Source organism: Neobacillus sp. BF23-41 (assembly GCF_041106275.1).
In genome coordinates this window covers 57,672-115,342 of sequence record NZ_JBGBPR010000010.1, presented here as the reverse complement: position 1 = coordinate 115,342, position 57,671 = coordinate 57,672, and the positions used below count along the sequence as shown (strand labels likewise).

Annotated in this window: 51 protein-coding genes and 2 pseudogenes (2 of these 53 cut by a window edge); 34 read left to right on the top strand and 19 right to left on the bottom strand. The window is 37.6% G+C overall.

All coding sequences use genetic code 11. From position 1 onward, the window contains the following. Positions 1-665, top strand: the 3' portion of a protein-coding gene (gene galE, locus AB7942_RS16470) for a UDP-glucose 4-epimerase GalE (RefSeq protein ID WP_369447696.1). Its footprint begins 325 nt before the window's first position; only the last 665 of its 990 coding nucleotides appear in the window; its start codon lies beyond the left edge, outside the window; its stop codon occupies positions 663-665. A gap of 31 nt (positions 666-696) precedes the next feature. On the opposite strand, the gene AB7942_RS16465 is transcribed toward galE, so the two are convergent. Beyond that, the gene (locus AB7942_RS16465) at positions 697-1,773 is read right to left on the bottom strand and encodes a glycosyltransferase family 61 protein (RefSeq protein ID WP_369447694.1); all 1,077 of its coding nucleotides are present in this window, start codon (positions 1,771-1,773) and stop codon (positions 697-699) included. 308 nt (positions 1,774-2,081) lie between these two features. Here AB7942_RS16465 and AB7942_RS16460 point away from each other — a divergent pair, with 308 nt between their 5' ends. Next, positions 2,082-3,074, top strand: coding sequence for a glycosyltransferase family 61 protein (locus tag AB7942_RS16460; RefSeq protein ID WP_369447692.1), 993 nt, complete (start codon positions 2,082-2,084; stop codon positions 3,072-3,074). 72 nt (positions 3,075-3,146) lie between these two features. Here the strand turns inward: AB7942_RS16460 and AB7942_RS16455 are convergent, their stop codons facing one another. Together AB7942_RS16455 and AB7942_RS16450 are read right to left on the bottom strand one after the other, a co-directional pair. Then, entirely contained in the window at positions 3,147-3,902 is a 756-nt protein-coding gene (locus AB7942_RS16455; RefSeq protein WP_369447691.1) for a glycosyltransferase family 8 protein, read from the bottom strand. Between the two features lie 3 nt (positions 3,903-3,905). Then, on the bottom strand, positions 3,906-4,820 hold the full coding sequence (locus AB7942_RS16450; protein WP_369447690.1) for a glycosyltransferase family 2 protein: 915 nt from the start codon (positions 4,818-4,820) through the stop codon (positions 3,906-3,908). A gap of 139 nt (positions 4,821-4,959) precedes the next feature. Between AB7942_RS16450 and AB7942_RS16445 the strand changes: the two genes are divergently transcribed. Further along, positions 4,960-5,943 carry a glycosyltransferase family 2 protein gene (locus AB7942_RS16445; protein WP_098933488.1) on the top strand — a complete coding sequence of 328 codons (984 nt, stop codon included), beginning with the start codon at positions 4,960-4,962 and terminating at the stop codon, positions 5,941-5,943. 89 nt (positions 5,944-6,032) lie between these two features. Here the strand turns inward: AB7942_RS16445 and AB7942_RS16440 are convergent, their stop codons facing one another. Continuing rightward, complete coding sequence (locus tag AB7942_RS16440; RefSeq protein ID WP_369447689.1) at positions 6,033-6,986, bottom strand: NAD-dependent epimerase/dehydratase family protein; 954 nt, start codon at positions 6,984-6,986, stop codon at positions 6,033-6,035. Positions 6,987-7,061: 75 nt separating this feature from the next. Between AB7942_RS16440 and AB7942_RS16435 the strand changes: the two genes are divergently transcribed. Continuing rightward, the gene (locus tag AB7942_RS16435; protein WP_098933490.1) at positions 7,062-7,754 is read left to right on the top strand and encodes a glycosyltransferase family 2 protein; all 693 of its coding nucleotides are present in this window, start codon (positions 7,062-7,064) and stop codon (positions 7,752-7,754) included. Next, positions 7,754-8,446 carry a glycosyltransferase family 2 protein gene (locus AB7942_RS16430; protein WP_369447688.1) on the top strand — a complete coding sequence of 231 codons (693 nt, stop codon included), beginning with the start codon at positions 7,754-7,756 and terminating at the stop codon, positions 8,444-8,446. The genes AB7942_RS16435 and AB7942_RS16430 overlap by 1 nt, the downstream gene beginning before the upstream one ends. A gap of 334 nt (positions 8,447-8,780) precedes the next feature. Here the strand turns inward: AB7942_RS16430 and AB7942_RS16425 are convergent, their stop codons facing one another. Further along, entirely contained in the window at positions 8,781-8,924 is a 144-nt protein-coding gene (locus AB7942_RS16425; protein WP_369447687.1) for a hypothetical protein, read from the bottom strand. A gap of 644 nt (positions 8,925-9,568) precedes the next feature. Between AB7942_RS16425 and AB7942_RS16420 the strand changes: the two genes are divergently transcribed. Both AB7942_RS16420 and fabF read left to right on the top strand, forming a co-directional pair. After that, a complete protein-coding gene (locus AB7942_RS16420; RefSeq protein WP_369447686.1) occupies positions 9,569-9,850 on the top strand; it encodes a phospholipase in 282 nt (93 codons plus the stop codon). A gap of 177 nt (positions 9,851-10,027) precedes the next feature. Beyond that, positions 10,028-11,269: a beta-ketoacyl-ACP synthase II gene (fabF, locus tag AB7942_RS16415; RefSeq protein ID WP_369447685.1), complete on the top strand. Its 1,242-nt coding sequence runs from the start codon at positions 10,028-10,030 to the stop codon at positions 11,267-11,269. A gap of 365 nt (positions 11,270-11,634) precedes the next feature. Here the strand turns inward: fabF and rlmN are convergent, their stop codons facing one another. Both rlmN and AB7942_RS16405 read right to left on the bottom strand, forming a co-directional pair. Continuing rightward, complete coding sequence (gene rlmN, locus AB7942_RS16410) at positions 11,635-12,702, bottom strand: dual-specificity RNA methyltransferase RlmN (RefSeq protein ID WP_369447684.1); 1,068 nt, start codon at positions 12,700-12,702, stop codon at positions 11,635-11,637. An 80-nt stretch (positions 12,703-12,782) separates the two neighbouring features. Continuing rightward, on the bottom strand, positions 12,783-13,733 hold the full coding sequence (locus AB7942_RS16405) for a TRM11 family SAM-dependent methyltransferase (protein WP_369447683.1): 951 nt from the start codon (positions 13,731-13,733) through the stop codon (positions 12,783-12,785). 187 nt (positions 13,734-13,920) lie between these two features. On the opposite strand from AB7942_RS16405, the gene AB7942_RS16400 reads away from it, so the two are divergent. The 3 genes from AB7942_RS16400 (at position 13,921) to bioB (ending at position 17,404) form a co-directional block, all read left to right on the top strand. Continuing rightward, positions 13,921-14,373, top strand: a complete 453-nt coding sequence (locus AB7942_RS16400) for an NUDIX hydrolase (RefSeq protein WP_369447765.1) — start codon at positions 13,921-13,923, stop codon at positions 14,371-14,373. An 814-nt stretch (positions 14,374-15,187) separates the two neighbouring features. Next, entirely contained in the window at positions 15,188-16,048 is an 861-nt protein-coding gene (locus AB7942_RS16395) for an alpha/beta hydrolase (protein WP_369447682.1), read from the top strand. 357 nt (positions 16,049-16,405) lie between these two features. Beyond that, on the top strand, positions 16,406-17,404 hold the full coding sequence (gene bioB, locus AB7942_RS16390) for a biotin synthase BioB (RefSeq protein WP_369447681.1): 999 nt from the start codon (positions 16,406-16,408) through the stop codon (positions 17,402-17,404). A gap of 79 nt (positions 17,405-17,483) precedes the next feature. Here the strand turns inward: bioB and AB7942_RS16385 are convergent, their stop codons facing one another. Then, the gene (locus AB7942_RS16385) at positions 17,484-18,317 is read right to left on the bottom strand and encodes an RMD1 family protein (protein WP_369447680.1); all 834 of its coding nucleotides are present in this window, start codon (positions 18,315-18,317) and stop codon (positions 17,484-17,486) included. Between the two features lie 250 nt (positions 18,318-18,567). On the opposite strand from AB7942_RS16385, the gene AB7942_RS16380 reads away from it, so the two are divergent. The 4 genes from AB7942_RS16380 (at position 18,568) to AB7942_RS16365 (ending at position 23,263) form a co-directional block, all read left to right on the top strand. Next, complete coding sequence (locus tag AB7942_RS16380; RefSeq protein ID WP_483310880.1) at positions 18,568-20,154, top strand: spore germination protein; 1,587 nt, start codon at positions 18,568-18,570, stop codon at positions 20,152-20,154. Then, positions 20,151-21,350: a Ger(x)C family spore germination protein gene (locus AB7942_RS16375; protein WP_369447679.1), complete on the top strand. Its 1,200-nt coding sequence runs from the start codon at positions 20,151-20,153 to the stop codon at positions 21,348-21,350. Before AB7942_RS16380 ends, AB7942_RS16375 begins: the two co-directional genes overlap by 4 nt. After that, entirely contained in the window at positions 21,347-22,438 is a 1,092-nt protein-coding gene (locus AB7942_RS16370; protein ID WP_369447678.1) for a GerAB/ArcD/ProY family transporter, read from the top strand. Before AB7942_RS16375 ends, AB7942_RS16370 begins: the two co-directional genes overlap by 4 nt. A gap of 258 nt (positions 22,439-22,696) precedes the next feature. Then, on the top strand, positions 22,697-23,263 hold the full coding sequence (locus tag AB7942_RS16365) for an LOG family protein (protein WP_369447677.1): 567 nt from the start codon (positions 22,697-22,699) through the stop codon (positions 23,261-23,263). A 302-nt stretch (positions 23,264-23,565) separates the two neighbouring features. Here the strand turns inward: AB7942_RS16365 and AB7942_RS16360 are convergent, their stop codons facing one another. Further along, positions 23,566-27,468 carry an endo-beta-N-acetylglucosaminidase gene (locus AB7942_RS16360; protein ID WP_369447676.1) on the bottom strand — a complete coding sequence of 1,301 codons (3,903 nt, stop codon included), beginning with the start codon at positions 27,466-27,468 and terminating at the stop codon, positions 23,566-23,568. A gap of 578 nt (positions 27,469-28,046) precedes the next feature. On the opposite strand from AB7942_RS16360, the gene AB7942_RS16355 reads away from it, so the two are divergent. Further along, positions 28,047-28,274: an exonuclease/endonuclease/phosphatase family protein gene (locus tag AB7942_RS16355; protein WP_369447675.1), complete on the top strand. Its 228-nt coding sequence runs from the start codon at positions 28,047-28,049 to the stop codon at positions 28,272-28,274. Positions 28,275-28,468: 194 nt separating this feature from the next. On the opposite strand, the gene AB7942_RS16350 is transcribed toward AB7942_RS16355, so the two are convergent. Together AB7942_RS16350 and AB7942_RS16345 are read right to left on the bottom strand one after the other, a co-directional pair. Beyond that, positions 28,469-29,632 (bottom strand): Gfo/Idh/MocA family protein, encoded by a 1,164-nt coding sequence (locus AB7942_RS16350; protein WP_369447674.1) that lies wholly within the window; start codon positions 29,630-29,632, stop codon positions 28,469-28,471. Between the two features lie 282 nt (positions 29,633-29,914). Then, positions 29,915-30,337: a hypothetical protein gene (locus tag AB7942_RS16345; RefSeq protein WP_369447673.1), complete on the bottom strand. Its 423-nt coding sequence runs from the start codon at positions 30,335-30,337 to the stop codon at positions 29,915-29,917. A gap of 269 nt (positions 30,338-30,606) precedes the next feature. On the opposite strand from AB7942_RS16345, the gene AB7942_RS16340 reads away from it, so the two are divergent. Next, positions 30,607-31,251, top strand: coding sequence for a LytTR family DNA-binding domain-containing protein (locus AB7942_RS16340; RefSeq protein WP_088085383.1), 645 nt, complete (start codon positions 30,607-30,609; stop codon positions 31,249-31,251). A gap of 131 nt (positions 31,252-31,382) precedes the next feature. Then, positions 31,383-32,897, top strand: coding sequence for a succinyl-CoA:acetate CoA-transferase ScpC (locus AB7942_RS16335; RefSeq protein ID WP_369447672.1), 1,515 nt, complete (start codon positions 31,383-31,385; stop codon positions 32,895-32,897). 175 nt (positions 32,898-33,072) lie between these two features. On the opposite strand, the gene AB7942_RS16330 is transcribed toward AB7942_RS16335, so the two are convergent. The 3 genes from AB7942_RS16330 to AB7942_RS16320 form a co-directional block, all read right to left on the bottom strand. Beyond that, the gene (locus AB7942_RS16330; RefSeq protein WP_369447671.1) at positions 33,073-33,324 is read right to left on the bottom strand and encodes a DUF2535 family protein; all 252 of its coding nucleotides are present in this window, start codon (positions 33,322-33,324) and stop codon (positions 33,073-33,075) included. Between the two features lie 201 nt (positions 33,325-33,525). Further along, complete coding sequence (gene nspC, locus AB7942_RS16325) at positions 33,526-34,653, bottom strand: carboxynorspermidine decarboxylase (RefSeq protein ID WP_369447670.1); 1,128 nt, start codon at positions 34,651-34,653, stop codon at positions 33,526-33,528. Position 34,654: 1 nt separating this feature from the next. After that, entirely contained in the window at positions 34,655-35,893 is a 1,239-nt protein-coding gene (locus AB7942_RS16320) for a saccharopine dehydrogenase family protein (RefSeq protein ID WP_168241849.1), read from the bottom strand. Between the two features lie 663 nt (positions 35,894-36,556). Here AB7942_RS16320 and AB7942_RS16315 point away from each other — a divergent pair. The 7 genes and pseudogenes from AB7942_RS16315 to AB7942_RS16285 all read left to right on the top strand — a co-directional run bounded on the left by AB7942_RS16315 (position 36,557) and on the right by AB7942_RS16285 (position 42,346). Beyond that, positions 36,557-37,021: a carbohydrate kinase family protein gene (locus tag AB7942_RS16315; RefSeq protein ID WP_369447763.1), complete on the top strand. Its 465-nt coding sequence runs from the start codon at positions 36,557-36,559 to the stop codon at positions 37,019-37,021. A 1-nt stretch (position 37,022) separates the two neighbouring features. Then, on the top strand, positions 37,023-37,970 hold the full coding sequence (locus AB7942_RS16310) for a nucleoside hydrolase (protein ID WP_369447669.1): 948 nt from the start codon (positions 37,023-37,025) through the stop codon (positions 37,968-37,970). Between the two features lie 19 nt (positions 37,971-37,989). Further along, complete coding sequence (gene rbsK / locus AB7942_RS16305) at positions 37,990-38,865, top strand: ribokinase (protein WP_098933509.1); 876 nt, start codon at positions 37,990-37,992, stop codon at positions 38,863-38,865. A 186-nt stretch (positions 38,866-39,051) separates the two neighbouring features. Continuing rightward, positions 39,052-39,216: a hypothetical protein gene (locus AB7942_RS16300; protein ID WP_369447668.1), complete on the top strand. Its 165-nt coding sequence runs from the start codon at positions 39,052-39,054 to the stop codon at positions 39,214-39,216. A gap of 587 nt (positions 39,217-39,803) precedes the next feature. Next, a pseudogene (locus AB7942_RS16295) lies at positions 39,804-39,939 on the top strand (2-oxo acid dehydrogenase subunit E2); the annotation flags it as partial. Between the two features lie 153 nt (positions 39,940-40,092). Next, positions 40,093-40,599 carry an acyl-CoA thioesterase gene (locus AB7942_RS16290; protein WP_369447667.1) on the top strand — a complete coding sequence of 169 codons (507 nt, stop codon included), beginning with the start codon at positions 40,093-40,095 and terminating at the stop codon, positions 40,597-40,599. A 562-nt stretch (positions 40,600-41,161) separates the two neighbouring features. Continuing rightward, positions 41,162-42,346, top strand: coding sequence for a sulfite reductase subunit alpha (locus AB7942_RS16285; protein WP_369447666.1), 1,185 nt, complete (start codon positions 41,162-41,164; stop codon positions 42,344-42,346). Positions 42,347-42,492: 146 nt separating this feature from the next. Here AB7942_RS16285 and AB7942_RS16280 read toward each other — a convergent pair whose 3' ends face one another. Then, entirely contained in the window at positions 42,493-44,496 is a 2,004-nt protein-coding gene (locus tag AB7942_RS16280; protein WP_369447665.1) for a catalase, read from the bottom strand. Between the two features lie 422 nt (positions 44,497-44,918). On the opposite strand from AB7942_RS16280, the gene AB7942_RS16275 reads away from it, so the two are divergent. The 3 genes from AB7942_RS16275 to AB7942_RS16265 all read left to right on the top strand — a co-directional run bounded on the left by AB7942_RS16275 (position 44,919) and on the right by AB7942_RS16265 (position 46,892). Further along, positions 44,919-45,359, top strand: a complete 441-nt coding sequence (locus AB7942_RS16275; RefSeq protein ID WP_335712067.1) for a YaiI/YqxD family protein — start codon at positions 44,919-44,921, stop codon at positions 45,357-45,359. Between the two features lie 139 nt (positions 45,360-45,498). Beyond that, positions 45,499-46,410 carry an AEC family transporter gene (locus AB7942_RS16270; RefSeq protein ID WP_369447664.1) on the top strand — a complete coding sequence of 304 codons (912 nt, stop codon included), beginning with the start codon at positions 45,499-45,501 and terminating at the stop codon, positions 46,408-46,410. Positions 46,411-46,613: 203 nt separating this feature from the next. Beyond that, entirely contained in the window at positions 46,614-46,892 is a 279-nt protein-coding gene (locus AB7942_RS16265) for a hypothetical protein (protein ID WP_369447663.1), read from the top strand. A gap of 130 nt (positions 46,893-47,022) precedes the next feature. On the opposite strand, the gene AB7942_RS16260 is transcribed toward AB7942_RS16265, so the two are convergent. Then, positions 47,023-47,727, bottom strand: coding sequence for an ABC transporter permease (locus tag AB7942_RS16260; RefSeq protein WP_369447662.1), 705 nt, complete (start codon positions 47,725-47,727; stop codon positions 47,023-47,025). A 331-nt stretch (positions 47,728-48,058) separates the two neighbouring features. Between AB7942_RS16260 and AB7942_RS16255 the strand changes: the two genes are divergently transcribed. Both AB7942_RS16255 and AB7942_RS16250 read left to right on the top strand, forming a co-directional pair. Beyond that, positions 48,059-48,589, top strand: coding sequence for an RNA polymerase sigma factor (locus AB7942_RS16255; protein WP_369447661.1), 531 nt, complete (start codon positions 48,059-48,061; stop codon positions 48,587-48,589). Further along, on the top strand, positions 48,576-50,165 hold the full coding sequence (locus AB7942_RS16250; protein WP_369447660.1) for a DUF4179 domain-containing protein: 1,590 nt from the start codon (positions 48,576-48,578) through the stop codon (positions 50,163-50,165). Before AB7942_RS16255 ends, AB7942_RS16250 begins: the two co-directional genes overlap by 14 nt. A gap of 171 nt (positions 50,166-50,336) precedes the next feature. Here the strand turns inward: AB7942_RS16250 and AB7942_RS16245 are convergent, their stop codons facing one another. Further along, positions 50,337-50,804 carry a phage tail protein gene (locus tag AB7942_RS16245; protein ID WP_088085415.1) on the bottom strand — a complete coding sequence of 156 codons (468 nt, stop codon included), beginning with the start codon at positions 50,802-50,804 and terminating at the stop codon, positions 50,337-50,339. Positions 50,805-50,876: 72 nt separating this feature from the next. Continuing rightward, a pseudogene (locus AB7942_RS16240) lies at positions 50,877-51,074 on the bottom strand (IS1595 family transposase); the annotation flags it as partial. A 198-nt stretch (positions 51,075-51,272) separates the two neighbouring features. Between AB7942_RS16240 and hprK the strand changes: the two are divergent. From hprK to AB7942_RS16225, 3 genes are all read left to right on the top strand, one after another. Then, positions 51,273-52,208: an HPr(Ser) kinase/phosphatase gene (gene hprK, locus AB7942_RS16235; protein ID WP_335719578.1), complete on the top strand. Its 936-nt coding sequence runs from the start codon at positions 51,273-51,275 to the stop codon at positions 52,206-52,208. A 203-nt stretch (positions 52,209-52,411) separates the two neighbouring features. Then, complete coding sequence (locus AB7942_RS16230) at positions 52,412-53,620, top strand: ATP-binding protein (RefSeq protein WP_369447659.1); 1,209 nt, start codon at positions 52,412-52,414, stop codon at positions 53,618-53,620. Positions 53,621-54,050: 430 nt separating this feature from the next. Then, entirely contained in the window at positions 54,051-55,049 is a 999-nt protein-coding gene (locus tag AB7942_RS16225; RefSeq protein ID WP_369447658.1) for a DnaD domain protein, read from the top strand. An 87-nt stretch (positions 55,050-55,136) separates the two neighbouring features. On the opposite strand, the gene psiE is transcribed toward AB7942_RS16225, so the two are convergent. Beyond that, complete coding sequence (psiE, locus tag AB7942_RS16220; RefSeq protein WP_369447657.1) at positions 55,137-55,589, bottom strand: phosphate-starvation-inducible protein PsiE; 453 nt, start codon at positions 55,587-55,589, stop codon at positions 55,137-55,139. Positions 55,590-55,799: 210 nt separating this feature from the next. Between psiE and AB7942_RS16215 the strand changes: the two genes are divergently transcribed. Next, the gene (locus tag AB7942_RS16215; protein ID WP_369447656.1) at positions 55,800-55,970 is read left to right on the top strand and encodes a hypothetical protein; all 171 of its coding nucleotides are present in this window, start codon (positions 55,800-55,802) and stop codon (positions 55,968-55,970) included. A gap of 661 nt (positions 55,971-56,631) precedes the next feature. Beyond that, positions 56,632-57,671 carry the 5' portion of a pyrimidine-nucleoside phosphorylase gene (locus AB7942_RS16210; protein ID WP_369447655.1) on the top strand. Its footprint extends 262 nt past the window's final position, so 1,040 of the gene's 1,302 nt are visible here — the first part of the coding sequence; it begins with the start codon at positions 56,632-56,634; the stop codon falls past the right edge of the window.

Below are 57,671 nucleotides of genomic sequence, written 5' to 3'. Positions count from 1 at the left end.
AGCATTTTATCTTTTCCTCGACATGTGCAACATATGGGATACCGAATCAATCCACCATCCATGAAAAGCTGCCAACTAACCCGATTAACCCCTATGGAAAGTCTAAACTAATGGTTGAAACCATGTTAAATAGTAATTCAGATAGCGATGACCTCAATTATATCGCCCTCCGTTATTTTAATGTGGCCGGAGCATATCATTCTGGTGAAATAGGAGAAGATCATGATCCAGAAACACATTTAATTCCCAATATTTTAAGACATTTACAGGGGAAGTCACCCTATATAGAAATTTTTGGGGATGATTACGCGACTCCAGATGGCACGTGCATTCGCGATTATATTCACGTAACCGATTTGTCCGCGGGTCATATTCTAGCATTGGAATATTTATTGAAAAATCAGGGGCAAAAAACGGCGGAAATCTTCAATTTGGGGAATGAACGAGGCGTATCTGTTTTAGAAATGATTAACCTCTGTGAGCAGGTTGCCGGCGCCAAGGCCAATGTAAAAATTCAGCCGCGGCGAAAAGGAGATCCGCCACAGTTAGTGGCATCATCTCAAAAAATACGCGGTGTACTAGGCTGGGCACCAAGATACGATATCAAATCGACCATTGAAACTGCATGGAACTGGCACCAGAAGCATCCTAACGGGTATAACTAAAAAACTATCCACTGTGAAAAGTGGATAGTTTTTAAAGTTTCATACTTCTTATGAAAGCGGCAAACCTGTGGGGGTTAATGGTTATGTTATCTAATCCAGACCATCCTCGATTTTCCTGAATACGATTGAGTCCTCCGTAATGACCAATAAAATAATTATGATTCAATTTTCCAAATGAACTGATTACCCAATAAAGGGGAGTTATATAGGTAGGAGTGAAAATTTCAATCACTTTTGTATCTGGCCTGCAAAAGGTCAAATTTGCAAATCCTGCTCCATGTGCGCCAACAATGACTTCGGCAGTTGAAAAAAGCTGGGCTTGTTCAACGACTGAAAGGGTTTCAAGCTCAACTTTGATAAAGCCATATTGCTTTAATAGATCCCATAAGTCAGACTCATTCGTGATGATTCGAGACCATTTTCTACTAACGTAGATTCGCTTTTTTTCAGTGGAGTTCATGTTATCTTCTTTTAAAAAAGTTTTTCTTAAGAAATCATAGCCCCACTTTGTTGCAAAGGAGGGCTGGGATGGAACAACTAAATGATCAGCTTGAATATGGAATCCATCGTATGTCTTTATTAATTGATCATCCGTTATTCCAAGTTGGTGTAAGGCTTCAGATTGAAAAGGTAAATGGTCAGGTTCTGATTTTATAATAAAACGCTCAACATTTATGCCACTTTGCTGCAGCAAATGAATACGGGGAATCACTTCATACATCCAATGATAATAGTTTCTGCCCACTACATGTGTGAGGTCTGCTATTTGTCCGTAGTGATGTGAAATAGGGGGTAAGGTTTCCTCTTTAAAAATGGAATGATTGGAGCGTGGATGGACAAATTCTAAAGATGCATCCCAGATTAGATGATTATCTGAGGTTACAATCGCTCCATTTAGTCCCCATACGCGTCCATTCGGAATCACTCCGACAGATCCACCTTCTAATTTAGTTGGATAGCGAGTTGGAGGACGTTTCATACGTCTTGAAAAAGAAGTTTCAGGGTAAATTTCTTTAAAAACTGCTCCCTGAGAAACTGATTCGACGTTCGCTTCAATCCAATCCTTTACGAAATTATGGATACCAATAGGCGGCAGTATGTGAGCCAAAAAAATCGCCTCCAATTTTTTAAGAAAATGTTACCTTTATTGGATCATGAAAGAAGAATACATTCTATATTACTATTCCTGTTTAAAGGTTTATGTTACTTAAATTTTTTAAACCTTTATACACCTTAAATAACAATAAAGAATAAATAATATTAAGGAGTAGTCCTACGTTATTGCCAAGACAGAAGAAAAACAAATAAGAATAGGAGTGTTTTTTTTGAATCATATACTGCCGCCGATTGGAATCTTTCATTCTATAAAAGATTGGATTGCTGCAAAGGATGGATCCTTTTTCAAACGGAGTTGATATGAAGAAAATTTACCCTGAAACTCCTGTTTCAAGTAGTATTGACCGTCGTCCTCCTTGTCCTCCTTCATGGTATCCTGGTGAATTTGCGGGTGGTGATGTCGCAGTTATTCCGAATGCGGGTGTATGGGGTGCGAATGGAGCAATCATTACTCCTGATAATCATCTAATTTGGGATGTATCTGTTGAGCGTGTGCATATTATTCCCGAGAATCATTCCATTTTTCAAGAGAAAGCATTGCCAGAGGCTGCTTACATTAAAAAAGCCGCAGACCTAACACATGTTTACAGCGGGAATTATTATCATTGGATGTATGAGGTAATTCCCCGGATTGATTTGCTTCAGCAGAGTGGTCTAACAGTCGATCGGTTTATCGTGAATACTGAATCTGAACAACCTTACCAACCTGAAACCTTACATCAACTTGGAATAGCGGATGATCAATTAATAAAGACACACAGTGGTTTTCATGGTCAAGCTGAAAATTTAATTATTCCTTCTCAACCAGCTTTCCCGACAAAATGGGGATATGATTTTTTACGAAAAGCATTTTTAAGAGACACTATGTTAACATCCTCTGATAGAAAAAGAATCTTCATCAGCAGAAAATGGTCGCGAAAAATCACGAATGAAGAACAAGTAATGAAGGTACTAACCAAATATGGTTTTGTTAAAGTTGATTTGGAATCTCTCTCAGTGGCTGATCAGGTTCAGCTTTTTTCTTCCGCTGAAGTCATCATTGCTGCACACGGAGCAGCCTTAACAAATTTAACCTTCTGTCAGCCTGGGACTAAGGTCCTTGAAATTTTTACTCCAACCTATATTATCCCCCATTATTGGGCGATAAGTTCATTGGGCAATTTGAAGTATGACTACTTTATTGGTCAATTAGGCAGGCATGTTTCTCAGAGTGAAAATAGGTGGACAGGAGGAGATGACATCATCATAAATCTTCCAAAATTTAAAACCCACTTAAAAAGAATGCGCCTATAAATATTCAGGTGAAAAAAGGAAAATCCCGTACACTTGTAAATGACGGGATTTTCTTTGTTTAGTACTATTTATCTACCAGTCTAGTCGATCCCTGTAATAATAATATTCTTCTTTAAGATAGGTCTCACCATTCCAAGGTTTTACATCTGTATTGAAATGAATAATTATTGGGCTAATGTTCAAATGCCCCATCCTAAAGACTTGATAATTCCACTTGTAATCGAGTGGAAACCATTTATTGTATAATATCGCATTGAGGGCATCCTGATCCCACCAAATGATTTTTTTAGGATTTTTATTAATAAAATTAAGGACCTTGTTTGAAATTTTATATTTTCTCCACTTTTTAAGATTCATTAACAGGACACCCGAATTAAAATATTTATAGCCATTCGGCAGTCTTATTCCAGAAAAATCAACAGGGTCCTCTACAGCCCCTAAGAAATGATTCTCCAAATGCTCATTCTCCCATAATTCTCGGAGGTCCCCTTTGATAATCAAATCACTATCTAGATAGATTGCCTTTTTTATTCTCTTATCTAAAAGATCAGGTATAGATATCCGATAAAATGCTTCTCGACTTACATGGCCCCATCCCTTGAAATGTTTATAAATACTCGGGTCCACATTTAAATAGATAGGGGAGGTGTTATAATTTTGGAGGAGGCTATTAATTTTCGATTTATTATCGATGGATAAATTTCCATCGATAATATAGATTTGATAATTGGTTTCAGTCAATTTATTTTCAAATAAGGATAATAGCATGGTTGCTAAATGAACTGCGTAATTATCGTTACTAAGTGCAACTATCGAAATCGGTTTCATTGATCAACCTCCACGTCGTAGTTTATCCATTTCTCTATAGTGAATTGCTAAGGACTCACAATAATTTAATAGGTTGCTTATTGCACTTACTTCATTGTGATATGTGTATTTTAAATCCAATGAATGGCAAAAGGAAAAGTCCATTGGAACATATGTTTCGTTATGCTCTAGAATGGCATCTACACTTAGATTAAAGTTATTCTTTTTAAGTTCCTCAAAGAGCGTATGCCAGTGATAATTATGGCCTTCACTATAGTTATAAGAAGCAAGCGTGTTAATCCACCCCACAGTTATTTTTGATTTTAGATGTTCCAAAGATCGATATGGGAAATGCCCTAATTTTAGGTTTTGTGAAATCTCAACTTTGACATTTCTTTTATCAAATAGTAAATCATGGTTTCCACCTGAAATAGAAGGGGAGAAGGTTTTCCAAATTTTTTTTGAAACGACTACTTTGGGCCAATAATCTTTGATAGGACTTGCATACGTAATTCTTTTCGGTATAAACAACTCGTTTTCATTGAGGTGGATAGGGAAATAAGTATATTCTCTTTCAAGGTAATAAACTTTACTAGTTGATAATTTGTTCACCAATTTTCGCGGGTTTCCAGAATAGTTTGGAGCCGTTAAAAACTCATCCACGTCTAATGGGAAAATAAAATCAGGATCAAATTGGTCGAAAGTATAGTTGATTAACTCCGTAGTTTTTTCTCCCTGAACATACTCCAGTGTATCGTCATGTCGCAAATAAATTGGGAGACCTTCTGATTGTAATTGCTGGATAATATCTAGAGTACGATCCGTACTCCCATTATCTAAGAGGACAATACCATCGAAAATATTAAGATGGTATCGAATATATGATTCAATAATATCTGCCTCATTTTTTATCATGCCTACACAATATACCTTTCTCATATCAATCTCCTTCACCTTCATTCATTCAATGGTCCTTTTAGTTTATTCACTCGATTTCTTTTCGTGTAGACGGATTCCAGATTTTTTTATCATGCATATGATAAATCAAATTGTTTATCGGGGGTGTCGTGTAGTAACTATGGAAATATCAGTGGTAACAGCAGTGTATAATGGTGAAGAGTACCTTGAGGAATCGATTGAAAGTATTCTTAAACAAACATTTCCACATTTTGAATATATTATTGTGAATGATGGCTCCAATGATAAAACAAAAGAGATTTTAGATAATATAACAGATCCAAGAGTGAAGGTAATTCATCTAGTGAAGAATGGCGGGGCAGCCAATGCCTTAAATATTGGAATTAATGAAGCAAAAGGTCAATGGATTGCCCTTCAAGATGCAGATGATGTTAGCAGTGAGCATCGATTGCAAAGGCAGTTAGAATATATAAAGTCTGACTCTAGGCTTGTAGCTGTTGGTTCATTCATTAAATGTATCCCTGGAAATGATCGGGTTGAGCAAAGTGCTCTTGAATGGGAAGAGGTTTTTTTTAACAGCAAAGAACATTTCAGAAATGAACAATTCTACAGTACACCCATGTGCCATGGCACTGGCTTTTTCTCTAAGAAAGCCTATGAAAATATTGGAGGATATGATCCAACATTTAAAATTGCTTATGATTATGATCTTTGGACGAGAATGTTTGAAGAAGGTGAAATTTCCAGGGTGCCGGAAGTACTATATAAATATAGAATTCATGGGAATTCTCTTGCACATAGTAATAAAATTGATACAATGAACGAGATTTTACTCAGCACCTTTAAAAGTATTTCGGAGCTTCGGTTTCAACATTTAAAGAGGAAACCAAAACTGTTATTACTAGGTACAAAAAACAATATTGAATTCTATAAGGATAATCTGGAACATAAAAATCATTATTTAATGATGAGTTTTCTTGAACAAGACCTTAAAAATATTAAAAAAGCCTATTCTTTATACCAATCAAATGAAATTGATGGAATTATTCTTGTTGCAAATCAACAAATTGCTGAGATTTTACGTTTTTATAGAAGAAAAGGTTTGTCATACAGAAAAAACTTTTTTATGATTTGGATACCTTGAGGCCTTAAGTAAGTCAACTGACAATTTCAACAGTGATAACTAAATGCAATAAAAGACCTATTCATAATTGAATGGGTCTTTTATTTGATTTACAATATCTTTCTTCTATACTCTTTAATCGTTTCTTCAAGTCCCGAATTCAATGTTATTAAAGGTTCCCATCCTAGTAATTCCTTTGCTTTTTCTATGACAGGCCGCCTGACTTTCGGGTCGTCTTCCGGCAGTGGGTGAAAAGTGATGTTACTTTCTGAGTTTGCCAATGCTTTTACCAAATGTGCTAAATCAATTATCGGATATTCGATTGGATTACCAATATTGATGATTTCGCCATTTGCCTCGTCTTTTTCCATTAAAAGCTTTAGTCCGTTAAGCGTATCGGTGACATAGCAAAACGACCGTGTTTGTGTTCCATCACCATAAACGGTAATATCTTCGCCTTTTAGTGCTTGCGTGACAAAGTTAGAGATCACCCGGCCATCATCGTTTGCCAATCCAGCCGAATACGTATTAAAAATCCGTGCAACCTTTACCTTTGTTTGATATTCCGTAAAGTACAAATAGCAAAGGACTTCACCTAATCGCTTCGCTTCATCATAACAGGCACGGGGGCCCCATGTATTGACATTGCCTCTATAGGTTTCTGGCTGCGGATGAACTTCCGGGTCGCCATAGGCCTCACTTGTACTGGTATAAACAATTTTCGCTTGATTCCTCTTAGCCAGTTCGAGCATATTTTTCGTTCCTATCGTATTAACATTAATCGTTTCAAAAGGGCTTGCTTGATAATATTTTGGAGAGGCAGCGGAGGCAAGATGGTAAATTTCCTTGACGTTTTTAAAGTCAGAGCCAGTAAGTAATTTCCGTGAACAGGCGTCCATCTCCTTAAAAATAAACCGGTCTTCTGGGAGGCCCTTTATGTTGGTTATTTTTCCTGATGATAAATTATCTACTCCAACGACAACGCATCCGGCTGCAAGTAAATCCTTTGCAAGCTGCGACCCCAGGAATCCCGCCACTCCCGTTATCAACACTTTCTTTTCCATGTTTCACCTCTAATTTTCAAGTCTCTTACATACTATGAAATAAATATGAATTGGTATGGGTAGGAGGTGGACATCGTGGTAACAGTTGTAACTAGTACGATAAGAGAAAACATGCTTGAGCGAGTTATCGAGAATTTCTTGAGGCAAAACCTACAGGAAAAAGAACTAATTATTATCTTGAACAAGAATGATATGAAACTAGAAAATTTAACGGCGCCTAATATAAGAATATTTCAAATGGATGAAGAGAAAACATTGGGGGAGTGCCTGAATTTTGGTGCCATGCAGGCCCGCTATGGGCTAATTGCTAAATTTGACGACGACGATTATTATTCACCTGCCTATTTGGACAACGCTCTTTGTTTGTTGAAGGAAACGGGTGCAGATGTCGTCGGGAAGGCAGGGATCTTTGTTTATTTTAACAAAGATATGCTGTTAACAGTATTTCGTCCTAGAATGAGTAATTTCTTTTTGAAAAATAAGAGGATATTTCTGGCCGGAGGGACGTTAGTTTTTAAAAAGGATGTGCTCGTCAAGGTTCAGTTTCAGGCGTTAAATAGCGGCGAGGATGTGCAATTTCAAAAGGATTGCCTAAATCAGAAGTTAACATTATATTCAGGGAGCCTAGATGATTATGTACTGATCCGCTATCAAGAGAATCATCAGCATTCCTGGCTGGTTCTTGATGAGACCTTCCAAAAACATTGCAAACGGATTGTGGTGACGGACTCGTTTGAGGAGTATGTGTGGGAAGGGGGCAGGTGCTAATGATTTCCGTCGTTGCCTGCACGAATCGCCAAGCCTATCTACCGAAGATTTTAGAGAATTTTCACAGACAAACTTTAGTGAAAAAAGAGCTTATTATCATTGTTAATTCTACGGTAATGGAAGTGGATAGCGTTGGATATCAAATTCTCAAAATTCCAGAGGAAGTCAGTTTGGGAGCGTGCTTAAATAAAGGGGTTCGTATAGCGAAATATGATTTTGTGACAAAAATGGATGATGATGACTATTACGGTCCCGAATATTTAAAGGAAGTGTATGAGGCCCTTGTTCAAACAGACGCAGACGTGGTGGGTAAGAGCAGCTTTTATATTTACTTCAAAAAAAATAATGAATTACGCTTGTATAATCCTAATCGTGAAAATCGGTGGGTTGTGAACAATGGTCCTTATAAAAGCGCGTATTTTCTAAGCGGGGCCACGCTCGCCTTCAAGAAAAAAATCCTCGATAAAGTTAGCTTTCCCAATGTGGATGTTGGCGAGGATAGTGGTTTTCAGCGACTTTGCTTTGAAAGTGGGTTGAAAATGTATTCGTTATCGAAGGAACACTATACGTATTTGCGCTATACTGACCCTCTGCACCATCATTCAGATGCAAGGGAATCGCTTTTAAGAAGGGAAAGTCGTTTCATCGTCCACACCGCTTCGATTGAAAAATACGTCAATACAAAAAAGTAAGGCAGTAGTGTCGTACTACTGCCTTGATTTGGTTAGCTTCCTGAGCTACCGTGACTTCCTGAGCTACCGTGACTTCCTGAGCTGCCTGAGCTGCATGAGCTACCGTGACTTCCTGAGCTGCATGAGCTGCCTGAGCTGCCTGAGCTGAGTAAATCGACGGAAAAGCTTTCGATGTCCTTACAACGGATAACTGTCAACCGCTCAGTAACAAAAGGTGACACCATACCTGGCTCAATGATTTTGACGCAGCAGTCGTTTGTTACACATTTTAATTCCCCGGTAAAGAAATCGCCAGACTTAGTTCTAATAGTCACTTCGCTATGCTGAAACTTCTTTAGAATGCGACATAAACAATCTTTCTTACAGCTGCAATTTTTCTTGCATTTACAATTGCTTTTGTTTTTACTGCTTTTGTTTTTACTGCTTTTGTTTTTACTGCTTTTGTTTTTACTACTTCCCATTTTGCTTCCTCCTTCAAAAAGGATTTTCAATTTAATATATTCATTAGAAAGATGAAGGTGTGTTAATCTTGTAGTTTTTCTGCCCATTTATGGGAATGGGATTAGCATGTTTAATGAAGGAATAAGAAATGGTGTCAGGCACCGCAGATGGACAAATCATCAGTTTGTCCATCTGTGGTGGACTTTAAGGACTGGAAAATACTTAAGTACATAAAAATAAGCGATACATGGGTCGTATCGCTTTTCTTGTATTTTAAAAATAAAGTGGTTATAGTCAGTATTTAAAATAAATTATTCCTCTTCTCCATAGGACTCAGTGGTTGTATCCATACACTCCCAACATTCACTTCTATTCCGTTCGAATCTGGACAATTCCTCCCCACAAGAAATGCAAACATCCATAGGTATAGATTCCCCCTTCAAGTAAAAATTTTTGATTAAACCTATAAGCCGTAAAAACCTATTATGTTTAATGTATTCCACGATAGCTTGTTAGAGAACCTTGAAACTTCATAGCGAAAACAAAATCAATCGTGAGTTCCACTTTTAAAATCAGATAGGTAGGTACTGGGGTCAGGTAATCTTTTTAGAAAACATGTCTAATCAGGTTTTATATTTTTCCATATTAATATAGTAATAAACTTCTAGGAGGTGTAAATGATTGAAACGTAGTAAAAAGAGCCTGCTGCCTCTTTGTATTTTTCCAGGTTATCGATGGTGTGGGCCAGGATGCAGCGGGCCGGGTAGTCCAATTAATGATGTAGATGGCTGCTGCTACCAGCATGATCGTTGTCTGAGCCGAGGGAATTCCCCGTGTTACTGTGATAAGCAATTTATGAAATGCCTTGAATCAAAAATAAATCCTCATACGCAAAAAGGTAGAAATGCCCGCCTAATGTACGGATTTATGAAACTGAAAACAACATTCACCTGTTCCAAATAGGTGATGTGTAGTTAAACTTTGATTTGCTTAAGCGACATCCATTTGCTTACAGAAAATAAACTTATATCTAAAGATAGTTCGATATCAATTTGTCCAACCACTCTAAATTAGTTAAACTATAAAGGATGATAATTCGTCGGTAAATTACTTTGAATAATGAGTGGGAGAGAGCATTATATGAATAAAAGAGTAGTGATTACAGGTATTGGAGCAGTCACTCCTTTGGGGAATGATGCTCATTCAACATGGGAACAGATTAAAAGGGGTATATCAGGTGTTGGTCCAGCCACCATATTTGATGTGGAAAAAGTGGATATCAAAATCGCAGCAGAAGTAAAAGGCTTTGCACCAGAAGAATTTATGGATAAAAAAGAAGCGAGAAGAATGGGGCGTTATAGCCAGTTCGCAGTTGCTGCAAGTCAAATGGCTGTCAATGATGCAGGAATCCAAATCGGTGAGAATGTTCAACCTGAGCGAGTGGGCGTTTGGATTGGATCAGGAATCGGTGGTTTAGCGGAATTCGAGGAACAGCATCGGAAATTTATTGAAAAAGGTCAAAGAAGAGTCAACCCGTTTATTATTCCCATGTTTATACCGGACATGGCGGCTGGACAAGTTTCGATTGCACTTGGAGCAAAAGGAATCAACAATTGTTCGGTTACAGCATGTGCGTCAGGCGCCAATTCAATCGGTGATGCATTCCGCGTTATTCAAAAGGGGAATGTGGATATGATAATTGCTGGCGGAACAGAAGCAACGATTACAGAGATGACCGTTGCGGGATTTTCTAATATGACAGCCCTTTCAAAAAATCCAGATCAGAACACAGCAAGCCGGCCTTTTGATAAGAATCGTGATGGATTTGTCATCGGGGAAGGCGCAGGAATTGTGGTCCTAGAAGAATTAGAGCATGCTTTAGCGCGTGGTGCGAATATATATGGGGAATTGATAGGATATGGAGCTACGGGTGATGCCCATCATATTACTACACCTGCACCAGACGGAGATGGACCAGGGAGAGCAATGAAATTAGCATTAGATGATGCTGGGATTTCCCCTGAACAAGTCGACTATATCAATGCACATGGGACGTCGACTTATTATAATGATTTGTATGAAACATTAGCCATTAAAGAGGTTTTCAAGGAACATGCCTATACTTTATCTGTCAGTTCCACGAAATCGATGACGGGGCACTTGTTGGGAGCAACAGGGGCTATTGAGGCCATTTTTTCTATATTAGCCATCAAGGAAGGTATCATTCCTCCAACCATTAACTATGAAACACCTGATGAACAACTTGATTTAGATTATGTCCCCAACGTAGCAAGGGTGAAGGATGTTCAAGTGGTTTTATCAAACTCATTAGGATTTGGCGGGCATAATGCCACATTGATTTTTAAAAAATTTACCGAATAACGATAGCAAGTAACAAAAGCGAAGGTGTCTAAATATCATTTAGATACCTTTTTTTATGTTTTTTAAAATTTTATCAGCGTATTTAAAAATAAGCAGACCCAGTTATATTTTTCCGCTATTAAAATAAAAAACAAGTCGATAATAGGACTTTCATCGGTAATAAATCATCCATCGACAGGTTTCCTGATAATTCCTTACTAACCAAACGTTTGATTAGATTCTATATAAACCCTTTTATCAACAGGATTTTTTCCCGGGAAATGGAGAAAACAATGTCGAAATCCGCACCGACATAAAAAACGGATAAAACAAAAAAGGTCATATTAAACAAATACTTTGTTTAACATAACCTTTTTGGACTGAAATTACTGTACTTCAGCTTTTTTGATTTGTTTGCTTCGTAACTGTCCGCACGCAGCATCAATATCTGTTCCATGTTCTTGGCGGATTTTACAATTAATCCCGCCCTTTTTCAACGTATCATAAAACGCTAGGACTGATTCTTGTTCACTTCTTTGATATTGACTATGTTCATCGACCGGATTATATGGAATTAAGTTTACATAGACTTGCTGTCCGAGAGGGCGAAGAAGTTCGGCCAGCTGCTCGGCTTCTTGCTTATGATCATTTACATCTCGCAGCAAAATATATTCAATCGTAATCCGACGGTTAGTCTTTTCTACGTAATACTCCATCGCCTGCATTAATCTTTCAATCGGAATCGCACGGTTTATTTTCATAATACGCGTACGAAGCTCATTATTTGGCGCATGCAAGGAAACAGCAAGATTTACCTGCAGCCCCATATCCGTGAACTCAATAAGCTTGTCCGCGAGACCGCTGGTTGACACGGTGATCCGTCTAGCCGCAATCGCAAGCCCTTTATCATCTTTAATCACCCTGATAAAGTCTATTAGGTTTTTAAAATTATCAAATGGTTCACCAATCCCCATCACGACTACGTGACTGACCGTTTCGCCTTGCCCTTTTTTGTCTAGGTGCAGTTGAACGTTCATAATCTGCTCGACAATTTCCCCGCTCGATAAATCTCGGCTTTTTGCTAATAAACCACTCGCACAAAAACTGCAGCCAATGTTACAGCCTACTTGCGTTGTCACACAAACAGAAAGGCCATATTTCTGACGCATTAAAACCGTTTCAATCAAATTGCCATCCTGAAGTTTAAACAAGAATTTAATCGTTCCATCAGCAGATTCTTGTTTAATATGCTCCTGTAAGGTTTGGATTTCGAAGTTGTCTGACAGTAATTGAAGACACGCTTGATTTACTTCAGTCATTTCCGAGAAAGCTGTTACACGCTTTCGATAAAGATATTCCCATACTTTTTGTGCTCTCGACTTCTTCTCACCGTGCTCGGTAAGCCAAGTAGCCAATTGATCTATAGTTAATCCGTATATGGACTGTTTTTTCATACATTCCCCTCTTTTCGTTACGATAAAACTTAATAAAGATTACGTTATATTATTAATGAATAGGCAAAGATGGAGCCTTATCAATTACATACTATCACTTCTCGTATAAATAACCCTTTTTTAGCAACAGCACGATCAATAATCGAAAAACCAGCTTTTAATAGAATTTCATCGATCGGTTCAACGGTAACGACGACCACTTTGTCAGCAAGCCTACGTGCACTTTGGAGCATTTCCAGCTGCTCATCAGGGGTTATCACCGAACACAAATTATAAGGCAAATCAATGATGGCTACATCATAATGATTGGTGATATCGCGAATATCAGCTAAGTTTATTTCTCCGCTAAGACCAAAGTGTATCATATTTTCTCGTGCTCCAGGAAGAATCAGCTGATTACGGTCACTTCCGACAATATCAATTCCCATCGACCTAGCTTCAACTAGGACGGTTCCAATTCCACAGCAAGGATCGATGGCCTTAATTCCGTTTGGATTGGGGATGGCGATATTTACCACTGCTCTAGCCACACGTGTGTTGAGCGCTGTGGAATAATCGTTTGGCTTCTTTTGATGCCGGAACCAAACTGATTCACTTTTTACATACTCACCGAAGACCCAACTTCCCTCTATATTCATGACGCCAAACAATCGATCAGGATGACGAAGATCTGCTTGACCATTGATGTGTAAGCCAAGCTCTCGTTCAATGGCACGTCGGTTTTCGAATCCTTCTTGTTCACTTTTTGCCTGACCACTATTTTTTACATAGGTGACTTTAAACGTTGCTCCGCTTAGTTGTAAAGTTTCTACCTGTAAAAAAAGATTCTCAAGGCTTTCCACCTCATATAACACCGTGATTCTTTCTTTAATAAACGGGCTTCGACTTGGATCGATTTTTACGAAACTTTCCAAGACATTAGATTGAGACACCTCACCGAATAATGAGCGCATTTCCAAAGCACACAAAGAGCGTTCATCCTCAGCATAGGCGTAAGTATATATATAGGTCGTACCTTTTTGGAGAGTCATATCCAAATCGTTGTCATACTTTAATTTATTTATTTCAACTTCACCTCAAGTTTATCTGAAAAACATAATCTATTATACCAAGAAAAGACGCATTTTTAAAAATTTCCTTTAATTGGGTGTCGAAATGAGTGTCAGGCACCAATCCGCTAGATTATAATTATAATGAGGCAATTTTTGGAGGTTAATGATGGGCTATATTGAAGATTTACGAGGAATAGTCGGGAACCGGCCACTTATTTTAGTAGGTGCTATGGTGTGCGTAATTGATAATCAGGGAAAAATTCTTTTACAAAAAAGACCTGAAGGCATTTGGGGACTTCCAGGCGGGCTATTAGAATTAGGGGAGTCTGTTGAGGAGGCCGGAAGAAGAGAAGTGTTTGAAGAAACAGGTGTTGAAATTGGCCAACTTCAATTAGTAGAGATATTTTCAGGTAAGCAGTATTTTCGAAAGCTGCCAAATGGCGATGAATTCTATCCAGTCACGATTGCCTATCTATCAAAAGATATTAAAAATCATACGATCAAAATTGATGGGAAAGAATCGATTGATGCTGGATTTTTCCCGTTACACGAGTTACCGGAACAAACCAGTTCGTTAGTCAGGAAGATGATTCAACAATATCCTAATATGCTCAAATAGACCTTTCATAAGAAGGTCTATTTGTAGGTATGGTGTAATCTTAGTATCCGTCTCCATGGACATCATATAGACAGAATAATTACATTTTCTCATTCGCAGCAAAAGCTGGTATTTGTTTTAGATTTGATATCCACTCGTTGTAGTGGCCTTCACATAGACCTCTAAGAAAGTGGTGATTTGAGCACTTTTTAACTCCACATAATTTTATTACTTTTGGCATATGCGGGTAGCCTAATTTATTGTAAATGTAGTTATGATGTTCACAGTATCCATTTGCAAAGTAAGGTTTGGAACAGTCTACAGCCAGACAATGGTCAATTGAGCAAGATTCTACCCTAATAGTGTCTATTTTTCCGGACCTTCTCATTCTTACATAATGCTTATTACATAACTGTCGTGCTTTTATTTGTTCATCGCATCCCTCTACCGTACATATACCCTTAGTTGAATACCGCTTATTTTCAAGGATTTCCATCTTACTCACCTCCCGTACATGCTGTCGAATTTCTAAAGACATTTTTTCCCTCAAATTGCTTATAGTATTGTCGAAATATCTTTAATTTTTATATTATTGAAATAATAATACAATTCCTTCGGTTTGTATATATACTTAAAAATATTCAAAGTATTAAGATTTGTAAGCGTTTTTTTAAGACAAACATATTGAAGGTGCCGGAGGATATAGTTGTGGTTTCCAAAGGCCAAGTTTTTTTGCGGTTATTTTTGCATTGTTTTATAATAAAAGGAACTTAAAATGCTTTCTAAACTACAATGACTTGATTTAATAAGGTTTTCAACAGGAGGATTACTTGGAATGACAACAGAAGGGACATTTAATGGTGTCGATGGAACAGAACTATTTTTTCAAGTGATCGAACCATTAACGGCTCCAAAAGCGGCAGTTATTTTAGTTCACGGTCATGGCGACCATAGCGGAGGGCTCCAGAATCTAAGTGAAAGCTTGGTTGAAAAAGAATATATTGTTTATGCCTTTGATTTGCGCGGTCATGGAAAAAGCACTGGTAAAAGGGGATTTATCCGGTCTTGGGATGAATTTAGAGGGGATTTACACATGTTTCGAAAGCTCGTTTCTCTAGATCAACCCGAATTACCATTGTATATTGTCGGACATAGCATTGGCGGCCTGATTACCCTCGACTATTGCTTAGATCATAGCGCAGGTATCTCAGGCATTGTTGCGATTTCTCCTGCCATCTCTTACGAAGTGACACCGATAGAGCAGTTAGGCATTAGCTTAATGTTGAAGGTTAAACCAGACTATAGTATCAATAAATCTCGAAATATGCGATTGTTGAGGAAAAATTCAGCCGTGCGTGCTAAATATTATTCCGACCGTTTACGTCACAATATCGTTACACCTGGTTTAGGACAAAGCTTAATCCAAGCGACTTCACGCGTCGTAAATAAAGCAACGTCGATTAGTCTTCCGTTTTTATTGCAATATGGACTTGACGATAGGATTACACCACCAGCAAAGCTGAGCCATTTTTTTCAACAAGTTGCTTCAAAGGATAAACAGCTATATGAGTACTCTTTAGTCAAGCATCGCCCCTTTGATGGAGTGGGAAGAGAGAAGTTTTTAGGAGATTTGGTTGGCTGGTTAGACAAACAGATGGATAACAAACAAAAGGTGCCTTATAAAGAGATCATTTAAAGTCCATTTCCCGCTATTTTATGTGGAACTGGACTTTATTTGAGTTTTTTATTTGGCGGAAGGAAAAAACTCCTGCCGCTTTGTTCCAATACATTAATACTGTAATCTCCTTTCATTATCCGTTCGTACCCCCAAATGCAATGCAGTAGTTTTCGGGAATAATCTAGAAATAGTCATTCATTTGGACATAAGAAAAATTTTCCGAACTTTATTGGCAGAATAATTTAACGATTCTATGATTTAATTGTTAACCTTTTATTAATTTTGGTTTACAATTAAAGAGACATAGGTTGGAACTATGGATAGTGAGTATTTATCGGTTGGATACGGTAAATGAAATAAAATGGAGGGATAAAAATGAGTAAATGGATGGAACTTGCTAATCGTGTGTTAGATGGGGTGGAAGTAACAAATCAGGAGGCCCTTTCAATTTTAGATTGTCCTGATGATGACGTACTTTTACTAATGCATGCTGCTTTTCAAATTAGAAAGCGCTATTATGGGAAAAAAGTAAAGCTTAATATGATCATGAATGCAAAATCTGGACTCTGTCCCGAAAATTGTGGCTATTGCTCTCAATCTTCTATTTCGACAGCACCGATTAATTCTTACAGAATGGTAGACAAGGATACTATACTTGAAGGTGCAAAACGTGCACATGATTTAAATGTAGGGACGTACTGTATTGTTGCTAGTGGTAGAGGGCCATCTAATAAAGATGTAGATCACGTGGTGGACGCAGTTAAAGAAATAAAGACAACATATGGTTTGAAAGTATGTGCCTGTCTAGGGCTGTTAAAACCTGAGCAAGCAAAGCGACTGAAAGAAGCCGGGGTAGATCGTTACAATCACAATATCAATACATCTGAGAGCAATCATGCAAACATCACAACTTCACATACATACGATGATCGAATCACTACGGTGGAAACGGTAAAAGAATACGGAATGTCCCCATGTTCAGGTGTTATTGTAGGGATGAAAGAGACCAAGCAGGATGTAGTCGATATGGCTCACAGCTTAAAAGCTCTTGATGCGGATTCAATTCCCATTAATTTCTTACATGCGATTGATGGTACTCCGTTAGAAGGAGTAAAAGAATTGAACCCACTTTATTGTTTAAAGGTTTTGGCGTTATTTCGTTTTATCAATCCAACAAAGGAAATTCGAATATCAGGTGGACGAGAAGTCAATCTTCGTTCACTCCAAGCAATGGGTTTATATGCAGCCAATTCCATCTTTGTCGGTGATTACTTAACAACTGCAGGACAAGCTGAAACGGAAGATCACAAAATGTTACTTGATTTAGGATTTGAAGTAGAATCCGTAGAAGAAATGAAAGCTAGCCTTAGATAGAAGGTTAATTACCAAATCAAAGCAAGAGACACCCAGACCGAAGTCATTAGGTGTCTCTTTTCTGTTTTAAGTGCATCCTTTATAACCATCCGCCAATTTCTAAGATCGACAGACCAATCTCAACAACAATAAGAGTTACGATGATCCATTCCACGAATAGTCCACGAATCGAATGGCTGATGGTGGAAAAACCATCCATGATGTTATATAAAATCTCCGTTTTGCTTTTTAAAATTTTATAGCGATCATTCAACTCAAAAAACTCCAACATCCTGTCATAAAAATCACCAGCTGTGCTGCTTGTCCATGTAATATCAGGCTTATCCAAAATCATAATATAGGCAAGCGTATTATACTCATGACGGACGATTTTTGCAGTGGTCCTTGCCAGTTCCTTGTTGCCGATTCTCAGTTTTCCTTTCTCTAGCCTGTCGATCATGGTTTCAAGTTTGTCGTGGATTTTCCCGAGTTGTTCCTCTGTTTTCTCGAGTGCCACTGATTTGGCGATTACGGTAGAAATCAATTCAGGATAAAAATCCTCATATTCTGGCACGACCACATATTCGTCGGTCAATTCAATATTCTCCGTTTCACAGATATGAAGGCAGTAATCGTCGCTATATCTGTCGGCATGTTCAATTTCGAAGTCTTGCTCGAAGGAATGGATGAAGTGCAATAATCCCTTTATTTCATCCTCGTGAGTGTGATTAGTGAAGACAATACTGCCAAACGAAAAAACCAGTACCATTTGCGAATCATCTACATTTTGATGGAGGATCGATTCTAGAATATCGCCTTTCAGGATTAGCGGCTGTTCCCAAGTGAATTTCTTGGGAATACCGCAATGGATGGCAATTTTGTTCAAGTCAATTTCATGGGTAATGGCAAATGCTTTAAAGGTAATTTCTTTCACTTTGATCACCTTTCCAGTGAATTGTCCTTGTCCTTCTTTCGATTTTATTCTATTCTACGTAAAAACATGCTTGAACAGTTCTAGTGTTATAAAAAACGGATTTAAAAAGTGACCCACTTAATTAGCGGATTCAAATTTAGTGAAAATTTTCTAGTTATAATTAAATAATATTCCATCATAGGTTCGGCCAAAAGCGCATATTAACCCCTGAAATTGGAAAAATATACATAGTTAAATAAAGGGGGCTCTGATGATGGTTCGATTCCGCAAACGAATTAAGTTACACGAATTGAAAAAGATGACCTCACTGCCTTCTGAAGATGAAAATACCGAACCGTTCAGTTCGGATCTTTCAAAAAACGAGCAAATTTTAAAAGAAATGTTTCAAAAATGCTCTGATTTTGTTATTCGCCCTATTCATATAACTGGAAAACCTAAAATACTTCTAATTTATTTAGATGGGTTAACGGACACAATAACACTGGAAAATATTCTGTTAAAGCCTATATTGTCTGATGGTTTTCCGAACGAATTAGGTGAAATTCGTACAATTGTACAAATAATGGAGGAGCAACTTTTTTCTGCCACTCCAGTTAAAACTGTTTCACATATTAACGACCTGGTCAACGGAATCTTGAAGGCGAATGTCGGATTGTTAATAGATGGAGAGTCTGAGGCTTTACTTGCCAGTTTAACAGGATTTGAAAAGCGCAATGTTGAAGAACCAACGACAGAAATTGCTATTAGAGGTCCGAGAGAAGGGTTTACCGAATCAATACGGACAAATACCACCCTTCTACGCAGAAGAATCCGCAGCACAAGACTGAAATTCGAGCCCCTCTCGATTGGCGAGCTTTCTCAAACTGATGTTGTAATTGCTTATATCGAGGGAATTGCTCGTGAATCCCTCTTGGAAGAGGTCCGCAAAAGGCTATACCGCATTAAAATTGACGCAATACTAGAATCAGAATATATCGAGGAATTTATTGAGGACATGCCTTATTCCCCGTTCCCGCAAATCCAAAATACCGAAAGGCCCGATATTGTAATTGCCAACCTGCTGGAAGGAAAGGTGGCGATAATCGTCGATAACACTCCCTTTGCCCTCATTGTGCCAATGACATTTTGGGATGGAATGCAGGCGGTTGAAGATTACTATGAACGGCCTATCTACACCAGCTTCATTCGGCTTGTTCGTTATGTTTTGTTTAATATGGCTCTCTTTTTACCATCTATCTATGTCGCCCTTACAACCTTTCATCCAAAACTTATTCCGACTAAACTTCTTATTAGTATTGCGGCTGCCCGGGAAGGTGTCCCGTTTCCAACGATCATCGAAGCGTTGCTCATGGAATTTGTGTTTGAAGGTCTAAGGGAGGCAGGAATCCGACTGCCGAAAGCGGTCGGTTCAGCCGTCAGTATCGTCGGAGCACTTGTCGTCGGCCAGGCTGCTGTACAAGCAGGAATCGTTTCTGCCCCAACGGTCATTGTGGTGGCCACAACTGGAATTGCCTCGTTTGCGATTCCGCGTTACAATCTGGGAACTGCACTCCGGGTTATAAGGTTCGCCATGCTGATATTAGCGGGAATCTTTGGTTTTTACGGTATTACCCTAGGTTTTATTACGCTGACAATCCATCTGGTTAATCTGCGCTCTTTTGGGGTTCCGTACTTTACTCCGGTAGCCCCGCAGATTCCCCGCGATTTAAAGGATGTATTAGTTCGGTCACCAAGATGGGCTTTACAGACTGGGCCAATCTTTACCTTTGGTAAGGATAAACAGCGGGTACCTCCAGGACAAAAGCCAGATCCCCAAAAAGGAGGAAGAGACGATTGAAGAAGATCATTCTTCGTTTAGGATTATGTTTGTCTGTCCTTTTTATCTCTGGCTGCTGGGATCGCAAGGAATTAAATGAACAGGCCATTTGGATTGGTTCAGGCTGGGATGTTGCCAATAATGACGGCTTAGAATTCAGCGGACAAATTGTTATTCCCTCCAACATTCAGACCCAAGGCGGCGGTGGAGGAACAATGCAAAAGGGCTTTTTTACCATATCCGCGAGCGGAAAAGATCTAAGCGACGCCTTGCAAAACATACAGACAAAACTACCAAGGGAGGCGTTTTCTGGACAGCGGCGCGTTATTATATTTGGGGAACAATTTGCTAGACGGGGACTTAAGAGAGAACTCGACAACACACAACGGCGTGCCGATGTTAGTTTGCGGTCTGATGTCTTTGTGATCAAAGGGGCGACAGCAAAGAAAGCTCTTTCTGTATCCAATCCATTAGAAAAACCACCTATTACTGCCGCATTAGGTGAACATAAACTAAGTGGCGGCAGAGGGAACACGGCTTATTTAAGTCTCCTCATGGCCGCTACCAGTGACGGTTTACGCCCTTCTATTCCTGTTCTTGAATTTAGCAGTTCTCAAGAAGGAGTAAAAAAAGGGAAAGCAGATTCAGCAAATCCCCCGCTACTTCGGATGGCTGGAGTTGCTATATTTGATAAAAACCTTAAAATGCAAGGACTTTTGAATATGGAAGAAAACAGACATATGCTTTGGGTAATGGGAATCCTAAAAAATTTGACCATAAGTGTTCATAAAAAGGATATCAATGCCAGCCTCACCTTAAACAAACTCAGCAGTAAAATCGAACCACATATAAGTAAAAATCAGCAGATTACATTCTCTGTCACCTTAGAAGGTGAAGGATCCCTGAAGGAAAATAATTCAGGTTTGGACGTTCAGTACCCAACTAATCTTAAACGGCTAGAAAAGGAATTTGAAAAAATTTCTAAAAAAAGAGTTCAACAAACGGTTACAAAAGTCCAAAAGGAATACGGCCTTGATATCTTTGGATTGGGCGAAGTGATCCACCGAAAGAATCCAAACGAGTGGAAATCATTGAAGCATGATTGGGACAAGAAATTTTTAGAAGCGGACATAATAGTGAAAACAGACTTAAAGATCAGGGAGACCGGAATGGAAGGGCCCTCATTATTGTTCAAAGAAAGTGAGATAAAAAAATGAAACTTTCAGGGCTGCAAATTTTTTGGTTGATGTTCACTTTCGAAACGGGAAATATGATCCTGCTTACTCTTTCCCCAACCTTTCAAGAAGCTAAACAAGATGCTTGGATTTCCTTTGGCCTTGCCGGCATTTCGGGGATGCTGATTGTTTATGTTTCATCAAAGGCTGCCTTGCTGTATCCCGGTAAGACACTTATTGAATACAGTAAGCAAATTTTGGGCAAGTGGCTCGGGATGCTCATTGTGATTGTCTATCTTATTCTATGGTATTCCGTAATCGGGATTATCTTAAGAGAATTTGCCGACTTTACGATTACCATCCTTCTTCCCACCACGCCACAGTGGGTATTGGTTTTAACGATGCTGTTGTTACTCATTTATATTACTTACAGCGGCGGAATTGAAGGAATTGGACGGTGCAGCGAAGTGTTTGGTCCCATCATCTTCCTATCCGTGTTCATTTTGTTGATTTTATCTGTGTCAATTTTCAATTACAGGAATATTCTGCCTGTTTTTTCAGATACCGGCCTCCTGCCGATTCTTAAAGGGACCCTATATCCGCTGTCCTTCTTGGGAGAGTCTGTCATGATGTTGATGCTTCTCTCATTTATGGACCAGCCACATAAGGGTCCAAAAAGAGCCGTTTGGGGAATTGCCGCAGCCTCCAGTTTAGTTAGTACAGTCGCTATTTGGGTATTGCTAATTTTGGGTCCAGAAATTGCATCGAAGCTGCGTCACCCTGCTTTTGATACAGTCAGCTATGTTACCGTAATGGATTTTATTCAAAACTTAGAAATCCTGGCGGTTCTGGTTTGGATCCTTAGTATTTTTATTAAGCTATCGCTTTACTTCTTTTTAGCCAATTATGGCACAGCACAATTGCTCCATATAAAAGACTGGCGGAAATTGATCTGGGTTACTTCAGCATTCTTTTTCGTTTTAGCCGTCATCTTTCCCAACCCTACATACACCTACATCTATTTGAAAACGTATTGGATCTATTTTGCCCTGCCTGTCAATATGGTGGGAATCCCATTTTTACTATGGTTTGTAGGAAGCTTACGCAAAAAATTACAGGCACATCATTAACACACAAGGGAAAGTTACTGCTGGTTTTTTGCTTATGAATTTTACAAGGAGACACACAGGGGGGATAATAATTGGGTGTCTCTTACAATTTAGAGACTGTCAATTATTAGAGGAATCTAGTAAGGAAAGTTTGGCTCTCCTGTTATAAGTCCTTCGTTTCACAGATATGAAGTCAGTAATCGTCGGTATATCTGTATTCTAGTTCCAATGGGAATCATATATATTTTATAATAGATAGAAAAAATGGGGAGGCAGGATATGAAACAATTAGCAGTTTTTTGCGGTTCAAGTTTCGGTGCTTCTGAGGCTTATAGAGAAGGAGCCATTCTATTAGGAAAAGAGTTAGCAAAACGAAATATTACCTTAGTATACGGCGGTTCGAGTAACGGCTTGATGGGTGCAGTTGCAGATACAGTATTAAATGAAGGCGGTCATGCGATTGGTGTGATCCCTAAAGTATTGGAGGAACGTGAAATATCTCATAAAGGCTTAACGGAGTTAATTACCGTTGAAACTATGCACGAGAGAAAAGCAAGAATGGCTGATTTGTCTGATGGATATGTGGTCTTGCCTGGTGGAACCGGTACACTTGAAGAGTTTTTTGAAATGTTCACTTGGGGTCAAATTGGTTTGCACCAAAAGCCTTGTGGTCTTCTAAATATTAATCATTATTATGACCCATTAATTAGCCTGTTTGACCATATGATCGAACAAAGATTCCTCCAAGAGAAATTCCGTTCGATGGCAATTATTGCAGAACAACCAGATGCATTATTAGATAAATTTTTAGACTATATACCTCCGACGATCAAATCATATGAATAGGAAATGGAATAAAATGAGGTTTTAGAAACGTGAGATTTCCATCATTTCATTAATAATTAATGATCTAGGTAAAATAGAAAAGGCTGTACAAAATAACACCCTTATGAGAAAATAAGGTGTTTACTTTGGATTAGTAAAAGCGCAGTACAAAATGCTTGGTGCAGTTTGATGATTAAAAAAGCTGAATGGAATTCCATTCAGCTTTTTCGCCTTTTAATTCAGTTCTCGTTGTGTATTTCATTCATTTTGAATTCTTTGCAAACACTCCTATATCAAATTGGTGTGTTTGCGCATAGATACAATTAAGGTGTCATCGTTTCGTTTGTAACAATATGTTCCAGCAAGGATGTTATTTGTTTTGCGTCATCCTTGTCAATATGTTTGCCAGATTGATTTGCAACCCAATCTATTAAACTCTCAAGCGTTTTATAGCCATTTTTTCGGGATTCCTCGGCTTGTTTTTCTTTTCCATTCTGTGTATATGCCACAGCCTTGTTAAAATGTTTCTCGGCATTTTCCAATTGAACAAGTAAAGCATTGCGAATTCCTTTTGGTTCGATTTTAGCTTGTTCCACTATATCTTTAATCGTGCTAACTTTTGCATACACGAAAATGTTTAATGTTCCTACTTCCTTGTTTTTTGTCAAGGATGTATAGGAAACCTGATGGGTACCAATTATTGTTGTATCTACCGTTTTAGACTTCACATTGGATGGATTCGTCACTTGAACAAACAAACCTAAATCCGACACTTGTTTGTTTAGATCATAATCGTCTGCAATAAAGCTTTTATCAGTCAGGCTCAAATAATCAGTTCCCCGAACGGTTATAGTAGGCAGCAAGGTTAATGGGTCAAACTCACCATTGTTACTATTAACTTCTAATCTCTTCTTGTCGTTTTCAAATTTCCCGATATAAACACTAGGTCGTTGATTACTATAATCAGCACCTTGCCCAATTAGGTCGGCTAATGCCCGTTCTGGAGTCCCTTCAGTCATATCAAATTTTGCATTTGATAGATCAAGAGATGTAAGTTTTGAAAACGATGATAAATCGTTGTAAGTTAACTTTTCAATGGCAGTATTACTGAACGATGCAGCTTGAAGATTCGTTAAACCTGTAATAATAACCTCTTTCAATTTCAAATTACCCGAAAATGTACCATTTTTGAGGGTTGTTAAACTTTTACAATTCGTAAGGTCTATACTGGATATATTTGAAAGCAAAGAAATACCAGTTAGATCACTAACATTTGAATTGGATAAGTCTAATTTCCCAGTAAAATTAAATAATTCTTTTGTCGTTGTTCCAACTTGTTCCTGTACAGCGGCAAGCAGTGCTGCATCCGGGATCATGGTTGAATCTATTTTTATAGAATCACCGTAAAGGTATGCTGCAGGCTCAGACTTATTACCACTATAGTCTTCTAGAATGAGTGTGACCACGCCTGATGCCGATGGAAGCTTAATATTTTTTGATGCTGTACTTGAATTCAAATAACTTTTTCCTCTAATTCCGAATGTAGTAGGTGTTGTATATTCACTTTGGAAGGTTAATGGCTTTCCATTTACATATGCATATATTCGCCACCAATCTTCTTGTCTAGGAGCGTCAAGGCTCATATAGGAAGATGTACCACTCTTGGTAACATTGATTTCACCATTATATGGTTCAATATATACATCCTTGAGTTTGCCCGTATAAAGAATCGGTTCACCTTGTTTATTATCCGTTCCGACTACGGATAGAGCCAGCGTATATTCCGAACCATCTGCTACAGGAGCAATAAGCTGAGTTGAGGTAGTTCCTCTATTAACAGTCTTTTTAAAAGTCTCTTTATTGGTACTGTTATTAAATGAAACCTCTATGTTGATGCCAGAATAATCTATATCAGGATTTTTCCAGCTTATATCCAATGTACCGGCATTTGCAGATTGCATAAGGTTGCCGCTTTTAGATAAAGCTTCCTCTACAGTTAGATTACTCACTTTTGTCGAAAAGTCATAACTTGTTGTTGCAGGAGAGCTCTCCGTTTTGTCTGCACCAACGGCCCTTAGCTCTAAGTTTACAATGCTTTTTTCGCCATATAATGATTTGATATAGAATGTATCACCATATGTCCCGCCAAGGTAAACCCTTTTACCATTAGACAGGTTTGCGTACAAGTTATATTGTTTTACTTTACTGTAGTCTTCAAGATCCCATGATACAATCATTTCATTCGTATCAAACGCTTTTTTTACTTTAAATCCTGTTGGTGTATCAAGTGTTACATTTGAGCCATTCGTAAGTTTAATTTCCCCAATGTTTAGTTGGTATTTTTCTATTACAGAATCTTCTTCTGTTCCAAATGATAATCCGATTGCTGAAACTTCTTTACCTTTAAATTTGCTCAAGTCAAACTCTTTAGTGACCCAGGATTCTGATTTCTTATTAGCATCCGGTACGCTGATATATTCAATTTTATTTGGTTCGTCCTTAAATATTAACCCCAGTTCCACTTTAGAATCATCTGTTTCGAAAGGTTTATTGTACGTCAAAGATAATTTGCTGTTTGCGGCTACATCTAAATTCGTTTTATATAAATGTAAGAAGTTATCAGCATCAAGCTTCCCTGATACTACAAGGGAACTTCCGCCATTATATGCGCCTACTTTCGTATAGTCGTATGCTTGTGTATAATATTTTTGACCATAATCAAAGTCTACTTTCAGCTTGTTCTTACTCGTTGTATCAATCCACCATTGCCAAGTTGGGAGAATATCTTGCAGGTTAATATTCGACCATTGCTGATCATTTACCACTTTACCATTCTGATAATACTCCATCCCGTGTCCTGTATTAAAGTTTGTAACGAATGTTGATCCGTTAACAACAGACCGTTCGCTAGCGAAATGAGATACTCCGACCCACCCACTTGCATCCGCAGCTTCAACATCAGGTCTAGAATATCCAGGTTTTTTGCCAGTATCTGTCGGATCCATTAAAACCCCTGAATAGTACATTCTTTCCCGTTCTGAAATCATCCATTGATTTTCAGCTTTTTCTGCTTTTCGATCTAGATGTAACTGGATAAAGTCACTAGGGGTGAACAAAGCAACGCTTCCTCTTAGATTGCCCGTTTCATCAAGTAATTTTTCAACGTCACTTGCAGATCCATGTGAACCACTTAACTTTCCTTGGGCGGCTTCAACTCCAAAGAAAACTTGCTTGAAGGGATCAATTCCCCTCTTTGAAGCATGCTCTAGCGAAGTTTCAATTCGGTTAGATCTGAACCAATCATAATTGACAAAAAGAGAATTATTTACTGTACCATAAGTATCATCTTTAATCCAATGGCTGTTCTTTTCATTTAGTTGATTTTGATATTGAAGTTTCCCATCTGGCAAAATAGAGTCATACGATTGAATGTAAAGCCCGTTCTCCATTAGGTATTTGGTAAACTGCTTATAGATAGGGACATCAGCAGCCGGAACTGTCTCTTCTAAATTAATGAAGAAACCGTCAAAGCCGTAGTATTTGGCAAACTCAACCAGTTTCTTTCCGATTGGAAAGTCTCCATTCTTATCCTGAACAATCATCTGTTTTGGGGCTTGTCCAGCACGAGGCAAGAATATACACCCAAGAGATTTAACCCCATTTTTATGTGCCGCATTGGTATATGAAGGGTTAGGTACATTGATAATACCGAATTCAAAGAATCGCGTTTGCCAAGGACCTTCGGGATCATAGAGACTTTTAGGTACATCTTTCGTCACTACTCCATGCCATGAGGCATAATAGTCCGTGTATTGCCAAAAGTTAAATTGATATTGGCTGAAATCATTGTTATATGGTACTCCTTCAAAGAAAGAGTTCCCGTAGTCACCGCCCATGACTAGGATTTCTGCCTCTGATTTTAGTTTTGGATTTGCTTGTGTGGCCGTAAATGGTTCAATTCGCTTCTGTAGTGGAATATTTGCACGCATTAAATCCGCATATGGATCTGTTTCAGAAGACCATTTCTCCATATCATACATACGTTGCCCCACCATACGCGGCTGATTTTCTCCGACTGCAGCATCACCTGTATATGGCCAAGTATCAGCTGATACAGTCCCTGCACCCATAAATCCTGTATTAGTTAAAACTTGACCAAACATTAGGACGATTACAAACCATGCAAGTGTCCTTTTCATTTGTTTATGTACACATTTTTTTTTCACGATATTCGTACACCACTTTCTAATTTTTAGATGTTTTTGCCTTTTTTCTATTAGAGGTAACAATATCTTGAATTTATAAAGTTAAATATCCTTCACCACCTTTACTTTATTTGACCTTTGGGAAAAGTATATTTCCACTTCAGAATTAGTCATTGATCTAAGTCTTGCTGAAGTGAAAACATTTTATCTATTGACAACACATCATTCCAATTAGTCAAAGAAGTACTTAGCTTAGTAGATGGAAGAATATGCTTACCAATCAAAAAATGAATTGATTTATCATTAGGAGTTTTATAGTTTGCAGGCTTACTTCTGGGAGGAAATTAGTGGACTGTTTTGTTCGCCTGTAATGGGATTATGAATTGTACTAGCTTACAGTAATGTTAAGTGGCAACTTTTAGCATTACATATGGAATTTGCCATGTTGAAGGCTATTTAGAATCAACAGCAAAATTTCGCGGCAACATAATTCCATGCTATGAATCCATACGAAAGTAAGCCCTTTCATTTATACTATCAGGTATTTGATCATGAATATATTGGATAAACTATAGATTTATTGGGTTAACCATAGGTTCATGCAAATATTTCCATATCCAATGATGGCTGGACACTATAAAGATGTATTTGCCGAACTCGGTCAAAATCATGACTTTACCTTTCCAGCAGATAAACCAGATAGTCGGATCGATTATATGTTCACTTCTGAAGATGCCAAAATTTGCTCTGGAGAAGTGATACACACGAATGTTTCGGATCATTTGCCCATTACTGCAGAGTTTGTACTGAAACAAAACGTCATATAATCATTCAGCAAGCCCTTAAGGAAGTGATGAAGGGGCCAGTACTCCGTAGCATTTTTGCAGCGGAGTACTGGCCCCTTTTATAGGTGGTGCGCTTGTTTTTATTTATTGAATTTCGGCAGCCATTCGCCATGTGCTTCGATAAGTTAACCATAATTGAGCCATGAGTACCGTCCTCTTGGCACACCCTTGGCACATTAATGCGTCCCGTGGACATCTAATGTAATATTTCTTACATGTTTTTTCCTATATGTGGAAGTGTTGATTTTTTCTTGTAATTTTTCATAATAGAGGTCCGGGTCGATAGGTAATTCTACTATTTCGTTTAGCCAAGAAGATAAGTAAATGGCATTTGAAATTTCCAACGCCTTTATGCCTTCTGTACCCGGTGCCAATAAAGATGACCCTGTAACAATCGAATCAATCCAATTTTGAACAATCATGGAGTGATTTGCATTTTCAGACTTTACAGGAATTACGACTTTCTGCCATTCAGGCAACCCGAAACCTCCAGTATACGAAGCATTAAATTCACGTTCAGATTGTGTTAATCGGTAAAAAGTAAGTTCTTCATTTTCAACAATGATTTTCCCGCGATCGCCAGCCACCTCAAAGCGATTCGACCCGGGAGCTTCTCCAGTTGAAGTAATAAATACACCTGTTGCCCCATTTTCATACTCCATAAATGCGGTTACATCATCTTCTACTTCAATATCATGAAACTTTCCTATTCTGCACATGGCACGAATGCTCTTTGGCAGGAACCCTGTTGTCCACTGGCAAATATCTAAGTGGTGAAGTGCCTGGTTTAATAGAACACCGCCTCCTTCACCCTGCCATGTGGCTCTCCATTTACTTGAATCGTAATAGCTTTGTGGACGGTAAATATCCGTAACAATCCAGTTGATCCGTTTGATATCGCCAAGTTCACCTGAGTGAATAAGGTCCCGTACTTTTTGATAAAGCGGATTGGCTCTTTGGTTATACATGATGCCAAACACTTTTCCACTAGATTTCGCTGCCTCATTCATTTCTAGCACATCTTTTGTATAGACGCCTGCTGGTTTTTCAATGAGGACATGTATTCCTTTCGCAAAGGCTTTTTTGGCGAGTTCTGGATGACTGTAATGCGGTGTGGCAATAAGAACGGCATCAATTCCTGATTCATTAAAAAAGGTCTCTTCGTCCTGGAAAATTTGCACATTACCTTGCGTATTATTTTTCACCCATTCGGTTCGACTTGCATTGCTACTGCAAATCGCCGTTAAAGTTGCTCCTTTGATTTGTCCTTGATCCAGCATTTGTACATGGGAACTGCCCATATTTCCTATTCCAATCACGCCAACCTTAACTAAACCCATCTCTATCCCTCATCTTCTATTAGATTCTTTTTTTTATATGAAAATCCGAGGATTTATTTGAAAATGTTCTTTATATAGTAAGATGATAAAATAATTAACCGCATTGTGGTACATGTGTACCGTTTTTATAACTTTAGTATAATGAATGGTAGAAACAGATGTCAATGAATATCTTTATCCATTTATTTGGTGTTATTATCAAAAAGCATTGAATCGAAAAAGTAATCTTTCGATCAGAAAATTGAGGAAAAAGGAAAAAGGAAAGAAGCTGATCAAATATAATCAGCTTCGACATGGATGAGGAATTAAAGCAGTAAAATTGCCATCATAGCTTAACATAATGGCGGATTTTACTCCTTCGATGGCAGAGATATGATTGATGAAGCTCAGATCATTCTCTTTTACCCGAATTTCATAGGTGACTTCAAAATCATTCCCAGGCATAACGGATTTAGATTTAAGGGAATGCTTTTTGGCGTGTCCTGAAATGACATGTTCCAAAGAGTTTTCGATCGAATTTTCGTTGTATCTAATCACCAGAAGGTATGGATTCTCAATCTTGATTTTATTAACAAAGACAAACAGGACCAAGCCAATTAAAAAGGAGCCTCCAACCGCAAGCGCGATGAAGCCAGCACCGCATAAAATACCGACAACGATGGCCCAGAAGATATAAACGATATCAAGGGAAATACTTCCATTCAAAAACAATCATCAAATATTATAGTTTAGCTGTATTGATCCTAGTTGGAAATTATTTGATGATTGAATTCTTTACGCATACAAGCAATTTTTCACTCTTTACTAGTAAAATTTTCACAGAAGGGATTTTGTTTGTTGTCAGCTACTATGCTCAGCGTCATTTTATATTTTGACAAAAGCTCCTGATATAGGGGCTTTTTAAGGTTTTTCCATCTGAATCGTCAGTTTGGTTTTAATAATAGTAGTATAATAGTCAATGAGGTGTTAATAGTATGGAAGATATAACTTTAGGATCACTGCTAGATGTGATTGGTGAATTATTTTCAGATGAAATTTCAATTGCTGTTTCTAATACAAAAGAATATATCTACTATCGGCCAAGTAAACGAATTGATTTAAAAATAAGCGCTGGGGACCCTGTCAAGGAGGGGACGATTGCCCATAATGCATTGGTGACGAAGCAAAAGGTCTCTGAGTTTATTAACCGGGATGTTTTTGGTGTTCCTTATCACGGGATGGCCGTACCATTTTTACATAATGGACAGCTAGAGGGCTGTGTAACAGCGATTTATCCTGCTTTAACGGATGGGAAATCGGTGGTTACCGTGAAAACATTGGATGGCTGGGTTCCCATTCCTTTTTCAAAGGTCGTTTATTTAGAGGCTAAAGATAAGAAGACGAGTGTGTATTCAGAAGGGGTTTCAGGCACGCATAAATACTCTCTAAATGAATTTGAATATTTGCTTCCGAAGGATTCCTTTATTAGATGCCATCGGTCATTTATTGTTAATGTTAATCATATTAAAGAGATTTATCCTGACACTCATTCCACCTTTTTGCTTTCGATGGATAATGGGGAGCGGGTACCTGTTAGCCAATCATACTCTAGTTATTTTCGAAAGATTCTAGGATTCTAGATTTTCCTGCTTTAGAGCCTAAATTCGCTGTTTTATCAGAATATTTTGTATCATATTCCATAATTCCTATCCTGATGATGTAAATAGGTAAAATGAGGATAATAACTATTTATGAAAAGAGGGATTGCTTTATGGAGAAAAATTTGGAGCGAATTAGGGATCTTCGTCTAAGAGACCGTGTGGTTACCCCTGAACAAGCAGCTTCCTGGATTCAAAACGGAATGACGTTAGGATTAAGTGGCTTTACACGTGCAGGTGATGTGAAAGCGGTACCAGTTGCATTGGTGAACCGAGTAAAGGATGATGAATGGTTTAAAGTCAATGTCTATACAGGGGCTTCCTTAGGTTCGGATGTGGATCGACTATTTGCTGAAGCAGGTATTTTAGGAAAGCGATTGCCTTTCCAGGCTGATGCGACTATGCGAAAAGGAATCAATCAAGGAGACTTTTTATTTGTTGATCAGCATTTGTCTCACACAGCGGAGCTCATCCGATCTGAAGTGTTGAATATAGATGTTGCGATTTTGGAAGCGGTTGCAATAACAGAGGACGGAATGGTTATTCCTACAACCTCAATTGGAAATTCCTTATCGTTTGCCTTAAATGCTAAGTCTATTATTATTGAAATTAATATGGCCCAATCCACACAGCTAGAGGGGTTGCATGATTTATATGAACCTGGAAAACAGGGGTCACGGCTTCCTATTCCGCTCGTTAAACCGGATGATCGAATTGGAACAATCGGCATTCCGATTGATGTTGAGAAAGTAAAGGGGATTGTGTTTACCAACCAACTTGATTCGCCATCGACGATTGTTCCTCCAGATGAAGAAACGATTATCATGGCTCAGCATTTGATAGAGTTTCTTCAAAAAGAAGTAAAAAGTGGCCGATTAACGGAAAGTTTGGCGCCATTACAATCGGGGATTGGTTCGGTGGCCAATGCCGTTTTGCATGGAATGTTAGATTCAGAGTTTCAAAATTTGGAAGTTTATTCTGAGGTGTTACAGGATGCGGTGTTTGATCTAATGGATTCGGGAAAAGTACGTTTTGCTTCCTGTTGCTCGATCACGCTGTCCGAAGCAAAACATCATCAGGTATTTTCCAATTTTGAATTATATCGTAATAAATTAATGATGCGTCCGCAGGAGATTTCTAATCATCCTGAAATCATCCGCCGCCTTGGATTAATCTCGATTAATACTGCTTTAGAATTAGATATATACGGAAATGTAAATTCCACCCATGTGTTAGGTGCAAGAATGATGAACGGTATTGGTGGCTCCGGAGATTTTGCAAGAAATGCACGCCTAGCTATCTTTGTCACGAAATCGATTGCGAAAGCGGGTAACATTTCAAGCATTGTTCCTTTCGTCTCCCATGTAGACCATACCGAACACGATGTCGATGTGATCGTCACTGAACAAGGATATGCTGACTTACGAGGACTCGCGCCGAGGGAAAGAGTGGAACTGATTATCGAGAATTGTGCGCATCCGATGTATCGTGAACAGCTGCGAGCCTATTACCAGGAAGCACAAACAAGGGGTGGGCAAACTCCTCATGTTTTAGAAAAAGCTTTCTCCTGGCATATGAATTATGTTAAAAATGGAACAATGCTCGAAGCGGTAGTAGAAACGGTATAGGTTTATTTTAGATCAATGTAATAAACTGTATCTTAAGTAACTAAGAAACAGGAAAAATCCTGCAGCACATAGCTGCTGGATTTTTCCTGTTTAGATAATAAAATAAACGTATTACTACTTCTTTATAGATGATATAAAAAATGTAGGAGAGTTTTTTTAAGGTTTCTTAAGAAAATTAAGCGTTACTTTTAAACTGTTTCATACTATATAATTCTTTGAAATCAGGCCAACTCAATTTTCGTTTCAAATATTCCCGAAAAGAATAGCAGCTTTTTTCGTGAGGTTTATTATATAGAAATGAAATATATATTTGTAAACGAATTTGTATCATAAAATAATAATAATTATTTGTTTCTAATACAGGAATTTCAATGACTTTTATCTTCTGTCCAAAAACATTTTTGAACTCTAGGCTCTTACATAACAAAATATCATCTTCTTTTTACGAGTTTCTTTCGATTATAACCTATTTTCCTTTTAATATCTAAATATTAAATATTTAAAAATAATTCAGACTTTTTGATAAAAACCAGACTCATCTTTCAGAATCTGGTTTTTCAATAGATATTCAGGAAGGAGTAGCAGCTACAACTTCGTAATCGTGCTTCTCTTCATAGATAGTATTCTTTTAAGCTAGTCGCATCTTAAAATCTTGATAGCCAAATTCACGCACGACTCGACAATCTCCATCTTTATCTTGAACAGCGATGGCCGGTAATGGCATTCCGTTAAAAGTGGTATTTTTGACCATCGTATAGATCGCCATATCACCGAAAACTAAGCGGTCACCGCTCTTTAATGGCTGATCAAAAGAATAATCTCCGATAACATCGCCTGTCAGGCAGGTTTGCCCGCCAAGTCGATAGGTAAATGGCTTCTCGCCAGCTTCCCCAGATCCAAAAAGCGGGGGACGATAAGGCATTTCCAATACATCAGGCATATGGCAGGTGGCAGAAGTATCAAGAATCGCAATCTCCAATCCGTTTTGATGGAGATCAAGAACAGACGTTATCAAGTAACCTGCATTGAGAGCAATCGCTTCTCCTGGCTCAAGATAGACTTCTAAACCATAGTTATCTTGCATTCTCTTAATACAAGCTTCTAGGCGCGGGATATCATAATCTTCTCTTGTAATATGATGACCGCCGCCAAAGTTGATCCATTCCATTTGCGGGAGCCATTCACCAAACTTTTCTTCCACTGCATGAAGAGTGGTTTCTAAGTCGTCCGAGTTTTGCTGACAAAGAGTGTGAAAATGCAGACCTGAAACGCCATCAAGCAAATCGGGACGAAAATGCTTTTTTGTTACACCAAACCTAGAACCTGGTGAACATGGGTCATAGATGGCATGGCCAATTTGTGTGGAGCATTCAGGATTGATGCGCAAGCCTACTTTACAACCCGCTTGAAGAGCTTTATCTTTAAATTTTTCCAGCTGTGAGAAGGAATTAAAGATAATATGGTCGGAAATGGCTACAATTTCATCGATTTCATCCTCTCGATAGGCAGGGGCAAAGACATGATTCTCTTTGCCCATTTCCTCGTAACCTAGACGTGCCTCGTACAAGCCGCTTGCGGTTGTACCACTTAAATACTTTCCAATGAGAGGATACATGGTTGTCATAGAAAATGCTTTTTGTGCCAAAACAATCTTTGCTCCTGTCCGTTCCATGACTCCGTTCAGGATTTTTAGATTTTTTTCGACAAGACTTTCATCGACTACATAACAGGGTGTTGGTAATTCCTCAAACCGCATCTTAACGAACAAGCTCCGGCTCTTTTACCTTAAGAGGCTCAGAATCTACTAGCTCTGGATATAAGTCTTCTTGCCATGGAAGGCCCCACTTGTTCAATGCGTCCATGAATGGATCTGGATCAAATTCTTCAATATTAAATACGCCTGGTTTATTCCATTTACCAGTCATCAGCATCATCGCACCGATCATCGCAGGAACACCTGTTGTATAAGAAATGGCTTGAGAACCGACTTCTTTATAGCATTCTTGGTGGTCACAAACATTGTAAACGTAATAAGATTTCTCTTTTCCGTCCTTTTTACCTCTAAAGATACAGCCAATATTTGTTTTGCCTACTGTACGAGGTCCAAGTGAAGCTGGATCTGGTAACATAGCCTTTAAGAATTGAAGTGGAATGATTTGTTTTCCTTCATATTCAATTGGCTCAATGGAAGTCATTCCTACATTTTCAAGACATTTTAGGTGAGTAATGTAGCTTTGGCCAAATGTCATGAAGAAACGAATCCGCTTAATGCCTGGGATGTTTACCGCAAGAGATTCAAGTTCTTCGTGGTAAAGCAAGTACATATCTTTCTCGCCAACTTCAGGGAAGTTATAAACGCGTTTGATTTCCATTGGTTCGGTTTCGATCCATTCGCCGTTTTCCCAATATCTTCCATTTGCAGATACCTCACGGATATTGATTTCAGGATTGAAATTAGTCGCGAAAGGATAGCCATGATCCCCTCCATTACAGTCAAGGATGTCGATGTATTCAATTTCATCAAAATGGTGTTTAAGTGCATGAGCAGAGAATACCCCTGTTACACCTGGGTCAAAGCCGCTGCCTAAAAGAGCTGTAATACCAGCTTTTTCAAAGCGTTCGCGATAATCCCATTGCCATTTGTATTCAAATTTAGCCGTATCTTCAGGCTCATAGTTTGCTGTATCCATATAGTTTGTTTTTGTAGCAAGACAAGCATCCATGATCGTTAAATCCTGATACGGCAACGCTAAGTTCATCACGATATCTGGTTTTACTTCTTCAATTAAAGCAATCAACTCATCAACATTGTTTGCATCAACCTGTGCAGTTGTAATTTTCGTTTTGCCGCCATCTAGTTTGGCTTTTAAGTCATCACATTTTGATTTTGTCCGACTTGCGATACAAATCTCTTCAAATACCTCACTGTTTTGAACACATTTATGGATGGCTACTGATGCCACTCCACCACAACCAATAATAAGCGCTTTTCCCATTTTCTTATCTCCTAACTTAATAGACTTTTGACCGTGCAAAGAGGAGTTCTATAACAATATTTCAATGGTCTGAACGATAATAATTATTGTCATAACCCCTAAAAAAACTGTTGAAACGCAACAAAAAAAGCAAGTGCAAAGCGCATAATCGCGCACAACACTTGCTTTCGATATAATCATCAATATTAAAAAAGCATAAGTATACCGTAATGAAAATCATATGTATACTTTCACCATAAAGGTCCGAGGACATTTGTAAGGAAGCTCTATAATATTCAAAATATATCATAATAGGATCAGAGTCTATATAGCAAATAATCACTTTTACTACTCTTATTGACCGTTTCACAAGTTGTGTGCATATGCACTGGTTGTAAAGTAACCAACTTATAAAATTTGAGCTTTTAACTCAATCAATAAGGCAACTAAAGTTGCCATTCGGCATTTGACCCGGCTGTCCGTATGGCCTTAACTTCTTTGAGGAAGTGGTCAAAAGTTATCTGCTTGGAAAGATCCAGACATATTGAATAATCGCTTTCCAAATTACGCACTTTTTATATTATCAGTATATAAAAATATTGGCAATAGAAAAAAAGAAAAAAATATGACAAATTTCGACTATCTCTTGAAAACCATTGAAAATGCCGATCGTATTTTTGGGAAATTAATTCAGATTCGGCCCATATTGAATTAATTAATCAAGTTAAAAAAATAGTTGAAAATATTGATGTTTTTTCAATCAATAAACATGAAGCCAAATCATTGTTCGGCGAAAGTGATTTAGAAGTTATCATGAAACGATTAAAAGAATGGAACATTAACACGGTATTTTTAAGAGTCGGTTCAGAAGGTGCCTATCTAATTACCAAAAAGAACACCGTAAAGGTAAGCAGTGTGAAAAATGTAAAGGTTGTGGATGTAACGGGTGGCGGAAATAGTTCGTCTGCGGGGGTATTAATTGGATACTGCGAAAATCGTTCTTTAGTTGAAATGGGATTAATGGGAAGTATTAGTGCGGCAATTTGTATTGAGCAAGAAGGTACTACCGCTAAATTCGACCAAAGCACACGAAAGAGTGAAGAGGAGTTATTACAAAAAATGATGGAAAAGGTGAATGGGGATGACTGAAATGAAAAAAGTATTAATTGACTGCGATCCAGGAATGGATGATTCATTAGCAATTATCCTGGCTTGCAAATCTGATGTCCTTGATGTTAAAGCAATTACCACGGTTTCCGGTAATTATCATGTTGATATTACAAGTGTCAACGCAAGGAAAACACTTGAACTGTTGAATAGGACAGATATACCTGTAGCTAAAGGGATGACCAAACCAATTGTTCGAGACTTACCTAGTGATCCTTTTACACATGGGGAAGACGGACAAGCGGATGCAAATCTTCCGGAGCCTGCAATGGATCTGGTCAATCAACATGCAATAGATCTTATTATTGAAACCGTTAAAAAATATCCCAATGAACTATATATTGCAGCACTTGCACCATTAACCAATATAGCAATGGCCTTCTTAAAAAGTCCAGAAATCATCCCGATGATTAAAGGGATCTACGCCATTGCAGGAGCGTACGGTCTGAACAAATATTCAACAGCGAATGCAACGGGAGACAATCCCCAAAGTGAATGGAATGTATATGTAGATCCTGAAGCTGCTGATATCGTATTTAAATCAGGCGTGTCATTAACCGCGATTGGATTAGATGTGGCCACGCATTTTGATGTTAATTTTACCCAACAGCATTTACAATTATTAGAGGAAACGAAAATGCAAGAAACAGATTTTCTCTTGAATATGATTGGATTTGTTAACAAGAGAGGTTTTGAGTCGTATTGCGTCTTAATTGATTCAATGGCGATTGGAGCTCTTATTGATGAATCCATCATTAAAACCATGAGAGGAAAAGTAGGCATTGAAACAAAAGGTGAACTTACACTTAGTATGACAGTTTTAGATACAAGACATCACCATACATGGAATACTTTACCTGAGGTTGAAATTGCATGTGAAGCTGAATATGAAAAGTTCTTAGGAATTGTCATGAGTACAGTACTAAAATAATTAAACTGGTGGCGATGAAATGATAACGGTGGTTGGCAGTATCAATATGGACTTGGTAGTTGAAAGTGAAAAAAATCCAACACAGGGAGAAACACTTTTAGGGAAGTCCTTTTCAACCTTTCCAGGTGGTAAAGGATCGAATCAAGCCGTCGCAGCTGCTAGGTTAGGCAGCTGTGTGAATTTTGTTGGGAAAATCGGTAAGGATATTTTTGGGAAAGAACTCCAAGAGAATTTAACTAAAGAGGGTATTAGCATTGAACATATTAATATAGTAAAAGATCAATCCACAGGTGTGGCAAATATCATATTATCTGAAAATGATAATCGTATTATTGTCGTTCCAGGTGCTAATTTTAGTTTATTTCCTTCGGATATCGAAAAGGTGAAAGAATTTTTAGCAAAAAGTGCAATTGTCATCGTTCAGTTAGAAATTCTACCAGAAACAGTGGAGAAAGTACTTGAGCTTTGTCAGCAACAAAATGTTCCTGTTCTCTTAAATCCAGCGCCAGCATCTAATTGCACGAAGGAAATGATAGATATGGCATCCTTTATTACACCTAACGAAACAGAATGTGAGGAACTATTTGGGGGATATTCGCATGAAATTTTAAAGAAATATCCCAATAAACTAATCGTTACACTAGGGGAATCTGGTGCAGCCTACTACAATGGTTCAGAAATTGTTCATGTCAATGGCTATCAGACAACTGTAGTGGATACAACCGGTGCCGGTGATACTTTTAATGGCGCTTTGGGCTATGCAATCAGTGAAGGGTACGAATTAAAAGAGGCCATTCAATTTGCCAATGCTGCAGCTTCACTCTCTGTAGAGAAGCTTGGTGCACAACAAGGCATGCCGTCATTTGATGATGTGAAAAAACGATTAAGACATTGAAATCATGATCCATATTTTGGTGCGTGGTGTTATGGCTCGATCACGTTAAACTCTAGTGATAAACTAGAGTTTATTTTTCAAAGGAGAGTTAGTAATTAAATATCTAGCTATCAAAAGGTATGTTGAAATATTTAAATAAAAAACGAATTATTGCAGATAATTTATACATATGGAAGGAGGGCGACAATGGAAACAAACAATAATGATAAAAATCTTACAAACAAGAATCAAGAAGAAAGCTTGGAAATTAGTTCTACAGGTTATGGATATGAGTCTGTTACAAAAGAAACAGGAGCGGAACAAACAAAACAACAAGCAAAAGGGACGAGCCAATCTTGTGGAGGTTTGTAATTTCTCCCATTTGATTATGAATTTTCACTTCAAAGCCATGATTAAAACACCTGTTCGAAGAAGTACACTTTTTCGAACGGGTGTTTTTTATTAAAAAAGGGCCAAAATAAGTTTAATGGAGATTTCTTTACTGGTGTTGGTTTCACTAGGTGGACAAGGGAAGCCAAAAGAAATATATCCTTTGATGACTAATAAATTTCAAGAACTAACTACCATTCGTGGATGTAGTAATGTGGACTAGTAATGGCTGGGTAGTCTCGTTTTTAGTACTTGCATTAGAAGAATCTGGTCCAGCAATACTTTAAAAATCTCCTGCCTAATTAATGGTTTTTTTAACTATTTTTTAATAAAGGTAATCCATTATTAACCCCTAAATTTATACCATATAAAAGTTTTTTATATGTGATTATAATTTTATATCATTTTATTTATTTAAATATTTGCATTATTCTTAGTCATAAGAAATTAATAATTACTTTTTTGAACGAAAAACATAAGGAGAAACAGAATCATGGGGGATATTGTGCATGGAAATACAAAAAACCTAACAAAATCCATGTCGAAACTTTCATGGTCCAAATCTTGTCTTTACTATCACAAACGGTGGAGTCTTTAGTTCCTTAATGTCAACGCCGATCTTAAAAAGCCTACAAGGGGAGATTCTCGGTATGCATAAAATCAAACATGTATATTGCCCTTTCTTACGATCACTGGATTGGGATGTAAAAAGAAATCGTTAGTTTCTTGGCACTGTCAACTAGTTATTTGGAAGATCCAGAAACTTAATTATTAGAAGACTAAGAGCTTTATAGGTTGGACTTAATTAAAGCTATTTCGTAGAAGATTGTGCCAGTAGTTCAATAGGGGAGTATATATATGGAAGCAAAATATTGTAAAGAATCACGAGTTATACGAACAAGTCGTGTATTTCCAAATGACGTAAACAATCACAATACATTATTTGGAGGAAAATTAATGAGTGATGTGGACCAGGTAGCGTCTGTTTCTGCGGCTCGCCATAGTCGCAGGGAATGTGTAACTGCTTCAACTGATTCAGTTGACTTCTTATATCCTGTTCGTACAACAGATTCGGTCTGTTTTGAATCATATGTGACATGGACAGGGACATCGTCTATGGAGGTTTTTGTGAAAATTATTGCTGAAGATTTAAAAAGTGGAAAACGTACAATTGCAGCAACAGCTCTATTAACATTTGTCGCACTTGATGAACATAAACGTCCAACAGATGTTCCACAGGTTATTCCGGAAACAGAAGAAGAGAAAAAATTGCATGAGACCGCACCAGAGCGAGCAAGAGTGCGCAAAGAAAGAAAACAAAAGAGCAAAAAATTAGCTGCTTTTTTAACAACAAATTATCCTTAAGGTCAACAAAGCTTAAGTTAATTTAGTTAAGTTAGTCAGCAGGACTAGCAAATAGTTAATCTTTAAATTAGGGTGGGATTTTTATGTGGATTATCACTCAGTATTTAGATTCAAATATTACAATGTTTGAATTTGAGACAGAAGCAGAAGCAAAAGAGGCCTTTTAAAAAAATTGAAGGTTATAAAATTCTTTCTGAAATTGTTTACTTTACCTATTCTTTTTTTCCGATAGTTACGGATTGAGATATATTTGTTATGTTAACTAAGGATAGAATGGTTGAAATCCCAAGTTTTTTAATCCTATTTTCTAGGCTCATTTCATTCAATTAATTTGTATTAGCATTAAGAAAATTGATCTACTGGGGCCAGGCACTATTCGAACTTTTTTAAATAAGGAAAGAGAACTTAAAGCTTCTTCAAATTTTTTCTATATATAGTGCCAGCACTTTAATTTTGATTGGTAAATTCACTCGGGATTGGTATGAAAATTGTGAAAAAATACATATCTGATTTCCAAAATCAATGTTAAAATTGTCTATATTACTTTTGGAGGTTAAGAACCATGCAAAATACTTTGGATAACACCAAAACTGCCGAAAAAGACAAACAGGTTCAAACACCATTTTCACGAACAAATCCATTTCCGGCAAAAGTTCTTAAAAATATTAATATCAATGGGACAGGCTCTAGTAAAGAAACAAGACATATTGAGTTATCACTAGAAGGGTCAGACCTTTCTTATGTACCAGGTGATACCCTAGGCATTATCCCTTCGAATGATCCAGAGCTTGTGGCTTCGCTTTTTGAGGAAATGCATTGGGATGAAGAAGCGATTGTAATTATCAATAAGCAAGGTGACACATTGTCACTAGAGAAAGCGCTTATCAACTATTTTGAAATTACATTACTTTCAAAAAAGATTTTACAGCAGGCAGCCGCGTTTACAGAAAGCGAAGCGTTACAAAAGCTTCTCTTGGTTGAAAATGCAGCCCAATTGAAAGAATATTGCAATGGACGAGATTTGCTTGATATGTTACATGAATTCGGTCCATGGAAAGCTACTGCTCAGGAAATCGTCTCCTGCTTAAGAAAAATGACGCCGCGCCTCTATTCGATTGCTAGCAGTATTGCAGCGAATCCAGAGGAAGTTCATTTAACCATAGGTGCTGTGCGCTACACTTCTCATGGACGCGAGCGTAAAGGGGTTTGTTCTGTTTTATGTGCTGAACGTGTAAATGAAGGAGATACGCTTTCAGTCTTTGTTCAAGCAAATAAACATTTTTATCTGCCAGAGTCTCATGATACTGATATTATAATGGTTGGACCTGGGACAGGTATTGCGCCATTCCGTTCTTTTATACAGGAACGTACCGTGAATAAAGGAAAAGGGCGATCATGGCTATTTTTTGGAGACCAGCATGCTGCTTCTGATTTCCTTTATCAAGATGAATTGGAAAAATATCAACAAGATGGGGTACTGACAAAACTAGATGCTGCCTTCTCCCGCGACACAGCACAAAAAGTCTATGTTCAACATAAAATGCTTGAACATAGTAAAGAACTGTACGAATGGCTTCAAAAAGGTGCATATTTCTACGTTTGTGGAGATAAGGAATACATGGCGAAAGACGTCCATGAAACGCTTATCAGCATAATTGAAAAAGAAGGTGCGATGAGTCGCGATGCAGCAGAAGCGGATCTAAAAGATATGCAGAAGCAAGGGCGTTATCAACGTGATGTGTATTAAAAGATAAGCAACAAAAATCTATAGTAACCACCCTTCGTTCCGGTTGGACGAAGGGTTTTTTATCATTGATTTAATTTGAATTCATTAATTTCTAAACGAAGACGATAATGGCGAACAGTGACAGGTACTGTTCGCCTGTTATTTGTTTATTGGCGGTCCCAGAATCGGCCCTTTGCAATCCCTTCAATAAATTCAAGGATGTCGTCCTCTGATAAATCGTAAACACCTGCTGTATCTAAATGGACACGACTGCGTTCTAATGCTTTGCTTTCCTTTATAGCTACAGCTAATGGTTTAAAATGCTTAAACGTGGTTTCAATGAATTCTAAAACAGGTGTTTCCATTTCATTTTCACTGCTTATTAATAATGCTGCATCAAAAAGACTTGAATCAGCCGTATCAAAGGTATCAGTTACTTTGAGTACTGGATTAATAGCATAAATCTTTTTAGCTACGATACTATAGTTTACATTATTCTGTGCTAGAGTTTTCACCCATTCTGTTAATTTTTCATCATCGGGTTCACCATTTAACAAAATAGCGACATTCTTTGTATCAGGTTTACTAACTGTATTCACCATACTAAGTGCCGGAGATCTTTTATCGGATATGACTTCGAGATTTTCTTCAGGAAGTCCGGCACCTATGTTACCGGCAACTTCTTCAGCGATTTGTCTATCTATATGGTTTAAAAGGGAAACGGCATTATTTTTAACTAGGTCCGATTTACATTTGCCAAGTTCAAAGCTAAGTGCATCTTTTAAGTGTTGTTGCTCAAATGGAGCGAGACTATTATAGAATAACTTTGCTTGTGAGTAGAAGTCTAGGAAACTCTCACTACGGCCTCTAATTTTACGTCCATCAATTTTTTCTTGATATGTTTCATAACCACCTAGTTCCACTGGCACAGGTTCAGGTTGGTTGGCATTTAAACCGTTGCGATGGTAGCTTGTTTGACCTTGATGAATAGTCATTTGGTGCATTCCATCACGTTGATTGTTATGGAAAGGACATACCGGTTTATTTATCGGAATTTGATGGAAATTAGGACCTCCCAGACGGGAAAGCTGAGTATCCGTATAAGAAAATAAACGTCCCTGTAAAAGAGGATCATTAGAAAAGTCGATGCCTGGCACAACATGACCAGGATGAAAAGCTACTTGTTCGGTTTCTGCAAAGAAGTTATTGACATTGCGATTTAATGTCATTTTACCGACGATTATTACTGGTATCTCTTCTTCTGGCCATAACTTTGTGGGATCTAGAATATCAAAATCAAATTTAAATTCATCTTCTTCAGGAATAAGCTGTAAACCGAGCTCCCATTCGGGATAATCGCCTTTCTCAATTGCTTCATATAAGTCTTGACGGTGAAAGTCAGGGTTTTTACCAGCAGCCCTTTGAGCTTCATCCCAGACTTGAGAATGGATACCAAGAGCAGGTTTCCAGTGGAACTTCACAAAATGTGCTTTACCATCAGCATTAATAAGACGGAACGTATGCACACCAAAGCCCTCGATCATACGTAAACTGCGAGGGATGGCACGGTCACTCATCACCCACATGACCATATGGGCTGTTTCAGGATTTTGTCCAACAAAATCCCAGAACGTATCATGGGCACTGGCGCCTTGTGGCATTTCATTATGAGGCTCCGGTTTAACAGCGTGGACAAAATCAGGGAATTTAATGGCATCTTGGATAAAGAATACAGGCATATTATTACCAACTAAATCAAAGTTGCCTTCATCCGTATAAAATTTGGTCGCAAATCCACGGACATCACGAACCGTATCGCTTGACCCTCTCGAGCCTTGTACTGTTGAAAAGCGTACAAAAACCGGTGTGGTTTTAGAGGTATCATTAAGAAAATCAGCTTTCGAATATTTTGCTAGGCATTCATAGACTTGAAAGATGCCATGAGCCCCCACTCCGCGCGCATGGACAATACGTTCAGGGATCCGTTCATGGTCAAAATGTGTCATTTTTTCTCTAAAATGAAAATCCTCCATCAGGGTTGGGCCTCTTAATCCAGCTTTTAAAGAAAACTCATCTTCTGCCACCTTTAACCCTTGATTGGTAGTCAAACCTGCTTTTTCTTCGTTATTAATGGTAAAATCCTTTAATTGTGCAGCCTTCTTATTTTCCATAATTGAACCTCCTAAGGAAAGTATGTATCCTCTTAGAATGAGAAAAGAGCAGGTAAATTTATTTACCCACTCTCTCGATACCCTTTTTGAAGGTAAATAAAACATATCCAAATTGGGGTACATATTGATGGTGTCGTCAAAAAAACCGATTTCTACATTGATAACCAATTGATTATGAAAAATGGTACATTAATATAATTTGTTCTCAGCCTATTTACTCTTCACTATTGCGAGTGTTGCCGTAAAAAGGCTGATTATTTATGAGGTAAAAGCAGCTACTTAACTGAGCTATTCATTAATTAATCTTCCAAAGGGGGCCTATAAATTTATAAGCGAAGCACCTGTGCTTACATAGTTTGACAAAAGCTCAAATTAGCAATAGTATCACTATTAATTCGAACTTTTTTACAGGAGAGATAAAGATGAAAATTTATGTGGATGCTGATGCTTGTCCGGTAAAAGATATTATTATTTCGGAAGGAAGGAATGCAGAAATTCCTATTATTCTTGTGACGAGCTTTTCTCATTTTTCTAATGCGGAACAACCTTCAGGAGTGAAAATCATTTATGTTGATTCTGGAGCAGATGCTGCCGATTATCGGATTATGAAGTTAGCCGAATCAGGAGATATTATTGTTACGCAAGATTACGGACTTGCATCACTAGGTTTAGCAAAAGGGTGTATAGTCCTTCACCATAAAGGGTTTAGCTATACAAATGAAAACATTGACGAATTATTACAATCACGGTATTTAAGTGCCATGGCTCGAAAAAGCGGAAAGCGAACAAAGGGACCCAAGCCTTTTACAGAAGAAGATCGGGAGCAATTTAGGAGGCTTTTTAAACAAGTTATTTTTCATTAGAGTGTTGACTCAGCCAACACTCTTCTATTCGTTATTAGACAGAGACGACATCTTAATGAAATGACAGGATGAATTTATCACATATACTTACTTACAGAAACTCAAATTTAGATACTTCATAGAGGAGCGTATTTTTTTAATGAATCAGGAATTTCTTTATATTATTATTATCATTGCCCTTGGGTATCTATTAAAACGTTTAAATATTTTAAAAGAAAAAGATGGAGTAGTCATATCAAAAATTATTTTTAAAATTACCCTTCCTGCCTTAGTTCTTGTCACATTCGATTCTGTAAAAATAGAAACATCTTTAATTTTGTTACCAGTTATCGTACTTGTTTATGGAATCATAGCAGCAAGTCTAGGTTTCTTAGTTTTTAAAAATGAGGAAAGAGAACTGAAAGGTTCTTTTCTGATGCTTTCTTCAGGATTTAATGTTGGCTTATTTGCATTTCCTTTAGTTTATGCAATATGGGGTATGGATGGATTAACATATTTTAGTATGTTTGATGTCGGAACATCATTTGTCGTTTTTGGTATTTCCTATATTTTAGGAAGTTATTTTTCAGCAGAAGGACTTAGGCTTAAACCATTAGAAATTCTAAAAAAACTTGCCAAGTCTATTCCGTTAATGACGTATCTTATGGCTAGTCTTTTAAATTTTAGCCACCTCCATTTACCTGATACGATCATTCATGTTGCAAGTACAATCTCTGGTGCCAATATGCCGTTATCATTATTATTATTAGGGCTCTATTTGAATTTTAAATTTGACAAACAATTGATTAAACCAATGTTGAAATATTTAACCTTCCGATATGGTTTAGGTCTACTTTTTGGATTTGGTTTATACTATATTCTTCCGTACAATCAGATGTATCGATTTACAATCTTGATCGGTTTGTTATTACCTGTTGCAGCATCCGCCTTAACATTTGCCGTTGAATTTAAATACAGCACCAGCAGCACCCGTTTAATCGCTACTATATCAAATATTACGATTTTAATTAGTATTGCCATTTTATATATTTTTTCTAACTTTATTTTATAATGCTTTGAATTAAAAAAAAAACTCCACAGGCTCTTGTTGCTATTTTTGTTCCGCACTTTCTCGTTATCAAATGATGCTGAAAATGAAGAATGTTGTTCAAGTTAGAAAGTCACTTTCCAATTAATAATTCTTGTACTGCCCTCATATAATCATTCATATTGATTAATTTGTTATGGTTTCAGGCTTTTACAGAGGAGGATTTTATGAAACTATATCTAATTATTAGCCAAATCTTATTTTTACTTTCTTTGATTCCCTGGTTTGTAATTTGGGGATTGTCGTTTATGAGCTTCGATAGTGGGGTGAACCTATCTAATGGTTCTTTTGTTCTGGCCATTTCTTTGTACCCAGTTGCTGTAATCATCAGTTCCATTTTAGCCTGGGTATTCCGAGTGAGAAGGAAACGACTTGCTTGTATACTTAATTTAATTCCAATGATATGGATTATGGCCTTTCTTGGGTTTATGTTAGTGTACAATTGAAAAAATGTCTGGGTACACAGTTATCAAGTGACAAGATATATTAACGATTAAAATGGATGGGTTTAAATTCTATTTAAATAAAAGGAAACTACCAAATAAAGTAGTTTCCCTTTTCAATAGTGAAAGATTATTATTTTTTAACCACGTTATATCGCTTTAACACGATTTTCCCAAATTGAGTCAGGATGCGATCCATTAAAAATCCCATTAATCCAAGTGTGACGAGACCAACAAAAATCCAATCTGTTTTAAAGTACAATCTTGAATTCCAAATCATGTAGCCAATCCCTTCATTCGCTGCAACCATCTCAGCCCCGACAATGGCCATAAAGGAGGACCCCATAGCCAGTTTAGCTCCCGTGAATATATAAGGAAGGGAAGCTGTGATGATGACATGGAACATAATTTGTACTTCTGACGCTCCCATGCTTCTAGCAGAACGTATTTTATCTTCTTCTACAAAAAGGACACCCGTAATGGTATTGATAATGACGATAAAGAAGGTGGCATACATGATTAAAAAGATTTTGGACTGCTCGCCTATTCCGAACCAAAGCATGAATAACGTAATAAACGCAAGGGGAGGAATGAAACGAATAAAATTGATAATCGGATCCAGCACCACTCTTAAAGTTGAAAAGCGACCTATCAATAAACCAATCGGGATGGCAACCACATTCCCCAGCGTCCAACCAATAATCCCTCTCACAAAGCTGGCCCCCATGTATTTAAATAAGGAGCCATCCTTGCTAAGGTCAATCGCTCCTTGCCATACAACTAATGGGCTGGGCAAAAACTGGGGGTCAGAAAAAGCCGCGGCAATGCTCCATACCAATTATTCGAACAAGTGTTGAACACGGAACCTAGAAGGTTAATTCCCTTTATTAGGTTTGGTACGCGATTTGGGATGCTTATGAGGTAGCACGGAGTATATAAAAAATGGTTACTTTTTTCTTAAAAAACCCATGCGGCCGCATGGGTTTTTTTGAATGGCGAACAGTGACAGTCACTGTTCGCCATTTTTATTAGAAATATACTTCAAAGCTTTTTAACACGAAATTCTCAGGTATAGTAATAGAATAAAAAAATTTAATTGTAATGGAACTTTTAGTATCGATAAATGCTCTAATTGCTAAAGACGCGTAGGGGAAGGAGAGACTAGCATTGTGATAACATCGATTTCGGATTCTATCATTTTGAAAAGGATAAAAAGGAAAGATATGGCGGCAGTGATTGATTGGTTTGATGCAAGAAAATCAAAGTTTTATAAAATTGGCTGGGCTTATCTGAAAAGCCATCATGATGTGGAAGATGTATTTCATAATACGATTATTAAAGTCCATGAAAAAATCGGCCAATTAAAGGAAGATAGATATTTTGAATCATGGGTGACTGCCATCTTTATCAATGAGTGTCGGTCAATTTATCGCAAAAGGAAACAAAAAGAGATGACTAGTCCGTTAGATACTCTAAATAGTCATCCATTTGAAACGAAGTTGGAAGTGTTGACGGACTTAGATCAGCTTGATGAGAAATATAAGGAAATGATTATTTTAAAATACCTAAAAGGTTATTCCCAGGAAGAAATTGCAGAGATGCTCAAATTGCCCATCGGGACTGTGAAATCTAGATTGTATCGGGGACTGATGATGCTTAGAAAAATAAGCGAGGAGGGTGTAGCTAGTGACTTGTCATGAGGTTCAAGAACAAATAATCGATTATTTTGAAGGAAATCTTGATGAAACAAGCAAAAAAAGAATCGAACATCATTTACATGAATGTATGGGTTGTCAGGCGGAAATGAAGGAATTACAGCAGGTCATAGCTAGCCTTGAGTCAGAAGGTGAGAGTATTCAAGTTCCAGATGATTTTATGCGAAATGTGCGCAATAAAGTTGCTAAAAGCCAAGGCAGCAGACAGAAATCATATAAACAGCGGGCAATGATTGGGTTGGCAGCCACGCTTTTTTTAACAGTATTTGTTGGAACCGCCGTTGCCACGAATAGTTTTGTCAGTGTTATCGATTGGTGGAAGGATTTAAGCAACAAGCAAGACGAGCAAATGCAGGGTTATGTGCAGCAGGGTTTAGGTGAGAAACTAAACTTAGCCGCTGAGAGCAATGGGGTGAAGGTGACGATTACGAGTGTCGTCTCAGATGATATTCAGACGCTAATCTATTATGAAATTGACGATCGAAACAAGGAAAATAAGTATATGATCAATTACACGGATGGACTAAAAATCGCTAATCAGGATCAGGATTGGAACTTTGATGATGACCTATCACATTCACCTGTCACGAATCATCTTAGCCTCTATTCGGAAAAAGACCATGTTTTTAAAGGCCGATTAGGTGTTGCACCGATGTCCGCTGATAAGGGAACTATTCGGCTCGAGCTTAGTAAGCTTGAGAAAGTGATCAATACTCCTGGAGATTCAGACACATCTCAGAACGTAACTGGTGGGAAAAAAGAATTTTTAAAGGGTGATTGGCATTTTGATATTCCTGTAAAAAAACATCCATCCATTGTCCATAATATTCACGTGGAGTCTGAAATAGATGGAAATCCAATTATTTTTGAAAAACTGACGATTGCTCCAACCATCACGGTATTATCGTACCGTTATCTTAACGAAAATCCAAACAGAAGGATGGGTCAGGTTAAAATTTCCAGCCTCGAAAGTAAGGGGAAGTATGTTTATGATCAACTAGGATTGGGCGGATATGTGGGAACCGAAAGCTATGAATCTGGCTGGAATTCAGCGGAGGCAACATTTGAATCGCTTTATTTCGAAAAACCTACAGATGTCAAGATTCACATAGGTAGTGCTGCATTTTCTGTCGTCAAGCAGGCGAAGTTTGAGATTGATAGTTCAAAATCATTGCCACAGTCTTTCGAGTATTTAGGGAATCAAATAACGATTAAGCAAATGGAAGTCGGTAATCCGACGAAAATTGTCATGACGGAAGAGCTGGACCCGAAGAGGGCCTACGAAATGCTCGATTATCGTTTTTATGATAAAGACGGGTACGGATCAAGCGGGGCGAATGTCGATGGATATTACATCGATAAAAAGGGTGATAAATACAAACTAAATGAAACTTTTTATCGTCTAAATGAGCTTGATCATCCACGATTCTTCTCTACTGAGCATCATATCGAATTGTCACGTGAGAATAAACAAGAGAATTATGTACCAGTTGGGATAGAAATTGAAGGCTATACCGTCACTTCATTTTACGATAAAGTGGTTAAAATTTCATTGGAATAAGAGAAAAGGTGCCTGACACCCGCTGCATGAACACATTAACGCATTGGGGGTCAAGCGCCTGTTTTCTTAGTCAATATTGTTTCTCCATCCACGCATCCATATATGCCTGATTCCAGCGTAGATGACACAGACCGCAATGGCTGGATTCCTCCACTTGCGCTTTTGCTTACTTTAATATTCTCCTTTAATTACAAAAAACGAGCCCCGAATTGTTCCAGCTAGTTTAGATTTCTGCCTAGCAAACTTAAACTTCCCTTCTAACTCCTTTGGTACCTCCATCCCCTCAGAAAGCTTAAAACCAACGGCCCGCTTCGGTTTAGGGCCATCAACCGTATACATGACGTTGACCTCAAGACCATCCTCATAAAAGACGTAGGCCATTTTGATATTTTCCACTTGAAAACGCGACGTTTCTAAAGGTTTGGCCGCAAACTCAATATCACGATCTTCTTTCAAAATTCGGTTCACATAATCAAGGGTCTCCTGACTTTCGCTAGCTGGTACAACCGTAAATTCATGCTTGTATTTGTTCATAAAGTAACGGGCTTCATTAGCACGTAAGCCAGCAAGCGCTTCTACTACAGGTGAAGACTCTAAACCAACCGTAGACACATTTTTAAAATCAACGATATAGGACATTTCCAACCTTCCTTTTCTCTCTTTATTTCCGAACAACAGGAATCCACATTTCACTAAAAACTAAGCCGTTCTTCAAGTTGTTTCTTTTGACGATACAAATTTTGACTGGCGGATTTGTTGGTTTGCTAATTGGTGTTCACGTAGACTAGTATTAACAAACACCTCTTTAATATTCGACGTTGTTGCGTCAAAGCCCTTCATTTCGAGGAATTGAAACCATACCAAATAATTATCAAGATATTTTGTTGCACCACCTTTAAATCGGTCAATCATACCTCATTACTTAATAAGCTTAGAGTTATGGTTATAGTATTCTCACACGAATCATAGCATTTTCCTTAACCTATTCAGGATAAGAGATTCTTTCTGCTTCATCCAATAATGGAATCATTTCGTAAATGGATGACGATTCCACTTTTCTTAAGTATAATTTAACTATAGATAGGCTATTAGGACGGTGAGTATAAGGTGAAAAAAATAACAGTCGAAAACTTAGTTCGGAAGTTTTCATTGAAAGTAGTAGCTGGGGAAAATCAACTGCAGAAAATGATTACGCAATCACGTGTGCATCGGCCTGGCTTGGAATTTGTTGGCCATTTTGATTTTTTTCCGATGGAACGAGTTCAAATTCTAGGAAAAAAGGAAATTACCTATTTACATAAATTAAGTAAAGAGGAACGTAAAATACGAATCGGAAATATCGTACACTATCACCCGCCATGTTTTATTGTTACGGCTGGAGAAGAAGGACTTACCTATTTAACTCACCATTGTGTTGAACAGGGTATACCCTTGTTACTAACAAACAAGCCTGAGACAACTTCAGAGTTTATAACCAAATTGGATACCTATTTGGTGAAGGAATTAGCACCAGAAATGACGGTTCATGGAGTTTGTATGAATGTGTCCGGCATTGGGATCTTACTTCGCGGTAATTCAGGGGTAGGCAAAAGCGAAACAGCTCATACGTTAATTCGTCGAGGACACCGTCTGGTTGCTGATGATATTGTTGTCCTGAAGAAGCTTGGCCCGCAAACCATTCTTGGTACACATGATGAAAAAACCAAGGAATTTTTGGCGCTTCGTAGTATTGGGTTGTTGAATGTGGTTCGCTTATACGGTCGCAAAGCTTTCCAAGATGAATCACGAATTGTGCTTGATATTAATTTAACGAAATGGCAAAAAGATGACTTGAATAATGAACTGGACCAGGAACTTCAATTTATAGAATATATGGGTGTTAAGATCCCATCTATCGAAATTCAACTCCAGCCTGGACGTGATGTGGCGGGGTTAATTGAGGCTGCAGCTAATAATTGGTATTTAAGGCAGCAAGGATACAGCGCAGCAGAAGAGTTCATGAGCAGGATTGAGGCCGATATTTCGAATTCTAATATGGAATAACTATTGAAGAAGAACGCCACGGTGACGGTTCTCATGGTTTTAATGAGGTTAGTGCCGACCGCAAGAACCGTCCAACCGTCCCCATGGTCTCTACCATGGTCTTTTTTATTTATAAAAAATAATATGATAATATAAAAATAGGTACATTAGCACCATATTATTGTTTTTTAAAGTAGTATTGAAATCAAATAAAAGGAGTAGGTATGAAGGAATTTTATACTCATATAAATAAAAAAATATATTATTTTACGGTATTAATCGCAATAGCCATTATGATAATGGGTTTGTTAATGGGTAATCCACGTTTTGGTAAGTTTGATTATGGTTATTTTCTCCATGTTGGACTTGTTGTCATCCTATCCGCCTGTTTATTGCTCTATCCTAAGTATATCACTCATGTTTTTAGACTGATCATCATTACAGTAGCGTCCGTTTACTTTTATGCGCTGTTCTTTTTATATCCCGATACTTGGTCCACCTTTATTTTTCTATGTTTTATTCCAGCCATCGCGATTCTGTTTTTTGATTCAAAGCTCTTTTATTTTTCTTTACTATTAAACAGTGTGTTCATCATGTTTACATTTAGTTATATTATGCTTATTGATCAAGGATATTCCTATATCAAGCAGGATTTAATAGGAAATGTTATCAACTTTATCGGGAGTCAAGTGATTATCTATTTTATTTTTTATTTAACGCAAGGAAGAATAAAGAAACAGCAATTATACTATGAACAAATTCAGCATTCAGAGCGTTTGAAGACAACTGGACAACTAGCAGCTGCTGTTGCACATGAAATTAGAAATCCTTTGACCGTTGTAAAAGGTTTTTTACAGTTATACCAAAAAGACGCTGGATTTAGTGATGATATAAAAGGAAATTTTACTTTGATGATTGATGAATTAAATATTGCTGAACAGGTAATTACTCAATTTTTATCTATAGCGAAGCCAAATAAGGAAACAGAAGTAGAAACAGTCAATTTGAAGATTGTTCTTAAGAGTGTAACCGATCTACTTCATTCGTATGGGCTTTTACATGATAATAAGATTGAATTAATTAGGGTTGAAGATTGCTATATCGCTGCTAACAACATAGAATTTAAACAATTATTAATAAATATTATAAAAAATGCCATTGAGGCTTCAAAATTTGGTGATTCTGTTTTTGTATCAGCTAGTAAGGAGAAAGATTTCGTCGAGATTAAGGTAGTTGATTATGGACAGGGGATGTCAGAATCAGAAGTTAAGTCCCTTGGTATTCCTTTTTATTCTTTAAAAAGTAAAGGGACCGGATTAGGTATGATGGTTTGCTATAATATTGCTGCAAAATATAAAGGAACCATTGACTTCCAAAGTACTAAAGGTGAAGGAACTACCGTCACTATCCGCTTTCCATCAAAAAAATACTAAATCCAGATAGACGGTTCGGCGGTTCTTATGGTTTTTAATGAGGTTAGTGCCAACCACAAGAACCGTCACCGTGGTCCCAGTTCTTTTTATATAAACTAAGAAAGATAAACGCCTTCACACAAAAATAAGCTGAAAATACCTTAAATTGCAAAAAACGCCTTCAAAAGTCATTTTTGAAGGCGTTTTTTTGATGTTTCACTCAAAAAATGCCCCCAAAAATGAAAATTGGCGATTCGCTTTACCCAGCCAATCTCGATATCGTAGAAGTACTGAGACGTGGTCTTTTTACATAAAGCTCACGTAAAGGACAAGGTGATGAAAAGGTGTCATAAAGTATTCACATATTATTGAAAAACGTATGACCCTTTTCTTCATTTATTTACATATCAAGTATGAAGGAATTTTATTAGAAGAAAGGCAGTGGTTGAAGATGGCAAAATATCGCATGGTACGTACTGATTTTTGGAAGAATCCGATTGTTTCAGAAGAGATGTCCCCGGAGGATAAATACTTTTACCTCTATCTTCTTACGAATCCACATACAACTCAAATTGGCATCTATAAGATTACCAAAAAACAGATGGCTTTTGATTTGGGCTATTCGATTGAGAGTGTTCATTTGTTAATGGAACGATTCATTGTGCATCACAAGCTGATTCGTTACAATCCTGAAACGAGAGAACTGGCGATTAAATACTGGGGGAAGTATAACCTGCATAAAGGCGGGAAACCGGTGATGGATTGTATATATTCCGAGTTAAAGGATGTCGAGGATCGCTCACTGATTCAATATGTTTTGGATGGCATTCAAAAACAGGAAATTCGCAGCTTATTTGAATCCTTTTGTGGAAAAGAAGAGATGTTTAACTGCAATGATTTAAGTGAAGAAAATGAAAATGATACATATATCGATACTGAATGTGAAGAGTTAGACGATACGTTCATGCATAGATTCACGATACGGGGACAAAAAGAAAAAGAAAATAATAATAAAAAAGAAAATAAAAAACAACAACAAGAAGCTTTTAATCTAAAAATAGAGAAAAATCCAGACACAGAAAATAATCAAAAAGTAGTAGATGTAAAAGAAATTATTGAATTTTGGGACGACAATGGATTTGGTTTTTCGAACATGAATGGGAAAGAACAGCTGTTAACTTGGTTAGATGATTCTAGCTTTTTACAGCCGAAAGATGTGATTTTAAAAGCGATGAATATTGCGTGTGCCAATAACAAGCGAAAGCTGAGCTATGTGGTTGGGATTCTGAAAAACTGGAAAAATGAATCTTTACTAACCGTAAAAGAAATTGATTCCTATCATGAGAACCAAAAATCCGTACCCAAGCATAGGCCATCAGCCGAATCGTTTCCTGCCGGAAGAGCTATTCCGAGTGGATTTGTACTTGACCTTACGGCAGGTGAAGAGTGATGCGAATAGCTGGAATGGACCATGGGGACGGTTCCTGTGGTCAGCACTAACTCATTAAAAACCATGAGATCCGTCCCTGTGGAGGCCTCAACCATTATTTTTTTTAAAGAACCATTTACTATCAGGTCTTTCACGAGGAGTTAAATTCATAATGAAATACCCAATAATCAGGATTAAGATGACCAGTGAATAAAGCATTGTATTTACAGGCTGTTCGTGGTCAACAATAATTATTCGTACCATCGCCGTGATGCCTATATATATAAAATATCTAATAGGGAAATGGTATTCTTCTTTAAAGTATTTAACAATCATCGTAATAAACTCAAAATATAAAAAGAAGATTAGTATATTATCCAAAAAAAGTTTATAGTCATCGCTGCCACTTTCTATCAAAATATGACTGAAAATGATTAATTCCTTAACTAGTAAAATCGATAGAATAATTGCTAAAAAAATGAGAGAAATATTTAAAAATACCTGGAGAATCTTAGGTATAATGCATAAAACAAAAGTAAAATCATTTTTTACCTTTAACATGGTAACCATCCTCTCACTTTTTTTAAAATATAGATTATATTAAATAAAACATGATTATATAATATTTTCAATTTTATGAAAAATCAAGATAATTTTATGTAAAGACCAAGACCATGGGAACGGTTATACTGTTTTTTGGCTTCTACCTGTTCGCTTTTCATTCTCCGAAAGGGGAATTAATGGAATGATGTAAATTCAAGAGAAACTTAATTGATTTTGTGGAAAATTGGTTTATTTCCTGCGGAATTAATAAACAGTTCTCGACAATCTTCACACTTGTTAAGCAGGGAAGATTATTACAGGTCAGCACTTGCAGCAGTTTCAATCAAACGTTTAATTAGTATATCCTATACGGAATTTAGTCGAATTGATGTCGTTTAGTGGTAATAGTGGCTCGGCTGTTTTCCTCAAACGGTCAATGGAACGTTCTTTCATGCACCGCGAAAGCTCCCTTTTAAGTAAATGTAAAAATGGCAACAAAGTTAATTAACAAAGCTTTTAAAAAAAGAGAAGTGATCTTCCTATCTACAGCTAAAACACCCATGTCACCTCATTTCTTATCTATCTCCATCTTTCCACGATCGGATATATCGGTAGATCATCCATTTCCCGCTTTTAACTCCAATCGTTTTGCAAACCCAGTTGAATTAGTAGATGAAATGGCAAGGGTCATTTGTAAATTACCAATCTTTACAGTTTTTCTAATGTCCTTTTACAAAAGTTCAGTAAATTCTCAAATCATAGTGCACGTTTGCTGATATGAATGTGATTTAGGACGAAGATGGCGAGTGTGATAAAAAAATTAAAATTTTGTTCAAATATCACTTAACATTTGTTCATCATCTATGCTATAGTTATTTTGAAATAATAAATAGATAGATGAAAGCGTTCGCTTTGGGAAAACACTAACCTAGCTTTCAAGAAGTTATTAGTCAGATTTCTACTAGTATTTAGCAGCTGAACAGTTTGTAACTTTAATGATCTTAAACTTTCCTTAAAATATTTAAAAAAGACTTTAACCTAAATTTAGGGGGAAAACGATATGAGAATGGTTGATATTATTGAGAAAAAACGTAATGGTCTTGAATTAACAAACGGAGAAATTCAGTTTTTAATAAATGGATTTACCAACGGAAGTATTCCTGACTATCAAATGTCTGCATTTTCAATGGCGGTATTTTTCCAAGGAATGTCCATAGAAGAACGTGTCTATTTGACGGAAGCGATGGTTAACTCTGGGGATCAAATCGATTTATCCGGAATTGAAGGAATTAAAGTAGATAAGCATAGTACAGGTGGTGTTGGTGATACAACCACACTTGTGTTAGCACCATTAGTCGCCTCTGTTGGGGTACCTATTGCCAAAATGTCTGGCAGAGGTCTCGGGCACACCGGCGGCACGATTGATAAATTAGAATCAGTAAAAGGTTTTCATGTTGAAATTACCAATGACGAGTTTATTCATTTAGTGAACAAAAATAAAATTGCTGTAATCGGCCAAAGTGCCAATTTAACACCTGCAGATAAAAAGCTTTATGCCTTAAGAGATGTAACCGCTACAGTCGATTCGATTCCGCTTATTGCAAGCTCAATTATGAGTAAAAAAATTGCCGCAGGAGCAGATGCGATTGTTCTGGATGTGAAAACAGGCAGTGGGGCTTTCATGAAGAATCTCGACGATGCGAAAGAATTGGCACAGACAATGGTGGACATTGGAAATGGTGTGGGACGGAAGACAAAAGCGATCATTTCTGATATGAGCCAACCGCTCGGGTTTGCCGTAGGAAATGCTTTAGAAGTGAAAGAAGCAATTGATACCCTTCGTGGACAAGGTCCAGAGGATTTACATGAATTATGTTTAACACTTGGCAGCCATATGGTCGTCCTAGCAGAAAAAGCAGCCGATTTGCAACAAGCGCGTGAAATGTTGGAAGAGTCGATGCGAAACGGAAAAGCATTACAATTCTTTAAAACATTCCTTGCTGCACAAGGTGGAGACGCTTCTGTTGTTGATGATCCTACAAAACTTCCTACAGCTAAATATACGATCGAAGTACCAGCCCTAAAAACAGGATGTGTTGC

What these genes read in the sequence shown, in the direction of transcription:
- AB7942_RS16460 (WP_369447692.1), top strand. Translation starts at nt 2,082, where the DNA reads ATGAAGAAAATTTACCCTGAAACTCCTGTTTCAAGTAGTATTGACCGT.
- AB7942_RS16455 (WP_369447691.1), bottom strand. Translation starts at nt 3,902, where the DNA reads ATGAAACCGATTTCGATAGTTGCACTTAGTAACGATAATTACGCAGTT.
- AB7942_RS16450 (WP_369447690.1), bottom strand. Translation starts at nt 4,820, where the DNA reads ATGAGAAAGGTATATTGTGTAGGCATGATAAAAAATGAGGCAGATATT.
- AB7942_RS16445 (WP_098933488.1), top strand. Translation starts at nt 4,960, where the DNA reads ATGGAAATATCAGTGGTAACAGCAGTGTATAATGGTGAAGAGTACCTT.
- AB7942_RS16440 (WP_369447689.1), bottom strand. Translation starts at nt 6,986, where the DNA reads ATGGAAAAGAAAGTGTTGATAACGGGAGTGGCGGGATTCCTGGGGTCG.
- AB7942_RS16430 (WP_369447688.1), top strand. Translation starts at nt 7,754, where the DNA reads ATGATTTCCGTCGTTGCCTGCACGAATCGCCAAGCCTATCTACCGAAG.
- fabF (WP_369447685.1), top strand. Translation starts at nt 10,028, where the DNA reads ATGAATAAAAGAGTAGTGATTACAGGTATTGGAGCAGTCACTCCTTTG.
- rlmN (WP_369447684.1), bottom strand. Translation starts at nt 12,702, where the DNA reads ATGAAAAAACAGTCCATATACGGATTAACTATAGATCAATTGGCTACT.
- AB7942_RS16405 (WP_369447683.1), bottom strand. Translation starts at nt 13,733, where the DNA reads ATGACTCTCCAAAAAGGTACGACCTATATATATACTTACGCCTATGCT.
- AB7942_RS16400 (WP_369447765.1), top strand. Translation starts at nt 13,921, where the DNA reads ATGGGCTATATTGAAGATTTACGAGGAATAGTCGGGAACCGGCCACTT.
- AB7942_RS16395 (WP_369447682.1), top strand. Translation starts at nt 15,188, where the DNA reads ATGACAACAGAAGGGACATTTAATGGTGTCGATGGAACAGAACTATTT.
- bioB (WP_369447681.1), top strand. Translation starts at nt 16,406, where the DNA reads ATGAGTAAATGGATGGAACTTGCTAATCGTGTGTTAGATGGGGTGGAA.
- AB7942_RS16380 (WP_483310880.1), top strand. Translation starts at nt 18,568, where the DNA reads ATGATGGTTCGATTCCGCAAACGAATTAAGTTACACGAATTGAAAAAG.
- AB7942_RS16370 (WP_369447678.1), top strand. Translation starts at nt 21,347, where the DNA reads ATGAAACTTTCAGGGCTGCAAATTTTTTGGTTGATGTTCACTTTCGAA.
- AB7942_RS16365 (WP_369447677.1), top strand. Translation starts at nt 22,697, where the DNA reads ATGAAACAATTAGCAGTTTTTTGCGGTTCAAGTTTCGGTGCTTCTGAG.
- AB7942_RS16355 (WP_369447675.1), top strand. Translation starts at nt 28,047, where the DNA reads ATGCAAATATTTCCATATCCAATGATGGCTGGACACTATAAAGATGTA.
- AB7942_RS16350 (WP_369447674.1), bottom strand. Translation starts at nt 29,632, where the DNA reads ATGGGTTTAGTTAAGGTTGGCGTGATTGGAATAGGAAATATGGGCAGT.
- AB7942_RS16340 (WP_088085383.1), top strand. Translation starts at nt 30,607, where the DNA reads ATGGAAGATATAACTTTAGGATCACTGCTAGATGTGATTGGTGAATTA.
- AB7942_RS16335 (WP_369447672.1), top strand. Translation starts at nt 31,383, where the DNA reads ATGGAGAAAAATTTGGAGCGAATTAGGGATCTTCGTCTAAGAGACCGT.
- nspC (WP_369447670.1), bottom strand. Translation starts at nt 34,653, where the DNA reads ATGCGGTTTGAGGAATTACCAACACCCTGTTATGTAGTCGATGAAAGT.
- AB7942_RS16320 (WP_168241849.1), bottom strand. Translation starts at nt 35,893, where the DNA reads ATGGGAAAAGCGCTTATTATTGGTTGTGGTGGAGTGGCATCAGTAGCC.
- AB7942_RS16310 (WP_369447669.1), top strand. Translation starts at nt 37,023, where the DNA reads ATGAAAAAAGTATTAATTGACTGCGATCCAGGAATGGATGATTCATTA.
- rbsK (WP_098933509.1), top strand. Translation starts at nt 37,990, where the DNA reads ATGATAACGGTGGTTGGCAGTATCAATATGGACTTGGTAGTTGAAAGT.
- AB7942_RS16300 (WP_369447668.1), top strand. Translation starts at nt 39,052, where the DNA reads ATGGAAACAAACAATAATGATAAAAATCTTACAAACAAGAATCAAGAA.
- AB7942_RS16290 (WP_369447667.1), top strand. Translation starts at nt 40,093, where the DNA reads ATGGAAGCAAAATATTGTAAAGAATCACGAGTTATACGAACAAGTCGT.
- AB7942_RS16285 (WP_369447666.1), top strand. Translation starts at nt 41,162, where the DNA reads ATGCAAAATACTTTGGATAACACCAAAACTGCCGAAAAAGACAAACAG.
- AB7942_RS16280 (WP_369447665.1), bottom strand. Translation starts at nt 44,496, where the DNA reads ATGGAAAATAAGAAGGCTGCACAATTAAAGGATTTTACCATTAATAAC.
- AB7942_RS16275 (WP_335712067.1), top strand. Translation starts at nt 44,919, where the DNA reads ATGAAAATTTATGTGGATGCTGATGCTTGTCCGGTAAAAGATATTATT.
- AB7942_RS16270 (WP_369447664.1), top strand. Translation starts at nt 45,499, where the DNA reads ATGAATCAGGAATTTCTTTATATTATTATTATCATTGCCCTTGGGTAT.
- AB7942_RS16265 (WP_369447663.1), top strand. Translation starts at nt 46,614, where the DNA reads ATGAAACTATATCTAATTATTAGCCAAATCTTATTTTTACTTTCTTTG.
- AB7942_RS16245 (WP_088085415.1), bottom strand. Translation starts at nt 50,804, where the DNA reads ATGTCCTATATCGTTGATTTTAAAAATGTGTCTACGGTTGGTTTAGAG.
- AB7942_RS16230 (WP_369447659.1), top strand. Translation starts at nt 52,412, where the DNA reads ATGAAGGAATTTTATACTCATATAAATAAAAAAATATATTATTTTACG.
- AB7942_RS16225 (WP_369447658.1), top strand. Translation starts at nt 54,051, where the DNA reads ATGGCAAAATATCGCATGGTACGTACTGATTTTTGGAAGAATCCGATT.
- psiE (WP_369447657.1), bottom strand. Translation starts at nt 55,589, where the DNA reads ATGTTAAAGGTAAAAAATGATTTTACTTTTGTTTTATGCATTATACCT.